The sequence below is a fragment of the Mesorhizobium sp. B2-2-4 genome, assembly GCF_006442375.1.
Classification (GTDB): domain Bacteria; phylum Pseudomonadota; class Alphaproteobacteria; order Rhizobiales; family Rhizobiaceae; genus Mesorhizobium.
Map to the genome: position 1 here is coordinate 1 of NZ_VFWB01000019.1, position 56099 is coordinate 56099.

Here is a 56099-nt window from a genome sequence, read left to right on the forward strand (position 1 = left end):
GAGTAGGGGAGTAGGGGAGTAGGGGAGTAGGGTAGGCTATTCCGGGGACAATTTGCGGATCAAAAGCCGCAAGAGCTTCCCCACACTTTCGGTGCTGGCCAACAACGACGCTGTCGCCGCCTGCGAGGCGATGCCAGTCCGCTCAGCGATCAGAAGTTGAGTTTCCAGCTCCTTCAATGATCCCTGGGCGATGCGAAGAAACTGTTGGTAGGATCCTCGAATTTCTCTACCATACCCCTCAGCTATATTTGCCGGCACCGAGCTTGCGGAACGGCGGACTTGGCTGGTCAATCCATAAAGTTCCTCCTTGGGCCATGATTTTGTGGAGCTGTAAACTGCCACAGCAAGATCCATTGCCTGCTGCCAAACAAGCAAGTCCTTGTAAGAGCCTGTCTTTTCGGCCATTCATCCCTACTCCCCTACTCCCCTACTCCCCTACTCCGTGAGCATCATGCCCTACCAATCCCCGATCTCCCCCGGCCGTTCCTGGTACGAGGACACGGCCGGCCCGCGACCCGAGTATCCGGCGCTGGACGGTGACCGGAGCTGCGACGTCGTTATCGTTGGGGGCGGTTTCACCGGCTTGTCGGCGGCGGTGCATCTGGCCAAGGCGGGCACCAATGTGGTTTTGATCGAGGCGTATCGCTTCGGAGACGGCGCTTCCGGGCGCAATGGCGGCCAGCTCGGCACCGGGCAGCGCGCCTGGGCCGAGGAATTGGAGGCCGAGTACGGGTTTTCCCGCGCCAAGGCACTGTTCGACCTCGCCGAGGAGGCGAAGGCACATCTGCTCGAATTCGCCGCCGCCAACCAGATCGATATCGACTACATGCCGGGCCAGCTCTCGGTTGCGCACAAGCCGCGCTATGTCGACGACTACAAGGCGCATGCCGAGATCATGGCCAGCCGCTTCTCCTATCCGCACATTTCGTTCATGGACGCGACGGAAACTGCGCAGCGGCTGGGCTCGACGGCCTATTTCGGCGGGACGCGCGACACCGGCACCGGCCATATCCATCCGATGAAACTGGTGATCGGCACGGCGCGGGCGGCGGCACAGGCCGGCGCACGATTGTTCGAAGCGACGCCGTCGACCGGCATTGTTTCGAGCGGCGGCACGGTGAAGGTTTCGACAGCCAGGGGGACGATCACAGCGCAGAAATGCCTGATCGCGGTCAATGCCTATGGCGGCACGCTCGAACCGGTGAGTGCCGCGCACATCATGCCGATCGGCTCGTTCATCGGCGCGACCGTGCCGCTTGGAGCGGATTCGAACGTGCTGCCGGGCGGCGAGGCCGTCGATGATTCCCGCTTCGTCGTGCGCTACTTCCGCAAGTCGAGGGATGGCCGGCTGCTGTTCGGCGGACGCGAGGTCTACGGCGTCAACGACCCCAAGGACATCCATATCCATATCCGCCGCCAGATCGCGGAACTCTATCCCGCACTGAGGGACGTCGAAATCACGCATGGCTGGGGCGGCTATGTCGGCATCACGGTGCCGAGAAAGCCGTTCGTGCGGGAAGTGATGCCGAATGTGATCTCGGCCGGCGGCTATTCCGGCCACGGCGTCATGCTGTCGAACTTCTTCGGCAAGCTCTATGCCGAAACGGTAGCCGGCAACCGCGACCGGCTAAAGCTGATCGAGGATTTGAAGATTCCGCCGTTCCCCGGTGGCCGGCGCTTGCGCGCGCCGCTGCTTTTCCTGGCGCTCAACTGGTTCGCGTTGCGCGACAGGATTTAACAATTGTTGAGTAATATCATGGGGGCCGCGACATCCAAGCGTTGCAGAATCTTCAGCAATGGCGCACTGATGCCACAATCGCGGGCAAAAAGTGCAATCTCTAGCGAATATAGACGGGGATTTTCTGCGGGCCCGCCCGCTGTTTGATTTGGGACCGGTGCGACCGACGCACGCATTGCGGTGTTTGATCGAAGAACATCGGCCCCTTATGGAGGTGGCAAGAGTGAGAGAGCCCTTCAGTTTCGGTGCTCCGGAACGTCGGCGCTTTGCCATGCAGTTCGGCTACGACATGCGCCCGTCATTCTGGCAGGAAGTCCGTTCGAACTCGCATCTGGTGATTGCCGCGGTCGGCACGGCCGCGCTGCTCGGCGTGGCCGCGGTGGCACTGTGGTTGGCGTTGCCGGCGAACGAGCGGCAAGCGGTTGCCAATCCAGGGCAAGCCATTCCGGCCGTTCCGGTGAAGACGACGAAGATCGCGCCAGCGGGGATCACGGCGGCCGCGGCGGCGGTGCCGCAAGCGGCGCGAAAGTCCGACCAGGTCTCGCCGACCGTGGCTGTCTCGGAAGCCGCCATTCCGGCGCTCGCGGCGAACGACCCGCGCTGGACCGCCTCCCAATCGAAGACCGCACCGGCTGCTTCCGGCCAGTCGGCGAGCAAGGCCGGGCAGAGGCCTGACAAGCCGGCGGCGGCGGCATTCGCGCAACCCGCTGCCGACACCGACGCCGCCACCGAGCTCGCCAAGGTCGCCGCACCGGCCCCGGCGGCGGGCAGCAGTCCCGATGGCGCGCAGACCGCCGCCATTCCGGCCGCGCAACCACAAGTAGCGTCGCAGCAATCTGCCGCGCAGGATGACGACAGCAAGGCCGAACCGCGCAAAGCGGCCGCGGCTGGCACCGGGCGCATCCTCAGGGCCGTGACTATGCGTAGCGGCCCGAAGAAGAATGCGGCCGCCATCGTCACGGTCCCCGCCAAGACCTCGGTGCAAGTGATGAGCTGCAAGCGTTGGTGCCAGATCGTCTACAACGGCAAGACAGGCTGGGTCTACAAAACCTACATCAAGACCGGCGCCTGACGCACCGGCGCCTCCGGTCAAGGCAGGCTCGGCCGAGCCGATCTTTGGCGCAGCGATGACGGTGTGCATCAGATGCAGCGCCCGCCGTCGACCTCCAGCGCAACGCCAGTGATGAAGGCGGCCTCGTCGGAGGCCAGCCACAGTGCCGCATTGGCGATGTCGAGCGGGGTCGAAAGCCGGCCGAGCGGGATCGAGGCGCGGAATTTCTCGCGGATTTCGGGTGTATCGGCGCCCATGAATTTTTCCAGCATGCCGGTCTCGCCGGCCACCGGACACAGGCAGTTGACGCGGATGTTCTTCGGCGCGAGTTCCACCGCCATCGACTTGGTGGCGGTGATCGCCCAGCCCTTCGAGGCATTGTACCAGGTGAGGCCGGGCCGAGGGCGCAGGCCAGCGGTGGACGCCGTGGTCAGGATGACGCCGCCGCCTTGCCGATCCATGATCGGCACGACGGCAAGCGCAGCATGATAGATGGCCTTCATGTTGACCGATGTGATCAGGTCGAACGTCGCCTCGTCGACTTCGAGCATGTCGCCATTGCGATGGGTGAACCCGGCATTGTTGACCATGATGTCGATGCGGCCGAAGGCGCTTTTGGCGGCATGGACCATCTCGTCGAATTCGGAGCGCTGCGAAACGTCGGTCTGGGTCCAGATCGCCGCCTCGCCGATCTCGCCGGCTACGCGTTCGGCACCCTTGGCGTTGAGGTCGGCCACGACGATCCTGGCGCCCTCCTCGGCGAAGCGACGGGCAATGCCCTCGCCGAAACCCGAAGCGGCCCCGGTGACGATGGCGACCTTGTCCTTCAGACGCATGTTTTTCCGCTCCCTGGGTTCATCGCGTGGCTTTTACCGCGGGCTGCCGGCGTCATGGCCTGTGCCACGACAGGCAAAGCGCTGATTCTCCCTTAGCTTTCGTCACATTCACGTCCTATGCTGCAACTGCGAAGGCTTGGCGGAGTTGTCGTTTGCCGACAAGCCTTTGCTTGGTGCCAGTGTCAAGCGCACATCTGGACCGACGCAAATATGTAGCGATCGGTCGTCGATGTGACACCATGGCACTGGAAAATTTAAATCGATTAGAATATATCAGCCGCGTACTCGCGACCGGCGTCAAAGCGGATAGACCATGACCAGCCAGATCATCCCCGTCGACCCTTTCGACTTCATCATTTTCGGTGGCACCGGCGACCTGTCGGAACGCAAACTTCTGCCGTCGCTCTACTATCGCCAGCGCGACCATCAATTTTCCGAGCCAACCCGCATCATCGGCACGTCGCGTTCGAAGATGAGTGATGACGAATTTCGGGCTTTCGCCAAGCAGGCTATTTCCGACCACGTCAAGGCGGCCGATATCGATCCCAAGGAGCTCAAAACCTTCCTGGCGCGGCTTTCCTATGTCCCGGCCGATGCCACGAGCGGCGCGGGGTTCGACAGGCTGAAGAAGGCGATCGGCGACAGCGACTGCATCCGCGCCTTCTATCTGGCGGTGGCGCCGGCGCTGTTCGGCGACATCTCGCACAAGCTGAAAGAACACGATCTGATCACGCCGAATTCGCGCATCGTGCTGGAGAAACCGATCGGCCGCGACCTCGCTTCGGCGCAAACGCTCAACGATCTGGTCGGCGACGATTTCCACGAAAGCCAGATCTTCCGCATCGACCATTATCTCGGCAAGGAAACGGTGCAGAACCTGATGGCGCTGCGTTTTGCCAATGCGCTCTACGAGCCGCTGTGGAATTCCGCCCATATCGACCACGTGCAGATCACCGTCGCCGAGACCGTCGGCCTGGAAGATCGTGTCACCTATTACGACAAGGCCGGCGCGCTGCGCGACATGGTGCAGAACCATATGCTGCAACTGCTCTGCCTGGTGGCCATGGAAGCGCCATCGTCGATGGACGCCGACGCCGTGCGTGACGAGAAGCTGAAGGTGCTGCGCGCGCTCAAGCGCATCAACGGCAACGAGGCGCCGAAGCACACGGTGCGTGGACAATACCGCGCCGGCGCTTCCGCAGGCGGGCCGGTGAAAGGCTATGTCGAGGAGCTCGGCAAGGACAGCAACACCGAAACCTTCGTCGCGATCAAGGCCGAGATCGGCAACTGGCGCTGGGCAGGCGTTCCGTTCTACCTCAGGACCGGCAAGCGGCTGGCAACCCGGGTCTCGGAGATCGTCATCGAGTTCAAGCCGATCCCGCATTCGATCTTCGGCGGCGACAGCGCCGGGCCGATCTTCGCCAACCAGCTGGTCATCCGGCTGCAGCCCGACGAAGGCGTCAAGCAATTCATCATGATCAAGGACCCGGGTCCGGGCGGCATGCGGCTGCGGCAGATTTCGCTCGACATGAGCTTCGCGCAGTCCTTCGACGGCCGCGCGCCGGACGCTTATGAACGGCTGATCATGGATGTCGTGCGCGGCAACCAGACGCTGTTCATGCGCCGCGACGAGGTCGAGGCCGCGTGGAGGTGGATCGACCCGATCCAGAACGCCTGGGAAAGCGCCAGGCAGGAGGCGCAGGGCTATACGGCGGGCACCTGGGGACCTTCGGCCTCGATAGCGCTGATCGAACGTGACGGGCGGACATGGCACGAGAGCAATTGAACAGCGCCAGCTACAACTGGAATGGCTTTTCCGACCGCGCGGAACTGGCGGCTGCGCTGGCCGGCCGCGTCGCCGACCGGCTGGCAAAGGCAATCGCGGCGCGCGGCACGGCGTTACTGGCCGTTTCCGGCGGCACGACGCCGGCAAAATTCTTTGCTGCCCTGTCGGGAATACCGATCGCCTGGGACAAGGTAACGGTGACGCTGATCGACGAGCGCTTCGTGCCGGCCTCCTCGCCGCGTTCCAATGCCGGACTGGTGGCCGCCAATCTGTTGCAGAACGCGGCTGCGGCGGCACGGTTCGTGCCGCTCTATCACGAAGCCGTCAGCATCGAGGATGCCGCGGCATCGGACAATGCGGCGCTCCAGTCCCTGCCCTGGCCGCTCGACGTCGCCGTGCTCGGCATGGGACCTGACGGCCATACCGCCTCATTCTTTCCCGACGCCGACGATCTGGCGAAATTGCTCGACCCGTCCTCGCACAGGATCGTGCTGCCGGTTCATGCGGCAAGCGCCGGCGAGCCGCGGCTGACCCTGTCGCTGGCGCGCATCGTCGATGCCGGCTTCCTGGCGCTGCACATAGAGGGCGAGGACAAACGCACCGCCTTCGACGGCGCGGTGGCACCCGGTCCGCGAAAGCCGATCCGCGCCGTGCTCGACGCCGCCCCCAGGCCTGTAGAGGTTTTCTGGGCACCCTAACTCTAGACTTATCTGGTCCCGGCAAACGGCGGGAGGATGTTTCCGGGACCTCGCTTGAAAGGACCGAACGCCATGACCGCAAGACGCGATATCGAAGCCATCACAGAGCGCATCCGCCAACGCTCCAAGCCGGGCCGCGAGCGCTATCTCGGCCGCATCGCCAGCGCATCGAACCAGACCGCCAACCGGGCGGTGCTGTCCTGCGGCAATCTTGCCCATGGCTTTGCCGTGTGCAGCCCCTCGGAGAAAGTGGCGCTGGGTGCCGACAAGGTGCCGAACCTCGGTATCATCACCTCCTACAACGACATGCTGTCGGCGCATCAGCCCTTCGAGACATTCCCGGCGCTGATCAAGGAAGCGGCGCGGGAGGCCGGCGGCATCGCCCAGGTTGCCGGCGGCGTGCCGGCGATGTGCGACGGTGTCACCCAGGGGCAGCCGGGCATGGAGCTTTCGCTGTTCTCGCGCGATGTCATCGCCATGGCGGCCGCGATCGGCCTGTCGCACAATATGTTCGACGCCGCCGTTTATCTGGGCGTCTGCGACAAGATCGTGCCCGGGCTGGTGATCGCGGCACTGACCTTCGGCCATCTGCCGGCGGTGTTCATTCCGGCCGGGCCGATGACGACAGGCCTGCCCAACGATGAAAAGGCCAGGGTTCGCCAGCTCTATGCCGAGGGCAAGGCAGGCCGCGCCGAACTGCTGGAGGCCGAGTCCAAATCCTATCATGGACCGGGGACATGCACCTTCTATGGCACGGCCAACTCCAACCAGATGTTGATGGAGATCATGGGCCTGCACACGCCAGGCGCTTCCTTCGTCAATCCGGGCACGCCGCTGCGAGATGCCTTGACCCGCGAGGCGACCAAGCGGGCGCTGGCGATCACCGCGCTTGGCAACGCCTATACGCCGGTCGGGCGGATGATCGACGAGCGTTCCATCGTCAACGGCGTGGTTGGCCTGCACGCGACCGGCGGCTCGACCAACCATACCATTCATCTGATCGCCATGGCCGCAGCCGCTGGGATCGCGCTGACCTGGCAGGATATTTCCGACCTCTCGGAAGCGGTGCCGCTCCTGGCGCGCGTCTATCCCAACGGGCTTGCGGATGTGAACCATTTCCATGCCGCCGGCGGGCTCGGCTTCCTCATTCGCGAGCTGCTCGACGAAGGCGTGCTGCATGAAGATGTGCAGACGGTATGGGGCGAAGGCCTGCGGCCCTACGCAGTCGAGGCAAAGCTCGGTGCCGACGGCAGCGTCGTGCGCGAAGCCGCCCCGCGCGCGAGTGGCGACGCGAAGGTCCTGGCGCCGTTCAAGAAAGCCTTTCAGCCGACGGGCGGCCTCAAAGTGCTGGCCGGCAATCTCGGCCATGCCGTCATCAAGACGTCCGCGGTGAAGCCGGAACGGCGCCTCATCGAAGCGCCGGCCAAAGTGTTCGACAGCCAGCAAGGGCTGAACGAAGCCTTCAAGGCCGGCACGCTCACCGGCGACTTCATCGCCGTCATCCGCTTCCAGGGGCCGAAGGCCAACGGCATGCCGGAACTGCACAAGCTGACCACCGTGCTCGGCATCCTGCAGGATCGCGGCCAGCGCGTCGCACTGGTCACGGACGGGCGCATGTCCGGCGCCTCCGGCAAGGTGCCGGCGGCGATCCATGTCACGCCGGAAGCGGTCGAGGACGGCCCGATCGCCAGGATCCACGACGGCGACATCATCCGGCTGGATGCGGATGCCGGCACGCTTGAAGTGCTGGTACCGGCAGCGGAATTCGCGCTGCGTCGGACGGCGGAAGCCGATCTCATCGGCAATGAGTTCGGCTTCGGCCGTGAGCTCTTCGCCGGGTTCCGTCAGCTGGTGGGTCGAGCCGACCATGGGGCCAGCGCGTTTGGAACCGACGCAGCGGAATTCGCACTGCAATGAAAAGGGACGGCTCCTGGCCGCCGTAGCTGAAATGTGGATTACTTGCTTGTCGCGGGGATCGTCGTCAAAGCCGGTTATTTTGTTGCGAAGATTAGGATTTCTGAGATCGGACGTGGCCGAAAGGGCAAAGCACAAGGCTTTCCGTAAATAACTCGCCCCACTGTGCTTCTCGAATGCAACTGCTCTCCGCTGGCGGCGTACGCTAGCTGTTCATGATTCCTCCGAATCACCACAAAATCTCAATTTTTCGTCAGCTCGCCATATGGGCAAATTCGCGAAGCTGCCGAAACTACGACATGCAAGCCGAAACTCCTCGGTGACGCCAGCTATGCGACGGCCTTCGCCACCATGTCCGGATGCTGACCGATCACGCGCACATAGGCGATAGCGAAATCCGGCGCGGTTGCCCGCGCCTGCTCCCAATCGCGTAGCGTGCCGACCGGAACCCGGAAGCGGCTGGCGAACTCGGACTGCGACAGGCCAAGCCCGGTCCTCGTCTTGCGGATCAGGCGGGCGCGCTGGCCCCGGTCCATCGCCCCAGCCGTCACGTCGAAGTCATCGGCGTCAGCCGGGTCAGCAGGTAGCGAGATATGCTCGTTCTTCACCCTTGTTGCTCCTTCTCACTGAGATGAAGCGGGGCTGTTCACCCCGCCAGACGAAGACGCCGGTGAACAGCTTCTCCCCGACGATGCCGACCACCTTGAACCGTTCCTCGCCGTCGATCTCTCGGATGGAGGGGATAATGAGATGGTTGTCGTCCTCAAAAATCCGATCGCCAAAGGCCAGCGGTAATTTGTGCTTTTCGCGATTCGCCGCATCCTTGGCAGAGTCGAACCTGTCCTGCGTCATGGGCTACAATCATACGGGATTTCCGTATAGATCGCAAATCCCTTTTCACTCGTGAAATGTCGAGGGTTTTAGGAGCGCGACAAACCCACAGAGGAAAGGCGCTTAAACCGCTCGGTATGGTAACTGGAGCCGCTGGGTAAACCTTCGCTCGGCCGGCTAAAGCGCCGGCGATTTCGGGCAGCACATTCATCGCATCTCGTCCATGGTCGAGCTTTCAGCACGGCCGGAATGTCGTAGGTGTCGTTGATTGACTTGACGGTTCGCCAATCGAGACCGGCCTGGTAGGCCGGCTCGTGGGCCGCCCCTTCTGTTGCTGACAACCAAACCCTACTGAACCGTGATCTCGGCCCGTTCGCCAGCCTTGACTGTCACCGGCATCTCCTTGTCATGACCCTCATCCGACATATGCCGGACGACGACATAATCGCCGGCGGGGATCGTCTGCTGCCAGTTGTCGCCGTAGTTGAAGCCGAGCGATTTGCGCTTGCCATCGATGTCCTTTTTCGACGAAAACACCTCAATCGAATAAGCGCCGGGCGCCGATATTGCGAGCACGCCCGCATCGAGCACGACCTTCACGTCCTGGCTGTCGCCGGGCTTGATGCTGAAAGGCTGCTCGACGACGGCGAGATCGAGCGTTGTCACCGCCACATAGTCGTCGGGCGGCAGCCAGAACTTGCTGTCGGCCCCATAGGAGTGCTCGACGCTGTCGCGGCTGCCGTCGATCTTCTTCTTCGCCTTGACGATCTCAAAGCCGATGGCCGAATTGTCGGCCTTCTCGCCGCCAGACGTATAGTAGGCATTGAGCATGGCCTGGCCGACGCCGACCACGACGTCCTTTTCTACGGTCTGCCCGGCGGCGAGCTGGATTGTTTCCGTCACCGTGCCGGCACCGATCTGCACCGTCACCTTCTGTTCGCCCGCCGGCACGATGGCCTGGGTGTCGCCGTAATGGGTGGTGCTGCCACCGGGATAGGCGAAATCGACGCGGGCTTCGCTGCTGATCTCGGCACCCTGGCTGGCATGCGGGTGAATGATCAATGTGCCGGCGTTCAGGATAAAGAGCGGTTTTTGGACCTGGCCGGCCTCGATCTTGACCTTCTGCTCGACCTTGGCTTCGTCGTCGCGCGCGACGACGATATAGTCGCCGGGATCGAGTTTGCCGCTATAGCTGCCATATTCGGTGGTGACGGACTCGCCGCGCGAGCCGTCGGGGTTGGCTTTGTAAATCTCCCAGGCATTGCCGTCGGTGATCGGCTCGCCGCCTTCGGCCATCACCACGGTCGGCTGGAAATTGAAAGCAGGCCTTGCAGGCTCCGGCGCAGGCGCTGGCGCTGGCGCCGGTTCGGTTGCCGGCGCCGGCGCGGGGGGCGGTGACGGCGCCGGTGCGGCGACGGTTTCGACCAAAGCTTGCCGCAGCGCCTTCTCGTCGGACGCCTGGATGTACTTGCCGCCGGTGTTGTCGGCGAGGCAAGCGATCTGCTTGCCTTCGTCGGCCGTAAGGCCAAAGCCGACAACGTCGGCTGTGAAATCGACGCCGGACGATTCGAGTTCCTTGCCAAGCGCGCAAGGATCGCCGCCACAGGTCTCGAGCCCGTCGGTGATGAGAATGACGGTCGCCTTGTCCTCGGTGTATTTCAGCGCTTCGGCCGCCTGCTTGACGGCTGATGTCAGCGGCGTCTTGCCGAGGAATTTCATGCTGTCGGCCGCGGCCGAAATCGCGCTCGCCGAGCCGGCCTGCGGCGGTACGATCAGCTGGATGTCCTCGCAACTGCCTTTCTTGCGATGGCCATAGGCCATGAAACCGAGTTCATCGTCGGCGGGAACCGATTGCAGCACGCTTCTCAGCGACTCACGGGCGATTTCCAGCTTGGGCCTGCCGTCGATCTGCGCCCACATCGACCCTGAAGCGTCGAGGATGATGATGAGCTTGTTCGCGGCAAAGCCGAATGTCGTCATCGACAAAAGGAGAAACGCCGCAGCGACGCTCCGTGCAAGTCCCGCCATCAAAATCTCCTGAGTAGCCGCCCCGTCCGCCGGCTGAAGCTATTTGAGCCCACCCTGGGACACAAGCCCGGACGCGGCTTGTCCGCGGCTTAGTAGGTGGTGCGGCGCTCTTCGGAAGGCGGGCGGCCAAACTGCAGCCGGTAGCTCTGGGCAAAATAGGAATGCGAGGTGAAGCCGGTGGCGATCGCCACATCGAGGATCGGCATGTTGGTCTGGCGCAACAATTCGCGCGCCCGCTCCAACCGCAGCCGCATGTAGTAGCGGCCGGGCGTGACGTTGAGGTGGCGCAGGAACAAACGCTCCACCTGACGCACCGAAAGGCCGGCCGATTTGGCGAGCTGCACCGCCGAGAGCGGCTCGTCGAGATGGTCGGCCATCAGCTCGACGATGCGCCTGAGCTTCTCCGACTTGCCGGTGAGATCGCGCTCCGGCCCGACGCGCTGGCGGTCGCCGGCCGAGCGGATGCGCTCGTGCTGGAACTGGTTGGCGACGCCATTGGCGAGGTTCGAGCCGAAGTCGCCGCGCACGATCTCCAGCATCAGGTCGATCGAGGTGGTGCCGCCGGCGCAGGTGTAGCGCTTGCGGTCGATCTCGAAGACGTTGCCAGTGCAGTTGATGTCGGGAAAGCGCTCGACGAAGCCGGCGCGGTTCTCCCAATGGATGGTGCAGCGATAGCCGTCGAGCTGGCCGGCCTCGGCCAGCAAATAGGATCCGACCGACAGCGCGCCGAGCGCATTGCCGCGCCGGCCCCAGCTGCGCAGCGCCGCCAGAACCTTGCTCTTGCCGGGAAACTCCGTGGTCAGCCCGACCGAGACGAAGAGGATGTCGACCGGCGGAAGGTCGGCAACCGCATAGTCGATCTTGAGCGGCAAGCCGTTGGACGCCATCACCGGATCGCCATCGGCCGATACCGTCGTCCAGCCGTAGAAATCGCGGCCGAGCAGCCGGTTCGCCGAACGGAACGTGTCGATCGCGGCGGCCAGCGAGAACATGGAGAACTTGTCGACCAGCAGGAATGCGAATTGCCGGCCGCCTTGAACGGGATCATTCATGACCGGCCGTTCCAAGGGAATAGTTGGGTTCGGCAAAGCTGCTGCTTTCTGGTGGTCAGAAGGAGGGCCGTTTCAACCCGGCCGCAAGGTAGGCGGAGGCTAACGTATTGGCCATCAGCATGGCAATGGTCATCGGCCCGACGCCGCCGGGCACGGGCGTGATGGCGCCGGCGGCCTTCGCCGCTTCGACATAGGCGACGTCGCCGACGAGGCGGGATTTGCCCTCCCCCTTCTCCGGGGCCGGGATGCGATTGATGCCGACGTCGATGACGGTTGCGCCGGGCTTCACCCAATCGCCCCTGATCATCTCCGGCCGGCCAACGGCGGCGACGAGAATGTCGGCGGTGCGGGCCAGCCCCGGCAGATCCTTCGTGCGGCTGTGCGCGATGGTGACGGTGCAATTGGCGGCGAGCAGGAGATTGGCCATCGGCTTGCCGACGATGTTGGAACGGCCGACGACGACGGCATTGAGGCCCGACAGATCCTTGCCGCGCACGCGCTCGATCAGGAGCATCGAGCCGGCGGGCGTGCAGGGAACGAAAGCGGTGTCGAGTTCGCCGGTGCCGAGCTTGCCGACATTGATGAAATGGAAGCCGTCGACATCCTTCTGCGGCGCGATCGCCTGGATGACCTTGCCGGCGTCGATGTGGGCGGGAAGCGGAAGCTGCACCAGGATGCCGTTGATGGCGGGATCGGCGTTGAGGTCGGCGATGATCTTGAGCAGCGCCTCCTGGGAGGTGTCCGCCGGCAGCGTGTGCTGGACCGAATGAAAGCCGCATTCCTTGGCGGTGCGGGATTTGGAGGCGACGTAGACCTGGCTCGCCGGATCCTCGCCGACGATAACCACGGCGAGGCCGGGCTGGATCTTGCCCTTGGCGACAAGCTCCGCGGTCAAGGTCTTCACCGTCCGCACCACGTCTTCGGCAACGCTTTTGCCGTCAATCACTTCGGCCATATGAATCACCCCTCGATACGTTCCGCCAAACCGGCCGCGTCTGAAAATGCGGCGCTTTGGATCCTTTTCTCAATCGCGTGCCGAAGCCTGCATGGCCCGGCCAGCCGGGCTGCGTCTCCGGCAAGACACCGCGCGGCATTTTGACGAAAATTCGAACACGCAATCCCGTCAAAGCGCCGTCCGATGCCGTTTACGCGAAACCGGCCCGCTTTTGTTCGACACAGGAGACTATCTTGTGGCTCAGAAATAGCGGCGGCCGGCGCGGCTCTCGGTAAGCTCGCGAACAGCCTCGCGAAATTCGCGCAGGCTGGCGCGAATTTCCTCGATCGACGCCTGCTCGGCGCCCTTCTCGGCGGCGGCGGGCTGCTCCAGCGGCGCGGCGGGATAGGCCGACGGCTGAGCCGGAGCGGGTGCGGCCGGGTAGGGCATGGGCGCGCCATAGGGCGCCGCGGCCTGGGGATGACCTGCCGCCGACCGCGTCTGCCAAGGCTGCATGTGCGGATAGACCAAGGGCTGCGCATAGGGATGGGACGAGGCCGGATACATCGCCTGCTGCGGCACCAGGGGCGACCGCAATGGCGGTCCCATGGGCCGCGTATAGCCGGCGTCCGCGTCTGGCTGAAAAGATGGCCGCGGATAGTCTGGAGCTGGCGGGCGATGTCCAAAGGCGGAATCCGGAGCCGGATAGTCGGGAAATGCCGGAGTGCTCGCCGGCCGGCCCTCTTCGGCGACAGCGGCCGATGCAGATGCACCGGGAAACGCATCGTCCTGCGCCTCGGTGCCGGGCTTGCGGGACACGGCTTTGCGCAGCCTCGACATCAGCAAGCCGATCCGGCTTGGACCCTCGGTGGCAGCGGCTCCGGGCTGCGCGGCAAGCGGCGGCACTGATGCTGGTGGCGGCGGCGGTGATTGCGGCGGCGATGCTTGCGGTATCGGCGGCGCCGGCGGAGGCGGCGCCCGGAATGCCTGGTCATCGAGCGGCGCCCGGCGTTCGTCCATCTTGCGGTCACGGCGGGATCGTGACCCGGCGGTCTCACGCAGGCTTTCATAGGCGCCGCGCATGGCGCCGAGACCGACGCCGGAGGCAAAGCCCAGCAGCAGGCCGGCAAGCGCCACCACGGCGCGCGACGGCCCGTTCGGCTCCAGCGGAATGGAGGCGGGCGAGATGACGCTCATATTGGCGGTGTTGATATTCTTCTGCTCGCCGGTCTCCTTGGCGCGCAGGAGATATTGCTCATAGACCGAGCGCTTGGCCGAGGCCTCGCGTTCCAGTTCGCGCATCGAGACAAGGTCGCTGTTGACGTCGCCGCTGCGCACCTTCATCTGCGCCAGGCGGGAAGCAAGGTCCTGTTCGAGCTGGACCGAGCGTTTCAGGTCAACCTGCAGCGACGACGCGATGCGGCTGAGTTCGGCGACGATGCGTTCGCGCGCGCCGGTGAGCTGGGCCTCGAGCGCCTGGCGCTCGGGATGGCGCGGTCCGAGCCGGACCGCTGCCCGATCAGCCTCCTGTTTGAGCGTTGCGTATTGCGAGCGCAGATCGCTCATGGAGTTGGAGTTGATCTCTTCAGGCAAGGTGCCGCTGAGCACCGAATTCACGTTGACCTGACGTGCCGAGGCCGCGCGGGCGTTCAGCTCCAGCGTGCGGGCGCGGGCGACGGAAAGCTGCTCGTTGAGCTTGAGCATCTGGTCGTCGCTGATCAGATGGCCCTGCGCGTCGACAAGATCATGGGTGGCCCTGAAATCCTCGACCTTGCGCTCGGCGGCTTCGACGCCCTTGCGCATCTCGTCGAGTTTCGCCGTCAGTTCGTTGTTGGCCCGGCCGGCAGTGTCGGACTGGATTTCACCCGAAGTCTGCAGGAAAACCTTCGTCATCGTTTCCGCGATGAGCGCCGATTTCTGGGCGTCCTGCGTGGTGACGCCGATGGTGATCACGGAGGTCTTGCCGCCGCGCTCGACCGAAACGCTCTCGGCCAGGTTGACGATGGCAAGGGAAAGGCGGCGGGATTGGTCGACACCGCCCGGTCCGTCCTGGCGCAACAGGATCGAGCGGATCAGCGACATGACGCCCAGGCCGCCATTGCCTTGGCCGTTGAACTCGGGGTCGTCGACCAGGTCGAGCTCCTGGACAACCTTGTTCAACACGGTGCCGGAGGTCAGCAACTTGATCTGGTTCTCGACGTTGACGAGCGCCGCGTCGGGCATGACCACCGCCTGGGTGAGATCGCGATCCGTAAGCTTCAGGTCGCGCGGGTCGACGATCAGTTCGGTGGTGGACTCGTATTTCTTCGGCGTCGACAGGGCAATCGCAACGCCGAGCGCCGCGCCCAGTACCGTCGTGGTGATGATCAGCGCTTTGGACCTGGCGACGCCGCGAACCACCTGCATCGGATCGATCAGGGGCTTCCATTGCTGGCTGTCGGCATCCTCGCCAGGAGATGCTCCCGCTTCGCTCGCGCTCAGCGGTTCGGATGTGCTGCGCGGGGAATCAACGCTCGAGGCGATCTCAGGAACCGTCTCTTCATACGGCATCGCCGGGTCCGAACCGCCGATACCGGCCCCATGGTGCGAATGCGAAATGCCGGCGGACGCCGGAGCCGGCTCGTCGCCCGGCTGCAAGCGTTGCGTTGCGGCGGATGCGGAAGGCGCCGGATTCATCTTCGCCTCGCGCTGCGAACGCGCCAGGCGATGACGTGTGGCGGCATCCTCGCGCCATGACGGATTTGCCCGATCCCCTAGCGAGACCAGCGATGCCTCGTCCTCACCGCGCACGGCTTGGCCAAGCGCCAGCAAGGATCGCTCGCGCCTCCAGTCCTCACGATTTTCCCTGTCGCCCATTGTCGCGGAGCTTACTTTCAGCCGCCAGACAGCGGCAGTCGGCCATTTGTTAAGCCACGCTAAACAAGCATAGAAAACAAAAGGTTAATTTTAGGCGGCCGAAAGCATTGCTTGATGCCGGCTGCTTGGAATTTCAGCAGATGCAGGAAGATTTCAGAAGGGCACGTTAAACTTTGCCGCCTATGCCTTTCCCTGACCTATGACTGAGGCCAGCGACATACCGCAGAGGCGGCCCCTCGCCCGGATCGGCACCTTCGTGGCCGAAAGACGGGGGATGGTTCGCGACTATTTTTCGGCGATCAGCGGCGCCGGCGGGCGGCTGGTGTTTTCACTCGCCTACTTCATCGCCTTGGCCAACACGCTTTCCATCGCCGAGTTCGGCATGTTCGCCACCGCCTCGGCCGCCGGAGTGATGCTGTCGCGGCTTCTGGCCTTCGGCTTCATCTCGGCACTCTACCGCACCGCCACCATCCGCCCCAACCTGATCGGCACCTTCACCGCAGGTTTCCTGCTGCTCGGCATCGTCTCGTTGCCGCTGCTCGCCGCGGCCTCCTACATCGTCTACCTGATCTTCTTTGCCAGCACCGTGCCGCTGCCGGTGTTCGCGGCAATCGTGTTTGCCGAGGCGCTTCTGTGGCGGCCGGTGGAGGTGGCGCTGATCGTCAACAACGGTCTCGGCAAATTCGGCCGTGCCGCCGTGCTGGCGATCCTGGCGACGGCGTTGCGGGCAGCCGGCGCGGTGCTGTTCATGTTCTGGGCGCAACACAGCGTCTGGGTGTGGTCCTGGTTCTATATCGGCGCGAACGCGGCCTCGCTGCTGGTCGCGTTCGGCCTCTTCTATCCGCGCCAGCGGCTGCGGCTGCGCGGCGAGCTCTATCTCAGGCGGCTCGCCGATTCGATCTACGTCGCCGGCGCCGAGGTGTTGTTCTACCTGCAGATGGAGTTCGACAAGCTTCTGGTGCTGGCGATCGGCGGGCCGCACCTGGCCGGCATCTATGCCATCATCATGCGGCTGGTCGACCTGACGGCGATCCCGATCCGCACCTTCTCCATGATGCTGGTGCAGCGCATGATGCGCGCCCCGGAGCTCTTGTCACGGCTGGCGGTCAAGAGCGGCATCGAAGGCGGCGTATTCGCGGTCTCGACGCTGGCGCTGCTGGCGCTTGCCGTGGTGCTGCATTTCTTCCCCGGGGCGCTCGGCAAGAACGTCTCGGAGGCCGCTCCCCTGGTGGCGCTTGCGATCGGCGTTCCGGGACTGCGCAATCTGGTCGAATACCAGGCGGAACTTCTGTTCGCGCGCGGCCAGACGCTGGTGCGGGCGCTCAATCTCGGCCTGCTCGCCGCTCTCAAGGCGCTGCTGCTGACCTATGTGCTGACAACCATTGCCGACACATCGAAGCTGGTGCTGTCGCTCAACGTCGTCTTCCTGCTGCTCTATCTCGCGTCGATGCTGCTGACCTATTCGGCGCTGCGCAAGCCGGCGAAGGCGATCTGATCCTTCATCCGGGCAGTCTTTCCGAGAACCGGTTCGCTTTTCAGGATCAGGATCGGTCGAGCCCGATCAGCCGGCGGATGCGGCCGGTATCGGTGCCGATGAAGGACTGCATGCCGATCGCCACCTGTTCGGGCGCCATGGCGGCAGCGAAGCGACGGAATTCATCATCCGACAGCGCCTCACCGGTCCAGTGGACGCGGCAGAATTCTTCCGAGCCATGGAAGTGGCCAGCGCCGTCCAGCAGATCGTCGACATAGCGGCCATAGATCATGCATTCGGAGAATTTGCGCGCCGAGCCGACGACCTCGACCCAGTTTCGGCCATGCACCTCCTCGATCCGACTGCACATGGCCAGCACGGTGTCGCGGCGCCAGGCGATCAGCGTCGAAATGTAATCGTGAACCGAATTCCTCGACGGATCGATGCCGAGCGCGGAGCCGGCATTGCGCGACCATATGCGATGCTCGTCATGACCGTCCTGCGCAAGCACGCCGTCACGGCGGAACAGCCGCGCCTTGCCGTCGCGCCAGAACGCGCCGCAATCGAAAGGCTTCAGGAAGGCGACGTCGGAATCGCAGAAGACCAGGACGTCCTGGCATGCGTGCGCCGCAACGGCGATGCGGCGCAGCTGCTGCACGTGCCAGCCGCGCAGCGGCTGCGTCTTCAGGCTGAGCCAGACGCGCCGCCGGAACAGGCTAAGCGGATCGTCGAAGACATGCAGCCAGCGCGGCAGCAACTCACGTTCGTCGACGACGGAACGGTTGGCGCTCTCCAACCGTCGAAACAATTTGACGTCGCGGCCTTCGACCAGAATGTAGTGATGCGCGACGCCCGTGACGTGGCGGTCGAGGGTTTCGCAGAGCAAGCGGCAACGCTCGAAATCCGGCGCATAGCTTGCCGTCACCATGGCTGCCGTCGGCGTTGCCCGAAGCAGTCCGGGTTCGGCGATCGCGCCCGGAACGAACCTCTCGTTCAACGGACGTCTCCGGCTTGGGGCCGGAACAATTTCTGTTTGAGGACCCGCCACAGGAACAAGGGGTTGCCGACCACATAGCGGCGCCAGAGCCGTCCCGGCTCGACCGCCAGGCGAAACAGCCACTCCAGCCTGAGGCGCCGTATCCACAAGGGCGCGCGCGGCACGGCGCCGCTGAGAAAATCCAGCAGCGCGCCGACCGCGATCGGCAGCGTGCAGTGGCGCTCGTCGATGTGCCGTTCGATCCACAATTCCTGGCGCGGCACGCCCATGGCGACCAGCAGCATATCAGGCCGCAGCGCCGCGATGCGTTCGATGATTTCCGGCTCCTGCGCAGCGGAGAAGTAGCCGTCATGAATGACCACGAATCTGTGCTGGACGGCAATCGCCGCGAGCTTCTTCGACGCCGCCTCGGCATTGACGCGCGTCGCGCCGAGCAGCCCCACGGTCAGCGGCCGGGTCACCGACCGCAGAAAGGCCGGCACGAAGTCGGTGCCGTTGAGATTGTCCGGGAACGGCGCGCCATAGAGAAGCTGCGCTGCGAGATCGACGCCGATGCCGTCCGGCAGGATGAGAAAATCGTCGAGCGCCTGGGCGAACACCGGATCGGTGTAGGCGAGATTGGCGTTATGGGCGTTGAGGAAGCTGACCTTGGTGAAGCGTCGTTCCGCGATCAGCCGCGTCAGCAGGGCGATCGCGTCGTCCCAGCGAATGGCGAGCACGGAGATGCCGAAGATCGTCTTCAATGTGTCGGGCCCGAACGAGGCGCGGGCGGCGTGCATGTTCATGCAAACGCCTCCTGCATGACCGGACCGAGCTTTTCCAGGCCAAACCGAATGGCCGCGTCCAGCGCCTTGAGCTGCCGGCGGTGGAACGCGCTGCCGTCGACGTCCGTAATATCGGCCGCCGCGGCCTCCAGCGCCTTGGCAAAGGCGACCGGATCGTCGGTGACGGCGCAATTGACCGGGCGATGGTCGATGCCGCGCAGCGCGTGGCTGGTGGCAACGGCGGGCAGGCCGAGCTCGAACGTTTCGATCGTCTTCAATTGCACGCCGCTGCCGGCGGTGCTGATGAGCGGGATGACGGCGCCGCCGCGTATGAAAGCCTGGGCGTCCGGCACGCGTCCGACGAAAGCGATGCCGGGATGCGTCGAGGCGATGTCAGACGGCATGCTGCCGGCGATCCTGATGCGGAAGTCCGGGCGCAGATGCGGTACCACCTTGTCGAGGAACCAGCCGAGCCCGATGCGGTTCGGCTGCCAAGTCCAGGTGCCGATCAGCGCCGCGTCGCACTCGATCTTGCGCCGACCGTTACGCGCCGGTGGCGTGGCGCCCGTCACCAGCGGCAGCACCGCCGAGCGGTCGTCGGAGGCCACGCCAAGTGCCGAACGGTCTTCCTCGGCCAGCGTGAAGACGAAACGCGCGCGGCGGCACAGACGCTCTTCCACGCTCTCGAGCAGCCTTGCCTCGCGGCGGAACAACAGGCGCTGGAAGATGCCCGGGGCGGCAGCGGCATTTTCCCGCGCCGAAAGATGCTCGACATTGTGGGCGACGAAGATCGAAGGCCGCTCGTCGAAGAGCTTTTCGAAGGCGCCGGCGAACTGCACGGAATTAAGCACATAGCCGTCGAAGGGGCCGGCGCGCTCGATGGCGGCGAGGACTTCGGCATCGGAGACCGCACGCACCTTGGCCGACGCGAAGGTGAGGCCCGAAAGCATCGCCTTGCCGACCCAGGCAAGCTTTTGCAGCGCTGAAGCATTTTCGGTGCGCACGTCCACGGCACCCAGAACGATGGTGCTTTCAGGATCGGCGGCGGCTTTCCCCGGCCAGATGAAGCCGATGACGGTGACGCGCGCGCCGGCGCGCCGCAAGGCAGCGATGATTGCAGCATTGGCGATCTCGTAGCCCGATGCGAGAGCGCCATCGGGCACGATCGATGTGGCGAACAGCAGATGCATCTCACCTATCCTGTGGTGCAGCCGGTAGCAAAGCGCGGTGAACCCTTGATTAAACGCGCGCGCATCGACGACCCAAAACCTCGGCTTGAAGAGCCACTCCGTGAAAGGTGATTAACGAAACGTTATCGTCATGGTGCTAACAGAACTCGACCCACCATGCGGCTGACACGGATGATCCCTTTGCCATCAGACGGTTCGGTATCGATCGCGGGACGATCCCCCCGGCTTGACACGCAGGCCGTCGAAGCCGTCGTCACCTTGCCGACCTTCAAGCGGCCGGACCAGGTCCTGCAAACGCTGGCGTCGCTGCGCGCGCAGCTGACCGGCAGGCCCTTTGCCGTCATCGTCATTGAGAACGAGGCCGAGGCTCGGGCCGGCGCCCAGGCGTCGCTGCCGCTGTTCGAGCGCGGCGAGATACCGGGCATGGTGATCATCGCGCATCAGCGCGGCAATTGCAGCGCCTACAATGCCGGCTGGCAGGCGGCGATCCTGCACTTTCCGAATTTCAGGCACCTGCTGGTCATCGACGATGACGAGATAGCCGATCCGCACTGGCTGGAACGGATGTGCGGGGCGGCCGAAAGCCTTGGCGCCGATATTGTCGGCGGCCCGCAAGTGCCCGACTTTGCCGATCCCGCCCATGCGCGCTGGGCCGAGCATCCGGTTTTCGCGCCGCCCTACCGCAAGACGGGCCTCGTGCCGGCGCTCTATTCGTCCGGCAATCTCCTGGTCGGGCGCAACGTGCTTACCGCCATGGGGCCGCCGTTCCTCGACCTGAGATTCAATTTCATGGGCGGCGGCGATTCCGACTTCCTGAGCCGGGCGGCGCAGCGCGGCTTCGCGCTTGGCTGGTGCGCCGAGGCCAGCGTGACCGAGACCGTCCCGGCCCGGCGGGTCGAGGCCGACTGGATCCGCGCCCGCAGCCTGCGCAACGGCGTGATCTCGACGCTGGTCGAAAAGAAGAAACGCGCCGGCACCCCGCTGGCCGGCGTCAGGGTGTTGCTGAAGAGCCTGGCCCTGCTTGCCGCCTCGCCATTTCGCGGGGCCGCCAGGCTGGCACGGACAGGATCGCCCGCGGCCGCAATCTACCCTGTCCATGTGGCGCTGGGCCGCGTGCTGGCCGAATTCGGATATGCCAATGAGCAATACCGCCAGCCTGAAAAGAACTGAGCGCGCGCCGCTCGGCGCCGCGTTCACGCGCGACGGCGTGGCAACCGCGATCGCGGCGCTGCTGTTCACCGTCATCCTGGTGTCCTTCCGCCCGTTCCAGCCCGCGGGCGCCGAACTCACCGGCGAAGGCGGCGACATCGTCAACCAGCTCGGCTTCGGCTCGCTCGGCGCCGTTTCCGTCTTTTCGCTGATGGCTTTCGCCGACCCGCGCATCGTGCGCTCGCTGCTCAGCCCTTCCTGGATGCTGATGCTGGGCTTCTTCTTCCTGTCGGTGGTGCTGGCGACAGACCCGCCCTCGGCGATGCGCGCCGCCTCCTTCACCATGATCGGCATCCTGACCATGGCGACGATCCTTGTGCTGCCGCGCGACGCGGATTCCTTCTCGAAGGTCATCATCTTCACCGCGGTGGCGGTCATGGGCCTTTCCTACCTCGGCCTCATCGCCTTTCCGCACGAGGCAATGCACACGGCCGATTCGCAAGAACCGGAACATGCCGGCCTGTGGCGCGGCGTGTTCACCCACAAGAACATCGCCGGTCCGGTCATGGCCTGCTTCAGTTTCGCCGGCCTCTATCTCTTCCGGCGCGGGCAGCGGTTCTGGGGCGCCGGAATTTTCGTCGCGGCGATGGTGTTCATGCTGCACACCGGATCCAAGACCACGGCCGGCCTGGTGCCGTTCTCGATCCTGATCGTCATGTTTCCAAGCATCGTCGGCATGCGACTCGGCACGCCGATCCTGTTCGCACTGGCGATCATCGCCACCGCGGTCGGCACGCTGGGCATCGTTTTCCTGCCGCCGGTGAAACAGCTGGCGGCGATCTATTTCCCCGGCCTGACCTATACCGGGCGCACCACGCTCTGGGAGTTCGCCGGCGAGATGCTGGCGAAGAAACCGTGGACCGGCTACGGTTATGAGAGTTTCTGGGGAACGCCGCTGCTGCTCAACCAGGATCAGCCCTTCGACCGACCGTGGGATATCAGGACCATCGTGCACGGCCATGACGGTTATCTCGACATCGCCGTGCTGATGGGCATTCCGGCGCTTTGCGTGGCGGTCTACACTTTCCTGATCGCCCCTTTGCGCGACTACATGCGCATTCCCTTGCGCAAGGAAAACATCTATCTCGGCGATTTCTTCATGATGGTGGTGCTGTTCGCCGCGCTCAACGCCTTCCTAGAAAGCTTCTTCTTCCACCGCGGCGATCCGGTGTGGCTGTTCTTCGTGCTCGGTGTGCTTGGGCTCAGACAAGTTTCGCTGCGTCCGGTCGCGCTGCGCAACGCCGGTCGTGGCGCGCGATTGGGCCACTCCACCTGACAGGGCTTCCCCGTTGATCCGCGAGCGTTTATGTGAAGCCTTTCCTCGGAGGGCTTTCGATGACGATCAGGCTTGTTCTCGCCGGCTGCGGCAATATGGGTTACGCCATGCTCTCGGGCTGGCTGAAATCCGGCAAGCTTGCACCGTCGTCCGTTTTCGTGGTCGAGCCCAATGCCGACCTGCGCCAGCGCGCGGCCGCACTCGGATGCGGAACGGCTGCCGACGCCACCGATATCCCGGCCGGTGCCGTGCCTGATCTCATCGTCATCGCCGTGAAGCCCCAGGTGATCCGCGACGTCACCGCCGCTTACAAACGTTTCGGCGAAGGGCGCACCACCTTCGTCAGCATTGCCGCGGGCACGCCGGTCGCCACCTTCGAGGAAATCCTGGGCGACCGCGCGCCTGTTGTGCGCTGCATGCCCAACACGCCTGCTTCCATTGGCAAGGGCATGATGGTGGTGTTTTCCAATCCGCTGGTTTCCGACGACACCAAGCGTTTCGTCGCCGACCTCTTGTCGGCCAGCGGCGAAGTGGCCACCATCGACGAGGAGGGACTGATGGATGCGGTGACCGCCGTGTCGGGATCGGGGCCGGCCTATATCTTCCATTTCATCGAAGCGCTGACCGTCGCCGCCGAGAAGGCGGGCCTGCCGGCGGCGACCGCCAGGCTGCTCGCCATGCAGACCGTCTATGGTGCCGCCTCCCTCGCCGCCGAAAGCGGCGAGGAGCCGGGCCTGCTGCGCCAGCAGGTGACCAGCCCGAACGGCACGACGGCGGCGGCGCTTGGTGTGCTGATGGGCGAGGACCGGTTGACCAATCTCCTCACGCAAGCGGTGGAAGCGGCGCGGCTGCGGTCGATCGAACTGGGGAAATAGAGCAGACTCCCTAGGCCAGATCGGTATGCGAGAAGTCGTTGCCTTTGTAGAGCAGAGCAGAGCCACGACTCTTTGCGCATGCATAGGACAGGCAATCGGCCAGGTTGAGTTGGGCGGGATGCCCGCGTCCTTTTCCATAGTCTGAAAAAGCTTGGACCGCGAGCTTGGCGTCGCCGGCGTCGATCGGAACGATTTCGATTTCGGACTCGCGCAGAAAAGCCTCTATCGCCACTTCAGCGACAAGCGGCTCAACGGCCAGCATAGTTGAAAGCCGCATAGCCGCTTCGAGCACCACCAACGCGGAAGTAATTTTGCGAGGTGCTACCGCGATGCGGTTGCTCCACTCGCCAGCATCTCCCTCTCCCGAAAGAATTGCGACGACCACCGAGGTGTCGACAAACATCAAGAGTGGCCCCACATCTCATCGATCTCATCCTTGTCTACGGGCCGGCCGCCATGACCAGCTCTGGCTTTGAGTTCATCAGCGATGGCAGCCAGCCGCTGCGCCAACGGAGCGCGTCCACTTTCCCGTTTCAGTTCGGACTCAAGAGCTTCGATCACCGCCTCGGTCATCGAAATCTTGCGTTTGGCGGCGAGCCGCTGTGCCAGCTCACGTGCACGCGGGTCCCTGATCTGGAGGTTCATTGGTCGATCCTCAGCGTCATCTGCCATTACAATATAGTGCATCTGTCATGACAGCGCCACAACGGGCTTATTTTTCGTACAGCATCTCATCCTGCAGCCGGCGCAGAGCGAACAGTCTCGTCGCCCGGTCGGGTGCGGCGTTGTCGGCCGTCAACAGCTCGCCTTTCCTCACCGGTTTCAGCACCTTGCCGCCCTCGAGTAGGCCGACCGGCACGGCACGCCGGGCGCGAGCGTCTTCGACGGTCATCGTCCAGGAGCGATAGCAGGTCTCGCCGATCGCATCGAAGGTTTCGCCGGCGGCCAGATCCCGCTTGGCGACGGCGCATACCTCGGCGACCGGCCTTGGCAGCGGCACCATGTCGGGCTTGCCGAAGAGCACGATGCGGGCCGCCGTCAGCGGCACTTCCAGCGAGGTCAAATGGTAGGGTCGGAACAGGCTGTAATAGGGACCGTGGCCGATATGCAGGTCGTCCATGCGCTCGACGATGCGCGGGTGGGTCGCCTCGACGATGACGAAGACACCGGGTGCGACACCCTTGCCGAGCGTGTAGTCGACAACGCCCTTTTTCGTGAGCAGCCCGCCATGCTCGCGCGGAATGAGCACCTTGACGAGGTCGTCGCGGTCGGCCTTCGGGCCGTGCATGCCGGGCACATCGGGCACCAGCCCGGTGGCGTTGGCGATGGCGCACATCTCGACCATGGTTTTCGAACCGTCGACGAACTCGACCAGCATGCGCGGGTTCATGTTGCGGCGGATCGCTTCCTCGCGATAGTCGTCGGGCACGGCATCGTGGTTAAGCGGGTTGTTCTTGCCCTTGCCGGCCGAGACGATGGTCAGGCCCAGTGCGGAGGCGAACTCGATCAGCTCCATGCAGCTCGAGGGCTCGTCTCCGGCGCCGACCGAATAGACGACGCCGAGGCGATCTGCCTGCTGCTTGAGATAGCAGCCGATAGTGACGTCGGCCTCGACATTCATCATCACCAGATGCTTGCCATGCTGCATCGCCATCAGGTCGAAGTCGGCGGCGACGCCGGGCTTGCCGGTGGCGTCGATGACGACGTCGATCAGCGGATTGGTGACCAGCATCTCGTTGGAGGTGATGGCGATCTTTCCCGACTCGATCGCCGCGGTGACTTTCGAAGTGGTATCGGCTTCGACGGCCATCGCTTCGTCACCATAGGCGATGCGGATCGCTTCGCGTGCCGTGTGCGGACGTCTTGTCGAGACCGCGCAGACCGAAATGCCGGGCATCAGCATGCCTTGCGTGACCAGATCGGTGCCCATTTCGCCCGAACCGATGACGCCGATGCGTACCGGGCGGCCCTCGGCGGCACGGCTGGCGAGATCGCGGGCGAGCCCGGTCAAGGCGACATTGGTCATGCGGGGATGTCCACAGCTTCCTGGTTCGCGTCGGATTAGCAGGGAATAGCTCCTCCTTGCCAACGAAACTGGCCTCGACAGTCAATTTCCCATGAAATCGCGCGGTATAGAGGCGCTCGGCCCAGTCCCGACTGGACCGAAGCGGGGCTCCGAACTCGGCGACAAAGACCTGACGACTGCCAGTCCGCTGTGCCGGCGGCTTCTCATGATAGGAATTTTTTCTTGACCGGGTGAGGGCAACTATGCTACATATTTGCCTATGGTGCTGAGTTGCGCCAAGGGCCCGCCGCACAGGCGGGTTTTTCCGTTCAATGCTCCGTCAAGAGCGCACAGGCGAAGGCTCCGTCAGCCCGGATGCCTTGGGTTCAAAGACTTGCCAATTGACATTGCCTTGAACTGCCTCAATAAAACATTCGTTCGCCAGCGAAGGCAAATGTTCATCCCGCATCACCGAGCGGGACGCATTCCGCCTCGCGGGCAGAACGGGGAGTGCCTTTGCGCCGAGGTTGGCGGCAAAGGCGTTGGAGGTCAACGGAGCATCATTTCGAACCCGGGGGTCGGGCTCGGTGCTCCAGGGGAGGACAAATGGACACTATTCTTGCGGGCCTCAAAGGGGCCATCGACACGCTCGGCGCAACAGTGCTGCTGCCGATCGTCATTTTCATCATAGCCGTCGTTCTGGGCGCAAAGGTCAGCAAGGCTTTTCGCGCCGCTGTCACCATCGGCGTCGCCTTCATCGGCATCAACCTCGTGCTTGGCCTGATGTTCACGTCGATCGGCGACGTCGCCAAGGCCATCGTCACCAACACCGGCATTCATCGCGACATCATCGATGTCGGCTGGCCGTCGGCGGCCGCCATCGCCTTCGGCTCGTCGGTCGGCCTGTGGGTCATCCCCGTCGGCATCCTGGTCAACATCGTGCTGTTGCTGACGCGCATGACGCGCACGCTCAATGTCGACGTCTGGAACTTCTGGCACTTCGCCTTTGTCGGCTCGCTGGTCGTGGCGGCGACCGACAATCTGGCCTACGGCATCGCCATCGCGGCGTTGGTCGCGGCGCTGTCGCTGCTGTTCGCCGACTGGTCGGCGCGCGCGGTGCAGCAGTTCTATGGCGTGCCCGGCATTTCGGTGCCGCACCTGGCCTCCGCGCAGATCCTGCCGATCGCCATCATCCTGAACTGGATCATGGACCGCATTCCCGGCATCAACCGCATCAACATCAACACCGAGACCATCGAGCGCCGGTTCGGCGTGTTCGGCGAACCTGTCGTGCTCGGCTTGATCATCGGTCTCGTGCTCGGTGCCATCGCCTTCTACAATGCGGGCGATCTCGGCACGGTGCTCGCCAAGGTGCTTGGCACCGGCATGACCCTGGCAGCCGTCATGCTGCTTTTGCCGCGCATGGTGAAGATCCTGATGGAGGGCCTGATCCCGGTCTCCGACGCGGCGCAGGAATTCGTGCGCAAGCGCACCGGCGACCGCGAGCTTCTGGTCGGCCTGGACTCCGCCATCCTGATCGGGCATCCCGCCGCGATCTCGTCGTCGCTGATCCTGGTGCCTATCGCGATCATCCTGTCGGTGATCCTGCCGGGCAACCGCGTCATCCTGTTCGCCGACCTGGCGGTCATTCCCTTCATCGTCGCCATGACCGCCCCTCTGGTCAAAGGCAATGTGTTCCGCATGGTGGTGATCGGCACGGTGACGCTGGCGATCGGTTTCTACGTCGCCAACGCGCTGGCGCCGCTGTTCACAAGTGCGGCCGTCGCGTCGGGCTTCAAGCTGCCGGCAGACGCGCTGCAGATCACCTCGGTCGTCGACGGCTTCCTGTGGGTGCCCTATGTGATCATCGAGGCGATCCAGGGACTTGGCCTTGCCGGCATCGTCGTGATCGCCGTGGTCATCGCGGCATTGTTCGTCCTCTATCGCCGCAACACGCTCGGCTGGGAACGGGCAGCGGGCGCCGAGGACGAGCCGGCCGAAGGCACGGCCTGAGCCTCATCACGCCTGAGTTTGAAATGATCGTGCGCCCTCCCCGGGCGCATGATTTTATCGACGGAGCAAAAACATGTCTGACGGACTCATGCAGCTTCTGGACCCCGAAGCGATCGTGCTCGGATCCGATGCCTCGACCAATGAGCAGATCATCCGCATCCTGGCCGGCCGGCTCGAGACGCTCGGCTATGTCAGAAGTTCCTACGCCGACGCGGTCGTGCGCCGCGAGTTGACCATCCCGACAGGACTGCCGCTGGAGCGCGCCGACAATGTCGCGGTGCCGCACACCGATCCCGAACATGTCCTGAAGCCCGGGATCGCTTTGGGCACATTGAAGCACCCCGTCGTCTTCGCCAACATGGAAGACCCCGACGAGAAGCTGCCGGTCGGCTTCGTCTTCCTGCTTGCCATCAATGACAAGGACAAGCAGATTGAAGCGCTGCAGGCCGTCATGGCCACCATCCAGAATCCAGATGCATTGGACGGCCTGAGGTCGGCCACGACGCTAGACGACGTTCGGGCCGTGCTCGGCTGAACAAGGAGAAGAAAGAGATGTCCAGACAGAAAACAATTCTCTTTGCCTGCGGCACGGGCATAGCCACCTCAACCGCGGTCAACGTCGCCGTCACCGAGGCGATGAAGCAGCGCGGCCTGACCTTCAACGCCCAGCAGGCCAAGGCGACCGAAGTGCCGGGGCTGGCCGACAGCGTCGACTTCATCGTCGCCACGACGCCGATCTCGGCTTCGGTGACCAAGCCGGTCATCAAGGGCCTCGCCTTCCTCACCGGCATCGGCAAGGACAAGGTGCTCGACGAGATCGAGGTGCAACTGCGCAAGTAGGCCGCGGCACGCGCTCGGTTTCAGGTCACCCTGACGTAGCTCGTCATGCCCGATTTCTGATGCTCGATGATATGGCAGTGCAGCAGCCAGTCGCCGGGGTTGTCGGCGACGAAGCCGAGGCTCACCTTCTCGTTGGGCTGGATGAGATAGGTGTCGGAAACCAGCGGCTGCACGGGCCGAGTCGAGGATGACAGCACTTTGAAGCTCATGCCGTGCAAATGCATCGGATGCGATTGCGGCGTCAGGTTCTCCATGTCGATGACATAGCTCCTGCCAAGCTTCAATTCGGCCAGCGGCGCGGTCGGATCCGGCGTATCGCCAGGCCACGGCACCTTGTTGATGGCCCAGAAACTGTAGCCGAGCGAACCGCATATGCCGTCGCTCGGAATGTTCTCGGCCGTAGCGCTGAGCGCCAGCGAAATATGCTGGGCAGCGGAGAGATCGACCTCCGCCACCGGATTGGCCTCCAGCGGCGCGACATCACGAATGTCGCGCTTCAGCGAGCTGCCAGCCGCACGCAAGGTAGCCAGCACCTTGGGCTTGGTGCCCCTGACGTCCCGCAGGCTCACGACCGCGCCCTCCGCGTCAGGCATGCGGATGGCGAGTTCCATGCGCTGTCCCGGGCCAAGCAGCAAGGCATCGGGCGAAAAACGCTGCGGCACCGGATTGCCGTCCAGCGCGATCACCGTCGCCTCCGCGCCGTTGACGCGAAAGGCATGGATGCGCGTCACGTCGGTGATGGCGACGCGCAGCCGCACCAGCCCGCCGGCTGGCGCGTCATAGTGCGGCTGGTCGAGCCAGTTGGCCGTGCGCACCGTGCCATAGGTGCCGGTTCTCGCGGCATCCCGCGGCCGGAACTGATCGATGAACTGGCCATCGTCGCCGAGGCGCCAGTCGCGCAGATTGAGGACGATTTCGGCATCGAATTTCGGATCACCGGGATTTTCGACCACGATAACGCCGGTCAGGCCGTGCCCCATTTGCTCCAGCGTATTGCAATGCGGGTGGTACCAGAAGGTGCCGGCATCGGGCGGCGTGAAGGCGTAGTCGAAATGATCGCCGGTATAGACGTAGGGCTGGACCAGGAACGGAACGCCGTCCATCTTGTTGGGGACCCGAACGCCGTGCCAGTGGATCGTCGTCGGGTCGTCGATCGCGTTGACGAGCCGGGCGGCGAAGGGCTCGCCCTTTTTCATCCTCAGCACCGGCGGCATTCCGGCGCTGCCATATGTCAGCACGTCCCGGGTCGGGCCGACCTCCATCAGCGTGGCCTGGATCCTGGCCGTCCGCAGCACCACCGGCTCGGGCGTGGCGACGGCCCAGCCGCCAAGCCTCCCCATCGCCGCGAGCCCGCCCGCACCGGCAACCGCGGCCGATTTCAGAAGTCGACGGCGTGTGATCAAGCTCATGCTGCGCTCCAGCGGGAAAACCCTCGGAATCGCCGACTTGAATCACGATCGGACGGCCAGCGCAAATGCCGATATCGGCATTTGCGTCTCGATGAAGCCGCGGCCAGCACCGTCTGCGCGGACGGCGCTTCGCCCTGCGACTCTGATCGGGACGACGGCCGCGCCAGGTCATGCTTCAAGGCACTGACCGGAGCGGACTCGCCCGGGTCGCCAATGCCGATGTTTTCAACCGTCCGATCGGGCGGGTGGGTAGCGGAAGGGCGTCAAGCGGTCGCCCCCTATGGGCAGGCGCTCGTCGCGGAGGAAAGCAAGCAGGCCGATTTGCTCCCGCCATGAAAGCGCGACGAGAACCAACCTGCGCGAAATCTCGGATTCAGGTGCCGGATGCGCCTTTTTTTGCCCGTTCGTGCCGCAAGGGCTTAAGAATGGGACGGATGGCGCTGAAAATGTCGGGCAGTCTGGTGCTGCGAGAGAGGATTGAACTCTCGACCTCTCCCTTACCAAGGGAGTGCTCTACCACTGAGCTACCGCAGCCGCTGATGGCGGGGCTTCTGCCATATCGAACCGGCAAGCGCAAGGCCAAGTGCAAAGCATCTGTGAAAGCCTTTGCCGGATACGTTTTGATGACATGGCCGCGCCACAATGTTGGTTATGCCTGAATAGCGGGCTGGCCGGCCGCCGGCTAGGACGGGACGATGAACGACAAGACAATTCCACCGAAAAAGAGCGGCACCGGCCGCAAGGACCGCCTGGCCGAACAGCTGCGCGCGAATCTGTTGAAGCGCAAGGCACAGTCGCGCTCGCGGCGCGCCGGCGACGCTGACAAACAGCGCGCCGGGGACGCCGACAAGCGGCCGGACGGGGTCGGCGCGGCGAAGGAAATACAAAAAGATTAACTCAAATCAGCCACTCTTGGGTCGGGTGCCAGGAAATCCTATTTCTTGAACCAGCTTGGCCGATGGTCTAGACGGGCCGATACTCAAACGATTGAAACCGGCTTTCAGGGCCGAGGGGATAGTCTTCATGGATCGCATCAGAATTGTCGGCGGCAACAAGCTCGCCGGAAGCATTCCGATCTCGGGCGCGAAAAACGCCGCCCTGCCGTTGATGATCGCGTCGCTTCTGACAGACGACACGCTGACGCTCGAAAACGTGCCGCATCTGGCCGATGTCGAGCAACTGATCCGCATCCTGGGCAATCACGGCGTCGATTATTCGGTCAACGGACGCCGCGAAAAGCAGAATGAAGGCTATTCGCGCACCATCAATTTTTCCGCCCGCAACATCGTCGACACGACGGCCCCTTACGAGCTGGTGTCGAAGATGCGCGCTTCGTTCTGGGTCATCGGCCCGCTGCTGGCCCGCATGGGCGAGGCCAAGGTGTCGCTGCCGGGCGGTTGTGCCATCGGCACGCGGCCGGTCGACCTGTTCCTGGAAGGCCTGCAGGCGCTGGGCGCCGACATCGACGTCGACACCGGCTACGTTATCGCCAAGACCAGGAACGGCCGCCTCGTCGGCAACCGTTACGTCTTTCCGAAAGTGTCGGTCGGCGCCACCCATGTGCTGATGATGGCGGCGTCGCTCGCCAAGGGCGAGACGGTGCTTGAGAACGCCGCCTGCGAGCCCGAGATCGTCAACCTCGCCGAATGCCTCAATGCCATGGGTGCCAAGATTTCCGGCGCCGGCACGCCAACCATCACCATCGACGGCGTCGAGGCGCTGTCGGGTGCGCGCGTGCGCGTCATCCCGGACCGGATCGAGACCGGAACCTATGCCATGGCCGTCGCCATGACCGGCGGCGACGTCGTGCTCGAAGGCGCGCGTCCCGATTTGCTGCAGACCGCGCTGGACGTGATCTCGCAGACGGGCGCCGAGATCACGCCGACCAATTCCGGCATTCGCGTCAAGCGCAACGGCGCCGGCATTTCACCGGTCGACGTGACGACGGCGCCCTTTCCGGCTTTCCCGACCGATCTGCAGGCGCAGTTCATGGGCCTGATGACCATGGCCAAGGGCAAGTCGCGCATCACCGAGACGATCTTCGAAAACCGCTTCATGCATGTGCAGGAACTGGCGCGCCTGGGCGCCCACATCACGCTTTCGGGCCAGACGGCGATCGTCGACGGCGTGCCGAAACTGAAGGGCGCGCCTGTCATGGCGACCGACCTTCGCGCTTCCGTTTCGCTGGTCATCGCCGGCCTGGCGGCCGAAGGCGAAACCACGGTCAACCGCGTTTATCATCTCGACCGCGGCTTCGAGCGGCTGGAGGAAAAGCTGTCCAACTGCGGCGCGGTGATCGAACGGATCTCGGCTTAGGCCAATCCCCGCCCGCCTCACGGCTGCGCGGACCGGAACGATCTCCGGATTCCTGCTTGAGCATGATCTTTTCCGAAAAGCGGTTTCCACTTTTCGGGATCATGCTCTAACAGAAGGCTGAACAGTCAATTTTCAGGTGCGAAATCCGCATGACCGGCCTCAAGCTTATCGCCCTCGACGACCAGGACCTGAGCATCGTCTCCGCCCATGTCCAGGACGCCGTGATGAAAGTCTCTGACCTTGAATATCTTCCCGCGGCCAAGCGTTTCGTGCTGACCATGAACCGTTTCGTCTGGGAGGCCAAATCGGGCTTCTTTCGCCAGCACAACGAACGGCGCCAGGCCGTGCTGCATTTCGATCGGGTTCTGGGCGCCAAGACCAGCGGCATTGCCCGCGACAAGCCGGCCGAAGTGCTGTCGCTGCTGGCGATCAGCTTCATCGAGATCAGCAAGCCGGCCGGCATCGTCGAGCTGATCTTTTCGGGAGGCGGCGCAATCATGCTCGATGTCGAATGCATCGAGGCCCGCCTTGCCGATGTCGGCGGCACGTGGGAAGCCACGTCGCGCCCCGTGCACAGGACCTGAGCGATGGCCATCACGCTTCGTCAGTCCGACGCCGATTTCGAACAGCGTTTCGCCGCTTTCCTCACCACCAAGAGGGAAGTGTCGGCCGATGTCGACGCGGCCGTGCGCCAGATCATCGCGCGCGTGCGCGCCGACGGCGACGCCGCCCTCGTCGACTTTACCAGACGCTTCGACCGGGCCGACCTCAGGGAACTCGGCATTGCCGTGTCGAAGGACGAGATCGCCCGCGCCTATGCCGCTTGCGACCACCAGACGATCGAGGCGCTCGAATTCGCGCGCGACCGCATCCGCGCCTATCACGAGCGGCAGCGGCCGAAGGACGACCGCTTTACCGACGCCGCGGGCGTCGAGCTCGGCTGGCGCTGGACCGCGGTCGAGGCGGTCGGGCTTTACGTGCCGGGCGGTACTGCGAGCTATCCGAGTTCGGTGCTGATGAACGCCATACCGGCCAAGGTCGCCGGCGTGGAGCGCATCGTCATGGTGGTGCCGGCACCCGGCGGCGTCATCAATCCGCTTGTGCTGGTGGCGGCCGACCTTGCCGGCGTGCCGGAAATCTATCGCGTCGGCGGCGCCCAGGCGATCGCTGCCCTGGCCTATGGCACCGAGACGATCAAGCCGGTCGCCAAGATTGTCGGCCCTGGCAATGCCTATGTCGCGGCGGCCAAGCGCCAGGTGTTCGGCACCGTCGGCATCGACATGATCGCCGGCCCCTCGGAAGTGCTGGTCGTGGCCGACGGCGACAATGATCCCGACTGGATCGCCGCCGATCTCCTGGCCCAGGCCGAACATGACGCGTCGGCGCAGTCGATCCTGATCACCGACGATCCGGCCTTTGGCAAGGCGGTGGAGGAGGCGGTCGAACGGCAGCTGCCAAACCTGCCACGGGCGGAGACGGCAGCGGCGAGTTGGCGCGATTTCGGCGCGGTGATCGAGGTTGCGGCGATCGAGGCAGCGCTGCCGCTGGTCGACCGTATCGCGGCCGAGCATGTCGAACTGGCAATCGACGATGCCGAGGGCTTCCTGTCGCGGATGCACAATGCCGGTGCCGTGTTTCTCGGCCGCCATACGCCGGAAGCCATCGGCGACTATGTCGGCGGTTCCAACCACGTGCTGCCGACGGCGCGCTCGGCGCGTTTCTCGTCAGGCCTTTCGGTACTCGATTTCGTCAAGCGCACCTCGATCCTGAAGCTCGGGCCCGAGCAATTGCGCGCGCTGGCGCCCGCCGCGATCGCGCTGGCCAAGGCGGAAGGGCTCGACGCGCATGGACGCTCCGTCGCTATCCGGCTGAACATGTAGGCGCCATGTCGGGCTCCGATCAAACCCGGGCGAGGCTGATCGATGTCGAACTCGATGAATCGATCGGCCGTTCGACGCCCGACGTCGAGCACGAACGCGCGGTGGCGATCTTCGACCTGATCGAGGAGAACAGTTTTCAACCGGTCAATGACAGCGGCGCCGGCCCCTACCGGCTGAAGCTGTCGCTGGCCGAGTCCCGCCTGGTTTTCGCCGTGACGCGCGACGACGGTTCCGCCGTGGTGACCCATATCCTGTCGCTGACGCCGCTCAGGCGCATCGTCAAGGACTACTACATGATCTGCGAAAGCTATTACGACGCCATTCGCTCCTCGACGCCGAGCCATATCGAGGCGATCGACATGGGTCGCCGCGGCCTGCACAATGAGGGTTCGCAGACGTTGATGGACCGGCTCGCCGGCAAGATCGACATCGATTTCGACACGGCGCGCCGGCTGTTCACGCTGGTCTGCGTGCTCCATTGGCGGGGTTAACCCCTGACCGCCGGCGCGCAGCCCCGTTCGATCCTGTTCCTGTGCGGCATGAATGCCGTGCGCTCGCCGATGGCCGAGCTGTTGGCGCGGCGCATGCTGCCGGCCAGCACCTTCGTCGCCTCCGCGGGCGTGCGCAGCGGCGAGCGTGACCCGTTCGTCGATGCCGTGCTTGCCGAGGAAGGCCTGTCGCTGGGCGAGCGCCACCCAAGGACGATGGACGAGCTGGAAGACGACTATTTCGATCTCATCGTCACGCTCGCGCCGGAGGCGCACCATGCCGCGCTGGAGCTCACCCGCTCGCTCGCCGTCGAGGTCGAATACTGGCCGACGCCGGATCCTACCGGCGCCAGCGGCACGCGCGAGCAGATCATCGCGGCCTATCGCGATGTGCGCGAACGGCTGAAGTTGCGCATAGGCCGACGTTTTTTGCTTCCGGAAGCAAAAAACGCGACGGATTAAGCGTGTTCACAAGCCGACGATTATCATATAGGTTCCGCCGAATTTCCGGCTAGAGTCGGATGCGGTTGGGTCTCTTCGACCTGACAGCTTCCGACTCTAGATCAAAGAAGTAGAGCATGATGTCGTCCGAAAACCGCTTCATACTTTTCGGCATCATGCTCTAAACGCCGGGAAACCATCCAAGCAAAGGTATCGAATGCCGAAGGAAGAAGTCCTCGAGTTTCCGGGTGTCGTCACGGAACTGCTGCCCAACGCCATGTTCCGGGTGAAACTCGAAAACGAACACGAAATCATAGCCCATACGGCCGGCCGCATGCGCAAGAACCGCATCCGCGTGCTGACCGGCGACAAGGTCCTGGTCGAGATGACGCCCTACGACCTGACCAAGGGCCGCATCACCTATCGTTTCAAGTAAGATCAAGGCCGACTGGTCCGCGATGAGCATTTTGCTGAAGCTGGTGCTTGCCTCGGGTTCGCCGCGCCGCATCGAACTCCTGCAGCAGGCCGGCATCGAACCGGACCGCATATTGCCTGCCGACATCGACGAGACGCCGCTGCGTGCCGAGCATCCGCGCTCGCTGGCCAAAAGGCTGTCGAAGGAAAAGGCCGAAAAGGCATTTGCCTCGCTGAAGTCGGAAACCGACTACGCGCCGGCCTTGGTGCTGGCCGCCGACACGGTGGTCGCTGTCGGGCGGCGCATCCTGCCCAAGGCCGAGACGCTCGACGATGCCGCCAACTGCCTCGGATTGCTGTCGGGGCGTTCGCACCGGGTCTATTCCGGCATCTGCCTGATCACGCCCGGCGGCAAACTGCGCCAGCGGCTGGTCGAGACGCGGGTGCGGTTCAAGCGGCTGCCGCGCGAGGAGATCGACGCCTATGTCGCGTCGGGAGAATGGCGCGGCAAGGCCGGCGGCTATGCCGTACAGGGGCTTGCGGGCGCTTTCGTCGTCAAGCTGGTCGGCTCCTACACCAATGTCGTCGGCTTGCCGCTTTACGAGACCGTAGCGTTGCTTTCGGGCGAAGGCTTCAAGGTCCATCACAACTGGTCCTCGGCGCGGCCATGAGCGCGGACGACAAGGTGACGCCGCTGCGGCCAAGGCGCCCCTGCCCCGAATGCGGCAAGCCTTCGGCGCGCGAGACCTACCCGTTCTGCTCCAAGCGCTGCAAGGACATCGACCTCAACCGCTGGCTGAAGGGCGCCTATGTCATCAAAGCCCGCGACGACGAGGAAGAACCCGACGCCGACGAGCCGAAATAAGCTAAGAGCGACGCTTGGTCAGGCGGCTTCAGTCTTGCGGCTCACGCGCGCCCAGGCCGGCAGCCAGTCGCCGTGAGCGGCAAGAAGCTCGTCCACCAGTGACCATATCTGGTCGAGGTCGAGCTCGGCTGCCGTGTGCGGATCCATCATCGCCGCATGATAGATGTGTTCCCGGTTCTCGCTCGTCAGCGCCCGCACCGTCAGTTCCTGCACGTTGATGTTGGTGCGGATCAGCGCCGTCAATTGCGGCGGCAGGTCGCCGATGTAAGTCGGCTGGATGCCGGAGGCGTCGACCAGGCACGGCACCTCGGCGGCGCACTCGCGGGGCAGCGAGGTGATGCAGCCATTGTTGCGAACATTGCCGTAGATCACCGACGGCTCGCCGGTCCAGACCGAATTCATGATCGAGGAGGCATATTCCTTCGACTGCTCGACTTCGATGCGCTCGGCCGAACGGTAGGCCTCCGCCTGCCCCTGCCAACGCTCGATCTGCTCGATGCAGCGCTTGGGATATTCATCCAGCGGGATACCGTATTTCTCGATCAGGTCGGGACGGCCGCTCTTGATGAAATAGGGCGTGTATTCGGCGAAATGCTCCGAGCTTTCGGTGACAAAATAACCGAGCCGGGTCAGCATCTCGTAACGCACCTTGTTGGGGCAGCGCGGATTCCAGCCGGGCTTGGGCGCACGCCCTTCGCGATAGGCGCGCAGGAGATCCGGGTAGAGGTCGCGGTAGGAGCCGTCAGCCTGGCGGTGCTCGAACTTCAGGTAGAAGGCCATGTGGTTGATGCCGGCGGAGCGATAGCGGATGTCCTCGTAGGGAAGATCGAGATCGTGCGCCAGTTCCATCGCGGTGCCCTGCACCGAGTGGCAGAGGCCGACCTGCCTGATCTCTGGATATTTCTCCGATATCGCCCAGGTGTTGATCGCCATCGGGTTGACGTATTGCAGCATGATCGCCTCGGGGCAGACGGCGAGCATGTCCTCGCAGATCTTCCACAGATGCGGCACGGTCCTCAGGCCTCGCATGATGCCGCCGATGCCGAGCGTGTCGGCTATGGTCTGGCGCAGGCCATATTTCTTCGGCACTTCAAAGTCGGTGACGGTGCAGGGCTCGTAGCCGCCGATCTGGAAGGCGACGACGACGAAATCGGCACCGGCCAGCGCCTTGCGCTGGTCGGAATAGGTCTCCGCTTTCGCCTTCACGCCGAGCGTCGCGATCAGCTTGTTGACGACGACGGCACTCTCTTCCAGCCGCTGCGGATCGATGTCCATCAGCGCGATCGTCGCGCCCGAAAGCGCCGGCCGCTGCAGCACGTCGCCGACGATGTTCTTCATGAACACGGTCGAGCCGGCGCCGATGAGAGTGATCCTGGGATGTCTTGCCACGCTAACCTCCGGCATGTGTTCAGGCCACGTCGAAAGCGGCCCGGACGAGCCGTTCGGTGTAGGCGGTCTTGGGATTGGTGAGGACCTCGTCGACAGGTCCCTGTTCGACGATCTTGCCGTGCTGCATGACGATGACGCGGTGGCACAGAGCGCGAACCACCTTGAGATCGTGCGAGATGAAGAGATAACTCAGGCCGCGCTCGTCCTGCAGCTTGCGCAAGAGATCGATGATCTGCGCCTGGACGGAGAGGTCGAGCGCTGATGTCGGTTCGTCGAGCAGGATGAATTCCGGTTCCAACGCGATGGCTCGGGCAATCGCGATGCGCTGCCGCTGTCCGCCGGAGAACTCGTGCGGAAATCGCGAAAGGATGTCGCCCGGCATGCCGGCGCTTACCAGCGCCTCGCGCACCCGCTCGACCCGCTCGCGCCGCGTCGCCCCGATGCCGTTGACGATCAGCCCTTCCTCGATGATCTGCCCGATCGTCATGCGCGGGTTGAGCGAGGAGAACGGATCCTGGAAGACGACCTGCATGCGCGATCGCAGCGGCCGCATCTCGGCCCGTGACAGCCCATGGATCGGCTGGCCGTCGAAACGGATCTCGCCGCGCTTGGCATCGATCAACCTGAGCAGGCACTGGCCGAATGTGGTCTTGCCGGAGCCGGATTCGCCGACCAGTCCCAGTGTTTCGTGGCGGCAAAGCTTGAGATCGAGATCGTCGACGGCGACCAGCTCGCGCCAGTCGGGTTTGAGGAAGGTGCCGTGACGCAGCATGAAGCAGACGCGCACCCCGTTCGCTTCGAGGATGGTGCCGGAGCCCTCCGGCAGCGGTTGTGGCCGCCCGCGCGGTTCGGAGGCGAGCAGTCGTTGCGTATAGGGATGCTGGGGATCGGAGAACAGACGTTCGGTGACGTTATGCTCCCGCATCTCGCCATGCTGCATGACATAGACGTAGTCGGAGAATTTGCGCACGACCGTGAGGTCATGGGTGATCAGGATCACCGCCATGCGCAGCTCTTTCTGCAGATTGCGGATCAGGTTCAGGATCTGTGCCTGGACGGTGACGTCGAGCGCCGTCGTCGGTTCGTCGGCGATCAGCACGTCGGGATCGTTGGCCAGCGCCATGGCGATCATCACGCGCTGGCGCTGGCCGCCCGAGAGCTGATGCGGATATTGCTTGAGCCGCGCGACGGGATCCGGGATCTGGACATGCTGCAGGAGTTCGAGCGCCCGTGCCCAGGCTTGCCGCCGGCCGACCTTGCGATGAACCCTGATCGCCTCGACGATCTGGCTGCCGATCGTATAGATCGGATTGAGCGAGCTCATCGGCTCCTGGAAGATCATCGAGATGCGGTTGCCGCGCAGCTTGCGCCGGGCGCTTTCGGGGAACTTCAGGATGTCCTGCCCATCATAACAGACGGTCGATCTCGGCGACACGGTGGCGCGCCGGGACAGCAATCCCATGACGGTGCGCGCCGTCACCGATTTGCCGGAACCGGATTCGCCGACGATGGCGATCGTCTCGCCGCGATAGAGCTGGAACGAGACGTCCTTGACCGCCTCGACCGTGCCGTGCTCGACCTTGAAGACGACCTCGATGTTGCGGGCATCGATGACGGGTTCTCCCTGGCGTCCGTCATGGTCGTGCCGGACGGAAGGTGCGAAAGGTTCGGAGAGCGCGAGCGTCATCCCAGCCACCTCAGTAAGGATCGACGGCGTCGCGCAGGCCGTCGCCCAGCGCGTTGAAGGCAAAGACGGTGACCAGCACGAAACCGACCGGCGACAGTATCCACGGATAGGTGCCTATGACGGAGTAGGTCGCGGTGTCCTGCAGCATCAGCCCCCAGGAGATCAGCGGCGGCTTCACCGCGAAGCCGAGGAAACCGAGGAAGGATTCGAGCAGCACCACGGTGGGGATCGCCAGCGTCACCGCGACGATCACATGGCTCATCACATTGGGGAAGATGTGCTGCATGATGATGCGCCGGTCGGTGGCGCCCACCGCCATGGCGGCACGTACGTATTCAATGCGCGCAAGCGCCAGCGTCTTGCCGCGCACCTCGCGCGACATCTGCGCCCAGCCCAGCGCCGACATGACGATGATGACGAAGGCGAGGAAGACGTTGGTGGGCGCGGTGACCGGGATCAGCGTCGTCAGCGCCAGATAGAGCGGCAGCTGCGGGAAGGCCAGCACGAGTTCGACGAAGCGCTGCATCCAGACATCGAACCGACCGCCGAAATAGCCGGAAGCCATGCCGACCGTAGTGCCGATGACGGTGATGATGAAGACCACCGTCAGCGCGATCATCAGCGAGACGCGCGAGCCATGGATGGCGCGCGAGAGCACGTCGCGTCCGAACTTGTCGGTGCCGAGGAAATGCACCGGCTGGCCGTCCATCGAACCGAAGAAATGCCGGTTCGCCGCAATGAGCCCGAAGAGCCTGTAGGGCGCGCCCTCGACGAAAAGGCCGAGCAATCTTGGATGATCATAGTCGGGACCGACGATGGGCTGAAAGGTGACCGGATCGAGATCCGCCGAATCCGCCAGCGCATAGACCCTGGGCCGGGCGACGAAATCGCCGTCCCTGTCGTGGAAAGCAGGCAGTTGCGGCGGCGCGAAGGCGACATCGGTCACCTTCGGGTCCATCGGCGCCAGGAACTCGGCGAATACCGCCATGAGGATCAGCAGCACGACGAGCCAGAACCCCGCCATGCCGGTCCAGGAGCGCTTCAGCCGGCGCCAGACGAGCGCGGTGTAGCTCTCGTTGCCGTGCGCGGGTCTCTCGACGGGTCCTTCGGCCGGCAGCGGCGGTGGCGATGTATCGCGGGCCAACATCTAGCTCTCCCCGAACTGGCGCACGCGCGGATCGAGCAGGACCAGCAACATGTCGGCGATGATGTTGCCGACGATCAGCGTCGCCGACAGCACCATCATGAAAGTGGCGGTGACATAGACGTCGCCGACCGCCATCGAGCCGACGATCGCCGGGCCGACGGTCGGCAGCGCGAAGATGATCGCCGTCTCGATTTCGCCGGTCAGCATGTAAGGCAGCACCACGCCCTGATACATGACCAGCGGATGCAGCGCATTGGGCACGGCGTGTCGCATGACGACGGCGCTGCCGGTCAACCCCTTGGCCTTGGCCGTCTCGACATATTGGGCGTTCAGCGTGTCGAGCAGATTACCGCGCATGACGCGCATGTTGTAGGCGAGCCCGCCGAAGGTGGCGATCGCAACCACCGGCCAGACATGCTTGACCAGATCGAGGAACTTGGCCCACGACCATGGCGCACCGCCATATTGCGGCGAGAAGAAGCTGCCTATCTCCGAGACGTTGAACTGGAAGACCAGGAGATAGACGATGATCAGCGCCATCAGGAAGCGCGGCACCGTCATGCCGAGGAAGGAGATGGCCGAAAGTGTCGAGTCGATCCAGGTGTATTGCCGGGTCGCCGCCCATATGCCGAAGGTGATGCCGAGCACCGAGGCGAGCAGATGGCACACAAGCGCCAGGATGAGGGTGCGCGGCAGGCGCTCGCCCACGACGTCGGCCACCGGCTTGTTGTAGTAGAGGCTGTAGCCGAAATCGCCGCGGGTGACGATGCCGCCGATCCAGTTGAGATACTGGACGGGCAGCGGCTTATCGAGGCCATGTTCGACCCGGTAGGCGTTGGCCTGCGCGTCGGCTTCGGCGAAGGAGGCGCCGCCCTGGTTGATCAGCTGCGAGCGGATGTAGTCGGCATAATCGCCGGGCGGTGCCTGGATGATGGCGAAGGTGACGAGGCTCAGTATGGCAAGGACCGGGATTGCCGACGCTATGCGCATGAGCAGAAATCGCAGCATGGACGGTCCGCTTCCTCGTCTTGCCGATCGCGTCCCTTTGGTGCGTTCGGAGGTTGCCTTTGTCCGGCCGCGCCAGCGGCGCGGCCGGAGGTCTCAGTCAGGGGAGGTAAACTTACATCGGGCCCTTGTCTCCAGGCTTGCCGGGCAGCTCTTCCGGGAACAATTCGTATTTCGCCTGCTTGTCGGCCGCCACGAAGACCCGTTCTCGAATGATCGAATCCTCTGCCCAGTTGAACATGTAGATCGGCGTGCCCTTTGGAACGTTGGAGAAGCGCTTATTGACGATCAGCGCACCGGGATATTCCGTCAGGCCGACATTGTAGACGTGCTCCGTCGAAATCTTCTGGAAGTCTCTCATCAGGGCGGCGCGCTGGTCATTGTCCTCAGACGTGACAAATTTGTTGACGATGTCGACGAGGTCCTTCTCGAAAGGCATCAGGTCGACCTCGCCGCTTTCAGGTGCGCGGTGATCCCAGCTGGTCTTGGGACCGACGGGAGCGAGTTGCACGGTGTTCTGCACGACGGAGGTCAGCTCCTGGTCGTTGCGCCGGATCAGCCAGTCGAAACGCCCGGAATATTGCGAGGCATCGCGCTGGGTGCCGTTGAGACCGTTGAGCACGATCCGCAGCCCGAGTTTCTCCATCTGCGCGACGACGCCTTCGGCGAGGCTCTTGTCGGTGCCGTAGTCATTGTTGACCAGCATGACGATCTCGACATTCTTGCCGCCGGCCGTGCCGGCCGGGAAATTCACGAAACCATCGCCATCGGTATCCTTGAGGCCGGCCTTGGCAAGTTCCGCCTTGGCGCCCTCGAGGTCGAAGGAATAGTAGACCGTCGACTTGCGGTCATAGAAGCTGGTGCCGGAGGACAAGCCGCCGGGGTAGATGGCGGTGAACGGCCCCTTGACCAGGGAGTTGCCCAGCGCCTTGCGGTCGAGCGCCATGGTAACCGCCTTGCGGAAATCCTCATTGCGGTTCAGCTCGCGAATCGCCTGACCGCGCTCGTCCGGGTTGCCCCAGCCATTAGCGGAAAAATTGAGGCGCAGATTATAGCCGATCAGCCGTGGACCGAACGCCAGGCGTGCAGGCGCATTCGCCTCCGCGGCCCGCTTCAGCGAGGCGACGAAGTTCTCCGGCTGCTCCAGATTGGAGAAATCGCCCGAGCCGGCCACCGCCTGGACATCGCGGTCGGCCCAGGTGGACAGCTTGTAGTGCAACTCGTTGAGGTAGGGCAGCTGATTGCCCTTCTCATCGACCTTCCAATAATAGGGATTGCGGCGCATGACGATGATGTCGTCTGGCCGGTATTCAACCGGCACCCAGGCGCCCATGACCGGCATGTTCATATATTCCGGCGGGAAGGCGTTCTTGAACTGGTCGTAGGTGTTCTTCGAATATTTCGGATGCTGCGGCTTCAATATGTGCGCGGGGCCAGGACAGAAAGTGCCGTAGGCCATCGCGTAGAGATACTGTTTCGGGAAGGCTTCCTTGAAGGTCCACTCGACGGTGTAGTCGTCGACCTTCTTGAGCGTGGTGCCGACGCCGAACGTTTCCTGGGTGGCACCATTGAGCGGCGAGACATTGGGATCGACGACCTCGTCGTCCCAGTAGAACATGACGTCGTCTGAGTTGAAGGGCGCGCCGTCGGACCATTTGGCACCCTCGACGAGGTGCATGGTGAGCTTGTGGCCATCCGCCGACCAGTCCCAGCTTTTGGCGAGGTTGGGCAGCGGTTCGGTGTCCTTGGCCTCGACCTGGAACAGCGGCGCGGTGCGCGTCAGGCATTCGGACAGGCCGATATCGATGCCGCCCCATCCCTGCGTCTGACCGGCGCCGTAGTTCCAGCCTTCCGGCCGCCCGCCGATAACGTGGCGCATCGTATCGCCGTAGACGCCGATGCCATCAGGCATGTTGCCCGTCTTGAAAACCAAGGGCTCCTTCGGCAGCCTGTCTTTCACCGGCGGCAGCTTGCCGGCCTTGACGTATTTCTCGGTCACCCAGTCCGGCTCGTGATAGTCGGGCAGCGCCTTGAACTCCAGGATGGAGTCGCGCGGCACATAAGTGATCTTGCCTTCGGCCGGAAACGCCGCCGGTACCGGCGGGACCGTCGGCTCGGAGGCGAAAGCGTTAAGCGCCGGGACGGAGACGCCCAGCGCCAGTCCCGCGACCATGCCAATGCTGCGTAGGTTCCTCATTGTCTCCTCCCTCGTGTTCGGACGTTTTGTTTTGCTGCTGCTCGTCTTCTGCCCGGACGGCGACCGCGGCGGACCTGTCTCCCGCAGGCCCGTCGCCGCCACCTGGGTTTTCAGCCGGCCTGCTTCAGCGCGGCCTTTTCGGCGCGCAACTCCTCGATCGAGCGGACGCTGCGCCAAGCGGCGCCCGCCCATTCGCGGGTCTTGACCCTGGATTTCGACAACCTCTCTTTTGCCGCCGGAACGGCGTGCGCATATTGCGGCAGCCAGGCGGCTTCAGCGACGACCATTTCGTCGACCATCTGCCAGACCTCCTCCGGTGTCGATACCGCACCAACCAGCGGGTCATGCAGCACGGCAAGCTTGAGCAGGTCGATGTCGCCGGATATGGCGGCATGCACCGACATGCGCTGGACATTGATCGAGGATATGCAGGTCGCGGCACATGCTTCCGGCAAGGTGATGCCGGCCGCCATGTTGATGCCGAAGCGGTCGACGAAGCCGGGCGATTCGACGATGGCGTCCTGCGGCAAATTGGTGATGACACCGTCATTCTTGACGTTGAAGTGGCCGCGATAGACGCGGTTGGTCTCCAGCGCCTCCAAGATGTGGCTGGCATGCTCGTTGGAGCGTTTTGACGGATCGATCGGCTTCGACGCCGCTTCGAGGAATTGCGGATATTCCGTCTCGAACCAGTTGCGGGTCTCGGTGGAATAACGGAGATAGCCGCCCGTCTCGCCATGGATCCAGTCGGACATGTCGATCCAGCGGGTGATCTCGTCCGGACGCTTGCGGTACCAGGGAAGATACTCGGACAGGTGGCCGTTGCTTTCGGTCGAATAAACGCCGAAGCGCTTCAACACGTCTATGCGCAGTTTCTCCTGCCTGGAATAGACCGGATGCGCCTCGAAGGCGGCGACCAGCTCGTCCTTGCCGATTTCGCGACCGTTCAGGCGCAACTCGATGAACCAGGTCTGGTGGTTTATGCCGGAACAGACATAGTCGAGCTCCCGAGGCGACTTCGCGCCCAGCACCTCGGCGATCTGCTCGGCGCCGTGCTGGACGCCGTGGCACAGCCCGACCGTGTCGACCTTGCCGTACTCGATCGCCGCCCAGGTGTTCATCGCCATCGGGTTGGCATAGTTGAGGAATTTCGCATCGGTCTCGGCGACCTCGCGTATATCCTTGCAGAAATCGAGGATCACCGGGATGTTGCGCTGGCCATAGAGGATGCCGCCGGCGCAGATCGTGTCGCCGACGCATTGGTCGATGCCGTATTTCAAGGGGATCCTGATATCGTCGGCATAGGCTTCGAGGCCACCGACCCGCACACAGCTGATGACATAACGAGCGCCCTCGAGCGCCTCGCGGCGGTCTGTCGTCGCCGTCACCTTGGTCGGCAATTTGTTGGCCTCGACGATCCGGTCGAGGATCGCCTTGATCATCTGGAGATTGTGCTCGCTGACATCGGTCAGCGCGAATTCGATACCCTTGAATTCCGGCACGCACAGTATGTCGGTGAACAGTTTCTTGGTGAAGCCGACGCTGCCGGCGCCGATAATAGCGATTTTGAAACTCATCACCTTCACCTCGATCCGATCGGATGCTAGGCAAGGAGCAGCAAGGGAGGATATGGCCACACGTCAAGGCGCGCGTGCCAATCGAGCCGAATTCCGGCTTTTCTCCTCCCGCCCGCTCCTCGACCGCGGGTTCTTCACGTTCTTCGGGGATGGATTATGCGCTTATTCGCGAGCGCGGCCAGAGAAGGATTATGCTTTCAAGGGTAATTTTGTGCTGCGGGATCTGATCGCCAACGGACAGTCGATGCGCACGATCTCGCTGCCGCGCGGTCGCCAGCGCCTGCATGCCATGCCGACGAGCACCGGCTACGAAGTGCGCGAAGGCGAAATCTATGATTGGGACGGGCGCAAGCGCGGCCAGACGCCATTCACCGTGCTCCAGCACACGATCAACGGAAGCGGCCGGCTTCGCTATGAGAACCGCGACTATCGCCTGCAGCAGAACGACACGCTGCTGGTGCTGGTGCCGCACAACCACCGCTACTGGCTGGCCAAGGACGAGCGCTGGGAATATTTCTGGATCTCGATGAATGGCGAGGAGGCGCTGCGCATCCACAAATCGATCCTCGACGTCTCGGGTCCGGTGTTCCGGCTGCAGCCGGAGACGATCGATCATCTCGCCGATTGCAGCCTGCGTCTCATCAACGGGGCCGCTGCGCCGGGGGCGGCTTCAGCGATCGCCTATGAGGCGGCGATGGCGCTCTACGACGATGTCTTCGGCTCGCACGCCTTTGCGGAGAAGCAGAGCGCCATGCAGCCGGTCATCGACCACATCAACGCCAATCTCGACAGGCCGCTGCCGGTAGCGGACCTCGTCCAGATCAGCGGCCTCAGCCGGGCGCACTTCTCGCGCTGCTTCGCCGAGAGCGAAGGCATCCCGCCCGCGGAGTTCGTACTGCAGCAGCGGCTGCAACGCGCCGCCAAGCTTTTGACCAAGGCTGACTTCCTGCCCGTGAAGGAAGTCGCCATCCTGTGCGGCTTCGAGGACGCGAACTATTTCTCGAAGGTCTTCCGCCGCTGTTACGGCATTAGCCCGGGCCAGTTCCGCACCACCGGCATGTATGCCAGCATGAGGGTTCCGGCCAGGCGCGACATCAGGGTGTCCGACGACGAGACCTGACCCCGTCGCCGTCCAGCGCAGCCTTGCATGACATGCACTACGCCGCTTGCCGGCTGCCGCCGTCCAGCCATTGGAGATCGGCAGGTGAAAGCGCGATGTCGAGGGCGCGCAAGCTGTCGTCCAGTTCGCCCAGCGTGCGCGGGCCGATCAACGGCACCGATGGGAAAGGCTGGTTGAGCACATAGGCGAGCGCAATATGGATCGGGCTCTTGCCCAGCCGCGCGGCAAGTTCGATCGCCCGGTCGCGGCGGCCGAAATTGCGCTCCGAGTACCAGACCCGCACCAGTTCTTCATTGTCGCGCCGGTCGCGCCCGGCGCGTTCGGTGAAGAAGCCGCGCCCTTGGCTCGACCAGGCGAAATTCGGCATCTGCCGGGCGGTCAGCCAGGCCTTCCAGTCATCGGTGGAGGAGGTCACGCAACCGGCCCAGATCGGCTCCAGCATTTCAGCCAGCGAGAAGTTGTTGGAGAGCGCGCCGGGCTTTTGCTTGCCGGTGCGCTCGGCATAGGCGATCGCCTCGTCCATGCGCTGCATCGTCCAGTTCGAGCCGCCGAACGGGCCACGGATGCGGCCTGCCTTGACCTCGCGGTCCATCGCATCGACGAATTCTCCGACGGGCACGTCCGGATTGTCGCGATGCATGAAATAGATATCGACATGGTCGGTCTGCAGGCGGTCGAGCGACTGGTCGAGCTGCTTGCCGATCACGTCGGGATAGCAGAGCGGGGAATGCGCACCCTTGGCGATGACCACCGATTGCTCGCGCACGCCACGGTTCTTCAGCCATTGTCCAAGCAGCGTCTCGGTGTAGCCGCCACCATAGACATAGCCGGTGTCGAACAGATTGCCGCCTGCCTCGAAGAAGGCATCGAGCAGGATCGACCCCGAGGAGAAGGTGCGGAAGTCCTCGAAACCGAGCGCCACGACCGAGGCCGGCTTCGACAGGCCCGGAATGCCGCGCTTGGCGATCGCCGTGCCGCCGGGGCGCAAGGGCCGGCCGGAGATGGTGTTGGTGCGCAGCGGGGCCTTTTCGATCTCGTATTCCAGCCCCACGGCCGCGCGCCATCTGTCGAGCACGCGCAGTGTGCCGAGGCTGTCGGCCCAGGCCATGCCCGGCCAGGCGAATTCCTGCCGCCCGGAGAGGATGGCGTCGCCGGCGGCGTCGACCTCGAAGGAATAGACGTGACGCTTTTCGTTCACGCTGATGGTTTCGCGCACGCCGTCCGCGCCGATCACATCGATCCGGCCGAGGCCGACATCGCGGTCGCCGCCGGCGAACCAGAAATCCGGCACTTCGATGCGGCCCCTGGTGCCGAAAATCCTGAGCACATTGTCCTGGTTGAGGGAGATGCTGCAGGAGACCTCGGCGACGATGCCGCCCGGGAAATGCAGCAGCGCGGAGGCCCATTCGTCGACGCCGGACTGGCCAAGATGGGCAACGCCGGTCACCTTGTCCGGCTCGAGGAACGGCTTGCCGGCCGCGGCGCCGGCAATCAGCCGCGCCATCGAGACGGGATAGCCGCCGACGTCCAGGATGCCGCCGCCGGCGAGGTCGTTGGCATAAAGCCGGTGCTGCGGCATGAAATCAGGCATGGCAAAACCGAAGCTCGACGTGATCATCCTGATCTCGCCGATGACGCCGGATTTGATCAGTTCCACCAGCTTCAGCGTCTGCGGGTGCAGCCGGTACATGAAGGCCTCGCCGAGAAAGGTGCCGGCCTTGCGCGCCGCATGCATCATGGCGTCGGCCTCGAAGGCGGTCAGCGCCAGCGGCTTTTCGCACAGCACATGCTTTCCCGCGTCCGCCGCCCGGATCGCCCATTGCGCGTGGCCCGGGTGCGGGACCGAAATGTAGATCGCGTCGATTTCCGCGTCAGTGAGCAACGCTTCGTAGCCCTCGAGAATGCGCGCGCCGGGAAAGCTCTGCGCCAAACTCGGCTTGCCCGGATCGCGCGCACCGATGGCGACCAGCTTTCCGTTGCGGGAGCCGGCGACGCCGCCGGCGAAGGCCTTGGCGATGCTGCCCGGGCCGAGAATGCCCCAGCGGATGGGCGTGGTTGCAGTCATTGTCATTCTCCTTGCGGGATGGGAAAGGGCAGCCGATCAGCGCAGCCGCAGCCCTTTTTCGTCGAACAGGTAGGATTTGCGGATGGACACGATGATCTCTGATGTCTCGGGGACCTTGGCCGCGTCGCGCTGGATCACCACGTCCTCCCCATTGGCCGTTCTGGCGTAGAGAAAGCTCGTACCGCCCAGGTGCTCGACCACATCGATGGTGACGGCAAGATCGGCGTCGCCTTCTCCGGCGCTGCCAAAATGTTCGGGTCGCACGCCAACGATGACCTTGCTGCCGATTGCGGACGCGGCGCCCTTCAACGGCTGCGTGATGCGGGTCTTCTCCTGGCCAGCGAGTTCCACCACGACCCCGCGCGCATCGCAGCCGACGACGCGGCCCTTGATGAAATTCATCTTCGGCGAGCCGACGAAACCGGCCACGAACTGATTGTCGGGATTGTCATAAAGATCGAGCGGGCGGCCGATCTGCTCGACATGGCCGCCGCGCAGCACGACGATCCGGTCGGCGAGCGTCATCGCCTCGGTCTGGTCGTGCGTGACATAGATCATGGTGGTGCCGAGCTCCTTGTGCAGGCGCGAGATCTCGACCCGCATCTGGACGCGCAGTTCGGCGTCGAGGTTGGACAGCGGCTCGTCGAACAGGAACACCTGCGGCTCGCGCACGATGGCGCGGCCGATGGCAACGCGCTGGCGCTGGCCGCCGGAGAGTTTCTTCGGACGGCGCTCCATCAATTCGCTGATGCGCAGGATCTCGGCCGCCCGTTTCACCCTGCGGTCGGTGTCGGCCTTCGGATTGCCGGTCATACGCAGGCCGAAGGAGAGATTCTGCTCCACGTTCATATGCGGATAGAGCGCGTAGGACTGGAACACCATGGCTATGCCGCGGTCGGCCGGCTCGACATCGTTGACCACCTTGCCGCCGATGGCGATCTCGCCATCGCTGATATCCTCCAGCCCGGCGATCATCCTGAGCAGCGTGGACTTGCCGCAGCCAGACGGGCCGACGAACACGACGAACTCGCCATCCCTGATGTCGATGTTGGCGCCATGGACGACCTCGAAAACGCCGAAGCGCTTGACGACATTCGTGAGCGTGACGGTTGCCATGCCTACCCTTACTTGACCGCGCCGGCGGCGATGCCGGCAATGAAATGGCGTTGCAGCAGCACGAACACGATCAGCATCGGCACCGTCAGCATTACCGCGCCCGCCATGATGCCGCCCCACGACACTTTGGTGAGGCCGATCAGCGTGCCGAGCGCCACCGGTGCGGTCATCGCGCCGGGCTGGCTGTTGATCAAAAGCGGCCAGAGATAATTGTTCCAGGACGCCAGGAACAGGATGATGCAAAGGGCGGCCAGCATCGGCCGCGCCAGCGGCAGCGCGATGAAGACGAAGATGCGCCACTCCTTCACGCCTTCGACGCGGGCGGCATCGAACAGGTCATCGGGCATCATGGAAAAGCTCTGGCGCATGAACAGCACGCCCAGCGAATTGAACAGCGGCGGCACGATCAACGCCACCCAGGTGTTGGCGAGCTTGAAATCGCGCGCCACCATGATGAATTGCGGGATCAGCACCACCGCGTAGGGGAGCGTGATGGTGCCCAGGATGATGGCGACGACCAAGCCCTTGCCGACGAACCGGTAGCGCGCCAGCGCCCAGCCGGCCATCGACGTCAGCAGCACCGACAAAAAAGTGTAGGTGACCGCCACCGAGACCGAAATGCCGATGGCGCCGACAAAGTCGGTGTCGCGCTGCAGGTTGTTGAAATTGTCCACGAAATTGCCATGCGGCAGCAACTCGATGCCGGGGCTGAAGATGCCGTTGTCCGGCATGGTCGAGAACACGACCATCATCCACAGCGGAAACAGCCAGATCAGCGCCAGTGGCGTGAGGAAAAGATGCAGCAAGAGGCTGCGCTTCAGCCTGGCCGAGGCGAGCGAGCTCATTTCGGTTCCCTCGTCAGCCACAGTTGCACCAGCGTGATGGCGATCGCCAGCCCCGCCATGGTGTAGGCGACGGCCGAGGCGTAGCCGAAATTGAGCGACCGGAAGCCCTGGCGATAGAGCAGCAGGCCGAGCGTCTCGGTGCCGCCGCCCGGTCCGCCGCGTTCAGTGATCAGGAACGGCTCGGTGAACAGCTGCATGGTGCCGATGATCGACAGCACGGTGCAGAACACGATGACCGGCTTCAACAGCGGCAAGGTGATGAAGAAGAACTGCTTGAGCTTGCTGACCCGGTCGAGCGTCGCCGCCTCGTAGACGTCCTCGGGGATGGACTGCATGCCGGCCAGAAGGATGATGGCGTTGTAGCCGGCCCAGCGCCAGGTGACCGCGATCATGATCAGCGCCATGGCCGGCGTGACATTGGAGAACCAGTCGATCTTGGGCAGCCCGACGCTGTTCAGGAGCTTGTTGATGATGCCGAAATCGAGGTTGAACATCAGCCGGAACACCGCGGAGTAGGCGACCTCGCCGACCACCACGGGAGCGAAGAAGGCGAAGCGGTAAAGTCCCCTCGCCTTCAGGAGCGGCGAATTCAAAAGCACGGCCATCACCATCGCCAACGCGATCATCACCGGCACCTGGATGACGAGGATGAGCAGCGTGTTCTTCAAGGCATTGAAGAAGGCCGGATCGCCGATCAGCCGGCCCCAGTTGAAGCCGGGCGCAAAGCGCCAGGGCACGGTGCGCGTCGCCTGGAACGAGATCAGGAACGAAGAGATGATCGGCCATACCCAGAAGACGGAGAAGATCAGCAAATAGGGCGCGAGGAAACGATAGGCCGTGGCGTTGCGGTTGCGCATCGTGCTCCTCCTTCTCTCGTCGGCGTTTCAAGCTGTGGCCCCCGCGCGCAGCGGGAACCGGTCCGTTGGCCATGCAACATTTCACACGTCCGCGAGGAGACCTCCCGCGGGCCGCGGTCGGGTCCGGGCGGCGCATGCCTGCCCGGACCCCGTCTGGGAGGTTATGACTTGACCGGCAGCCCGGTCGCCGCCGCGATCTGGCTGGCGGCATCGTCGAGGGCTGCCTTGGCGTCGGGATAGCCGCCGGCGAGATATTTGGTCTGCACGGCGCGCATGATGATCTCCGCGTCGCTCTGGAACTGCGTGCCGCGGCTGGGGACGATCTTGGGCAGAGTGGCGAGGATGTCTTTCCACACCGCCTGGCCGCCCCAATAGGGCAGGCCGTCCGAGACGTAAGGGTCGTTCAACGCAGACACCAGCGAGGGGACGAGGCCGAACTCCTTCAGCATGGTGATCTGGCCCTCATTGGTTTCGAGCGTGTATTTCAGGTACTCGTAAGCCGCTTCCTTGTTCTTCGACCCCGAAGTGATGGCCAGCGACGAGCCGCCGAGATTGGCGGCGCGTGGCCCATCGGCGGTAAGGCTCGGCATCAGGTAGACGCCCCATTTGCCGTTTTCGCCAGCCGATTCGGTGCGGATGGTGCCTTCATACCAGCCGCCATAGACCTGGGTGGCAACGGTGCCGGCGGTGTTGTTGGTGATCTTGGTGCCCCAGTCGGCCGAGGAGATGATGCCGGCGTCCTTCATCTCCTTGATCTTGGCCAGCGTATCGATGCATTTCGGCTGGTTCACCGTGATCGACTGGCCATCCTCGGAGAAATAGCCGCAGCCTTGTTCATTGGAGATCATGCGGAAGAATTCGGTGTCGCCGTTGAAGTCGGCGTTGGTCATGGTGACGCCGGGATTGGCGGCCTGGATCTTCTTGCCGGCGGCGATGAAATCGTCCCAGGTCTTGATCGACGCCGGATCGACGCCGGCCTTTTGGTAGAAGTCGCGGCGGTAGAAGGCGGCGACCGGGCCGGAATCCCACGGCATCGCATAGGCCTTGTCGCCGACCTCGAGCTCGGTGCGCTTGAAATCGGGGAATTTCGCCTGGTCCTCGGCGCTGTAGCCCAGCGTGTGCAGGTCGACAAAGCAATCGGGAAATTGGCTCCAGTAATTCTCGGCCTCGCCGTTCTCGATGGTAACGACATCAGGCAGGCCGACGCCACCGGCGGCGCATCCGGCGATCGATTTGTCATAGGTCGGCTGGTTGCCGAGATCCTGGACGGTGACCTTGATGTCAGGATGCAGCTTGTTGAACCCGGCAATCGTCGCCTTCAGCGACGAGGCGGCGATGTTCCAGCTCCAGATGGTGATTTCGCCCGATTGCGCGAAGGCCGGGGCTGAGCCCAAGGCAAGCGCGAGCGCGGCGCAGGACAGTGTGATGCGCATTGAAATCCTCCCATTTCATTTGCTCTCTCTGCGAGCCGGGCTAGACTATGCGGTGCGGAAGGCTTGTCCCCGACAAAGGGAATACGAAATTGGCGGAAAGTAAGATGCCGGACCGGCAGTTTTACCAGCCTGGCGCCAGCAGCGTGGAAGGAATGCCGCTGCTGTTGCAGATGTTCCACACCGCTCCCCTGGTGATGCTCAAGCCGCATTGGCATGCGCAGGTCGAGGTGAACTTCATCGTGCGCGGCAGCGTGCATTACCGCATGAACGACCACGAAATCTCGCTTTCGGCCGGTGAGATGTGTCTGTTCTGGGGCGGACTGCCGCACCAGATGGACGATTTGAGCGACGACGCCATCTATGCCGGCGCGCATCTGCCGCTGGTGCATTTCTTCCGGCTGCATCTGCCGGCTGACATACGTCACCGGCTGATGACGGGTGCCACGCTGGTGACCAGCGCCACCGATCAGTCCGACAACGATAATTTCGACCGCTGGAACCGCTACGCCCGCTCCGGCGACCCGGCCAAGGCCGAGCACGCCGTCAACGAACTGTTGCTGCGGCTCGAGCGGGTGCGGTTCGAGCCCTACAGGCTGGTGCCGGAAAACGCGGCCGGACAGGAAGCGGGCAGCCCGTTCGACCAGCAGTCGTCGCGCAATGTCGGGCGCATGTGCGATTTCATCGCCGAGAATTTCCTCTACGACATCGATTGCATGAACATAGCGGCGGCCGCCGACCTCCATCCCAAATACGCCATGAGCATCTTCAAGAAATCGACCGGCATGACGCTCAACGAATATGTCAACCTGTTGCGGCTGAGCTATGCGCAGGCGCTGCTCATGCACCAGGACGCCAATGTGCTCAGGGTCGCGATGGATTCGGGCTTCGGTTCGCTCAGCGCCTTCAACAAGTCGTTCCGGAAGCTCGCCGGCATGACACCTACGGATTTTCGCAAGGGATTGGCGGGCGCCCGATAGCGGCGGTGAGGCGCGGAAACCAGCGGATCGGGCGGCACTTCTTTTCCTGCCGGAAATCCACATCTGGGCGCTGGACAGGCCGGATTCCCATGCTATAACCCACGCGCTTTCAAGGGGACGCCCACGGCGCTTCCATGAAATCCGGAGCGCGAGTTTTCGTTAGCCGGAACAGGCCCAGATAGCTCAGTTGGTAGAGCAGCGGACTGAAAATCCGCGTGTCGGTGGTTCGAATCCGCCTCTGGGCACCATTTCCCCCCAAGCCGCTGATTTTCCTGAAGCGTTATTTTCCAAGGGTTTGACCCACCTCGACTGTCACACACGCTGTGATACAGTCGAGGAATGGACGACATGCGCAAGATACCAAACACAATCATCCGAAATGGCATCTACTATGTTCACGTCCGCGTACCGAAAGACCTCATAGAGAGTTAGCCGCCCTGCTTGGGGCAAGAGTTGTCGAAGGTGACGATGGCCCAGCGGTTCTGGCGCAAGGCCAACTTGCGCATCCATCCGGTCCTCTCCCCGAACTTGGCGCGGCACCAGGCGCCGTCGGTCGCCGTCATGCACAGTTCGGTCGTGACGCAGGTTTGCGACGGAACCACGCCGACCACCTCGGCGTCGTCGCGCGCCTCGGCGCGGACGTTCAGGTTAACCAGGACCTGGACGCTGGCGCCTTCCGGCGCGGGAGGCGCGGCCTGTGCCGCATCCGCGCACTTGCCGGTGAAGCCCGAATAGAAGCAGCCCCCGGCCCGCTTGGCAGTCTTGAGCATGGCCGCCGTTCCGGCAACACCGACCTTCTCGAAGATCAGCGGAGCGCCCGATACGCTGGTGCCGCTGATCCGCCGCTGGTTGCCGCCAAGACGGGCGATCACCGCTCCGGCCGCATCGAACAGGGCCATCTGACCCTCGCTCACGCCCCAGGAACTGACCAGAGCGGCATCGCCGCGGCAGCCCAGCCCCTTAATGGCGAAGCGGCCGTTCGCATCGGCTGTCGACCCCAGCGCCATGTGGCAAGTTGAGGGAAGGTTGGAATAGCGCGCATCAACGAGCTGCCAGGTGCCGCTGAATGCCTGAACGAACTGGTCCACGGACTGCGCCCGTACCACCGTGGCCGGGAACGACATGCCCGCCACGGCCAGAACGACGGTCAAAAATCTCGCAACCTTCATGATGCCCTCTCCGCTGCGCGAAAGTCGAAAATTAGGGAGCTAGCGACTTCCTCAGGGCTCGCCCGCCGAAACCTCGGCCTGGCCGACGACCCTGCCGTCCTGCCGGAGAACAACCCTGATGGAGATGTGGTCGCCCTTGGCGAGAGACAGCGCAGTCCTGGCTATGTCCTGGGATTGGCCGGCGGAGAGCCTCAGTGTGCGGTTCTGGCGCGTGGTCATCGTGCCCGAGCCGCCCGTCCGGTCGATCTCAACCGAGCCCTCGATCTCCACAACGCCAAGGCCGACGGCCGATGCAGTGATCTGGACCCCGGCGCCCGTGGGCACGATGGCGATGGAGGGGACCGCGACGGCGCCTCCGTGCTGCGCCACCGCGCCGCCTGCACCGCAGGCGGCGGCAAGACCCACGACGAGTGCAGCCGCGCCGCGCATCGCTAGAAACCGGTCTGGGTGATCGAAACTGTTCCCGGCGCCGTCGAGAACACCTGCATGCCTGTCACGCCTACCGGGCTAAGATTGTTGCCGTTCTGCGTGATGGTCACGGCGGTGTTGGCCGCCACGGACGTGGAGAAGGTGTTGCCGTTGCCGTTCTGAACTATCTCGCCGCTGCCACCAGAACCCACGGTGAGTGAGTTGGCATTGCCGCTGCCGTTCTGCACGATCAGACCGGTTGCGCCACCGCCTACGGTCAGCGATGCATCGTTGCCATCGCCGAGCTGCAGGACGGCGCCAAGGGAATCGGCTCCAAATGCGCTCAACTGAGCCGAATTGCCCAACGTCCCGCCAGCCGAATTGTCCTGGAGAAGAAACAACTGACCACCATCGCCTTCGATGGTCAGCGTTGCGGTGTTGCCCTGGCCTGTCTGAAGCGCGGACGGCGCAGTCGCCTGGTCCATCCGGTACAGGTCGCCGACAGCAAGCGTGCCGCCGAGCGCGTTATCGATCATCTGCTGCGTCGGGCCGGCGACAAGCGAACCGGTGGCGCGCGACTGGTCTGACGACAGGACGTTTCCCTCGAGCGCGCCAGGAGGGCTGGTCTGGATGATCTTCAGGACGTTATTGTCGCCAGCAAAGGCCGGAGAGGAACATAAGACGAGAGCGCTCGCCAGAACAGCCGTAGATTTGCGCATGATGCGAACAAGCTCCCTGTGTTGCGTCACCAGGATGTCTGCGAGACGCTGACCGTATTGCCGTTTCCGGACTGTGAAAATCCCACGACGTTATTTCTTCCGGATTGGGTGACGGCTGCCTGATTTGCCATGCCCGAGATCGAGGCTGTAAGCCGGTCGCCGCTGCCCTCCTGCGCGAAAGCGAAGAGATTGTAGCTGCCGGTTACGC

Annotated in this window: 53 protein-coding genes, 2 tRNA genes and 1 pseudogene (1 of these 56 running past the window's edge); 24 read left to right on the plus strand and 32 right to left on the minus strand. The window is 63.7% G+C overall.

What is annotated here, in order from left to right; translation table 11 throughout:
• Positions 1 to 36: 36 nt before the first annotated feature.
• The gene (locus FJ959_RS30155) at positions 37 to 405 is read right to left on the minus strand and encodes a four helix bundle protein (RefSeq protein ID WP_140561378.1); all 369 of its coding nucleotides are present in this window, start codon (positions 403 to 405) and stop codon (positions 37 to 39) included.
• Positions 406 to 451: 46 nt separating this feature from the next.
• Between FJ959_RS30155 and FJ959_RS30160 the strand changes: the two genes are divergently transcribed.
• Both FJ959_RS30160 and FJ959_RS30165 read left to right on the plus strand, forming a co-directional pair.
• Entirely contained in the window at positions 452 to 1738 is a 1287-nt protein-coding gene (locus FJ959_RS30160; RefSeq protein WP_140558566.1) for an FAD-binding oxidoreductase, read from the plus strand.
• Positions 1739 to 1961: 223 nt separating this feature from the next.
• On the plus strand, positions 1962 to 2810 hold the full coding sequence (locus tag FJ959_RS30165; RefSeq protein ID WP_224656002.1) for an SH3 domain-containing protein: 849 nt from the start codon (positions 1962 to 1964) through the stop codon (positions 2808 to 2810).
• Positions 2811 to 2878: 68 nt separating this feature from the next.
• On the opposite strand, the gene FJ959_RS30170 is transcribed toward FJ959_RS30165, so the two are convergent.
• Positions 2879 to 3625 carry an SDR family oxidoreductase gene (locus tag FJ959_RS30170; protein WP_140633696.1) on the minus strand — a complete coding sequence of 249 codons (747 nt, stop codon included), beginning with the start codon at positions 3623 to 3625 and terminating at the stop codon, positions 2879 to 2881.
• Between the two features lie 313 nt (positions 3626 to 3938).
• Between FJ959_RS30170 and zwf the strand changes: the two genes are divergently transcribed.
• The 3 genes from zwf to edd all read left to right on the plus strand — a co-directional run bounded on the left by zwf (position 3939) and on the right by edd (position 8026).
• The gene (gene zwf, locus FJ959_RS30175) at positions 3939 to 5411 is read left to right on the plus strand and encodes a glucose-6-phosphate dehydrogenase (protein ID WP_140501096.1); all 1473 of its coding nucleotides are present in this window, start codon (positions 3939 to 3941) and stop codon (positions 5409 to 5411) included.
• Entirely contained in the window at positions 5393 to 6109 is a 717-nt protein-coding gene (pgl, locus tag FJ959_RS30180; RefSeq protein WP_140501094.1) for a 6-phosphogluconolactonase, read from the plus strand. Before zwf ends, pgl begins: the two co-directional genes overlap by 19 nt.
• A gap of 72 nt (positions 6110 to 6181) precedes the next feature.
• Positions 6182 to 8026 carry a phosphogluconate dehydratase gene (gene edd / locus FJ959_RS30185; RefSeq protein WP_140525577.1) on the plus strand — a complete coding sequence of 615 codons (1845 nt, stop codon included), beginning with the start codon at positions 6182 to 6184 and terminating at the stop codon, positions 8024 to 8026.
• Positions 8027 to 8352: 326 nt separating this feature from the next.
• On the opposite strand, the gene FJ959_RS30190 is transcribed toward edd, so the two are convergent.
• From FJ959_RS30190 to FJ959_RS30220, 7 genes and pseudogenes are all read right to left on the minus strand, one after another.
• Entirely contained in the window at positions 8353 to 8631 is a 279-nt protein-coding gene (locus tag FJ959_RS30190; protein ID WP_140501090.1) for a helix-turn-helix domain-containing protein, read from the minus strand.
• Complete coding sequence (locus FJ959_RS30195; RefSeq protein ID WP_140501088.1) at positions 8600 to 8875, minus strand: BrnT family toxin; 276 nt, start codon at positions 8873 to 8875, stop codon at positions 8600 to 8602. The genes FJ959_RS30190 and FJ959_RS30195 overlap by 32 nt, the downstream gene beginning before the upstream one ends.
• Positions 8787 to 9162 (minus strand): annotated as a pseudogene (locus FJ959_RS32440) (hypothetical protein); the annotation flags it as partial. The gene FJ959_RS30195 and the pseudogene FJ959_RS32440, both read right to left, overlap by 89 nt.
• Before the next feature lie 40 nt (positions 9163 to 9202).
• Positions 9203 to 10882, minus strand: coding sequence for a VWA domain-containing protein (locus tag FJ959_RS30205; protein ID WP_140513380.1), 1680 nt, complete (start codon positions 10880 to 10882; stop codon positions 9203 to 9205).
• An 89-nt stretch (positions 10883 to 10971) separates the two neighbouring features.
• Entirely contained in the window at positions 10972 to 11934 is a 963-nt protein-coding gene (locus FJ959_RS30210; protein ID WP_140501084.1) for a GlxA family transcriptional regulator, read from the minus strand.
• A 55-nt stretch (positions 11935 to 11989) separates the two neighbouring features.
• Positions 11990 to 12889: a bifunctional methylenetetrahydrofolate dehydrogenase/methenyltetrahydrofolate cyclohydrolase FolD gene (gene folD / locus FJ959_RS30215; protein WP_140633699.1), complete on the minus strand. Its 900-nt coding sequence runs from the start codon at positions 12887 to 12889 to the stop codon at positions 11990 to 11992.
• Positions 12890 to 13129: 240 nt separating this feature from the next.
• The gene (locus tag FJ959_RS30220) at positions 13130 to 15724 is read right to left on the minus strand and encodes a GumC family protein (protein ID WP_140633702.1); all 2595 of its coding nucleotides are present in this window, start codon (positions 15722 to 15724) and stop codon (positions 13130 to 13132) included.
• Positions 15725 to 15923: 199 nt separating this feature from the next.
• Here FJ959_RS30220 and FJ959_RS30225 point away from each other — a divergent pair, with 199 nt between their 5' ends.
• Positions 15924 to 17219, plus strand: a complete 1296-nt coding sequence (locus tag FJ959_RS30225; protein WP_140501079.1) for a lipopolysaccharide biosynthesis protein — start codon at positions 15924 to 15926, stop codon at positions 17217 to 17219.
• A gap of 46 nt (positions 17220 to 17265) precedes the next feature.
• Here the strand turns inward: FJ959_RS30225 and FJ959_RS30230 are convergent, their stop codons facing one another.
• Genes FJ959_RS30230 through FJ959_RS30240 form a run of 3 tightly spaced genes read right to left on the minus strand, consistent with a single transcriptional unit; the run spans position 17266 to position 20149 of the window.
• A complete protein-coding gene (locus FJ959_RS30230) occupies positions 17266 to 18195 on the minus strand; it encodes a DUF6492 family protein (protein ID WP_140633704.1) in 930 nt (309 codons plus the stop codon).
• Complete coding sequence (locus tag FJ959_RS30235; RefSeq protein ID WP_140501075.1) at positions 18192 to 18980, minus strand: WecB/TagA/CpsF family glycosyltransferase; 789 nt, start codon at positions 18978 to 18980, stop codon at positions 18192 to 18194. Before FJ959_RS30235 ends, FJ959_RS30230 begins: the two co-directional genes overlap by 4 nt.
• A complete protein-coding gene (locus FJ959_RS30240) occupies positions 18977 to 20149 on the minus strand; it encodes a glycosyltransferase family 4 protein (RefSeq protein WP_140633707.1) in 1173 nt (390 codons plus the stop codon). Before FJ959_RS30240 ends, FJ959_RS30235 begins: the two co-directional genes overlap by 4 nt.
• Before the next feature lie 171 nt (positions 20150 to 20320).
• Between FJ959_RS30240 and FJ959_RS30245 the strand changes: the two genes are divergently transcribed.
• Genes FJ959_RS30245 through proC form a run of 3 tightly spaced genes read left to right on the plus strand, consistent with a single transcriptional unit; the run spans position 20321 to position 23509 of the window.
• Positions 20321 to 21319 carry a glycosyltransferase gene (locus FJ959_RS30245; RefSeq protein WP_140501071.1) on the plus strand — a complete coding sequence of 333 codons (999 nt, stop codon included), beginning with the start codon at positions 20321 to 20323 and terminating at the stop codon, positions 21317 to 21319.
• Positions 21288 to 22634, plus strand: coding sequence for an O-antigen ligase (locus tag FJ959_RS30250; protein ID WP_140501069.1), 1347 nt, complete (start codon positions 21288 to 21290; stop codon positions 22632 to 22634). Before FJ959_RS30245 ends, FJ959_RS30250 begins: the two co-directional genes overlap by 32 nt.
• A gap of 59 nt (positions 22635 to 22693) precedes the next feature.
• Complete coding sequence (gene proC / locus FJ959_RS30255; protein WP_140501067.1) at positions 22694 to 23509, plus strand: pyrroline-5-carboxylate reductase; 816 nt, start codon at positions 22694 to 22696, stop codon at positions 23507 to 23509.
• A 10-nt stretch (positions 23510 to 23519) separates the two neighbouring features.
• On the opposite strand, the gene FJ959_RS30260 is transcribed toward proC, so the two are convergent.
• The 3 genes from FJ959_RS30260 to FJ959_RS30270 form a co-directional block, all read right to left on the minus strand.
• Positions 23520 to 23912, minus strand: a complete 393-nt coding sequence (locus FJ959_RS30260; protein WP_140501065.1) for a type II toxin-antitoxin system VapC family toxin — start codon at positions 23910 to 23912, stop codon at positions 23520 to 23522.
• The gene (locus FJ959_RS30265; protein WP_140501063.1) at positions 23912 to 24154 is read right to left on the minus strand and encodes a type II toxin-antitoxin system VapB family antitoxin; all 243 of its coding nucleotides are present in this window, start codon (positions 24152 to 24154) and stop codon (positions 23912 to 23914) included. The genes FJ959_RS30260 and FJ959_RS30265 overlap by 1 nt, the downstream gene beginning before the upstream one ends.
• Positions 24155 to 24221: 67 nt before the next feature.
• Entirely contained in the window at positions 24222 to 25535 is a 1314-nt protein-coding gene (locus FJ959_RS30270) for an NAD(P)H-dependent oxidoreductase (protein WP_140633710.1), read from the minus strand.
• 585 nt (positions 25536 to 26120) lie between these two features.
• Between FJ959_RS30270 and FJ959_RS30275 the strand changes: the two genes are divergently transcribed.
• The 3 genes from FJ959_RS30275 to FJ959_RS30285 all read left to right on the plus strand — a co-directional run bounded on the left by FJ959_RS30275 (position 26121) and on the right by FJ959_RS30285 (position 28367).
• Positions 26121 to 27527, plus strand: coding sequence for a PTS transporter subunit IIC (locus FJ959_RS30275; RefSeq protein WP_140562198.1), 1407 nt, complete (start codon positions 26121 to 26123; stop codon positions 27525 to 27527).
• A 73-nt stretch (positions 27528 to 27600) separates the two neighbouring features.
• Positions 27601 to 28062 (plus strand): PTS sugar transporter subunit IIA, encoded by a 462-nt coding sequence (locus tag FJ959_RS30280; RefSeq protein WP_140562200.1) that lies wholly within the window; start codon positions 27601 to 27603, stop codon positions 28060 to 28062.
• Positions 28063 to 28079: 17 nt separating this feature from the next.
• Complete coding sequence (locus tag FJ959_RS30285) at positions 28080 to 28367, plus strand: PTS sugar transporter subunit IIB (RefSeq protein WP_140501055.1); 288 nt, start codon at positions 28080 to 28082, stop codon at positions 28365 to 28367.
• Between the two features lie 20 nt (positions 28368 to 28387).
• On the opposite strand, the gene FJ959_RS30290 is transcribed toward FJ959_RS30285, so the two are convergent.
• Both FJ959_RS30290 and FJ959_RS30295 read right to left on the minus strand, forming a co-directional pair.
• Positions 28388 to 29776, minus strand: coding sequence for a multicopper oxidase family protein (locus tag FJ959_RS30290; protein WP_140633713.1), 1389 nt, complete (start codon positions 29774 to 29776; stop codon positions 28388 to 28390).
• A gap of 459 nt (positions 29777 to 30235) precedes the next feature.
• Positions 30236 to 30310, minus strand: a tRNA-Thr gene (locus FJ959_RS30295).
• A gap of 161 nt (positions 30311 to 30471) precedes the next feature.
• On the opposite strand from FJ959_RS30295, the gene FJ959_RS30300 reads away from it, so the two are divergent.
• The 9 genes from FJ959_RS30300 to yacG all read left to right on the plus strand — a co-directional run bounded on the left by FJ959_RS30300 (position 30472) and on the right by yacG (position 36180).
• Positions 30472 to 30672, plus strand: a complete 201-nt coding sequence (locus tag FJ959_RS30300) for a hypothetical protein (protein ID WP_140633716.1) — start codon at positions 30472 to 30474, stop codon at positions 30670 to 30672.
• Positions 30673 to 30799: 127 nt separating this feature from the next.
• Positions 30800 to 32092 carry a UDP-N-acetylglucosamine 1-carboxyvinyltransferase gene (murA, locus tag FJ959_RS30305; protein ID WP_140513353.1) on the plus strand — a complete coding sequence of 431 codons (1293 nt, stop codon included), beginning with the start codon at positions 30800 to 30802 and terminating at the stop codon, positions 32090 to 32092.
• Positions 32093 to 32241: 149 nt separating this feature from the next.
• Positions 32242 to 32676 (plus strand): DUF2948 family protein, encoded by a 435-nt coding sequence (locus FJ959_RS30310; RefSeq protein WP_140633719.1) that lies wholly within the window; start codon positions 32242 to 32244, stop codon positions 32674 to 32676.
• A gap of 3 nt (positions 32677 to 32679) precedes the next feature.
• A complete protein-coding gene (gene hisD / locus FJ959_RS30315; RefSeq protein WP_140525560.1) occupies positions 32680 to 33972 on the plus strand; it encodes a histidinol dehydrogenase in 1293 nt (430 codons plus the stop codon).
• 5 nt (positions 33973 to 33977) lie between these two features.
• Entirely contained in the window at positions 33978 to 34463 is a 486-nt protein-coding gene (locus FJ959_RS30320; protein ID WP_140501043.1) for a UPF0262 family protein, read from the plus strand.
• Positions 34464 to 34511: 48 nt separating this feature from the next.
• Positions 34512 to 34922, plus strand: coding sequence for a low molecular weight phosphatase family protein (locus tag FJ959_RS30325; RefSeq protein WP_140501041.1), 411 nt, complete (start codon positions 34512 to 34514; stop codon positions 34920 to 34922).
• A 196-nt stretch (positions 34923 to 35118) separates the two neighbouring features.
• Positions 35119 to 35337, plus strand: a complete 219-nt coding sequence (infA, locus tag FJ959_RS30330; protein WP_006200926.1) for a translation initiation factor IF-1 — start codon at positions 35119 to 35121, stop codon at positions 35335 to 35337.
• A gap of 22 nt (positions 35338 to 35359) precedes the next feature.
• Positions 35360 to 35986 (plus strand): Maf-like protein, encoded by a 627-nt coding sequence (locus FJ959_RS30335; protein ID WP_140513345.1) that lies wholly within the window; start codon positions 35360 to 35362, stop codon positions 35984 to 35986.
• Positions 35983 to 36180, plus strand: a complete 198-nt coding sequence (gene yacG, locus FJ959_RS30340) for a DNA gyrase inhibitor YacG (protein ID WP_140501037.1) — start codon at positions 35983 to 35985, stop codon at positions 36178 to 36180. The genes FJ959_RS30335 and yacG overlap by 4 nt, the downstream gene beginning before the upstream one ends.
• Positions 36181 to 36198: 18 nt before the next feature.
• On the opposite strand, the gene FJ959_RS30345 is transcribed toward yacG, so the two are convergent.
• The 6 genes from FJ959_RS30345 to FJ959_RS30370 form a co-directional block, all read right to left on the minus strand.
• Positions 36199 to 37569 carry an alpha-glucosidase/alpha-galactosidase gene (locus FJ959_RS30345; RefSeq protein WP_140633722.1) on the minus strand — a complete coding sequence of 457 codons (1371 nt, stop codon included), beginning with the start codon at positions 37567 to 37569 and terminating at the stop codon, positions 36199 to 36201.
• A gap of 19 nt (positions 37570 to 37588) precedes the next feature.
• Entirely contained in the window at positions 37589 to 39256 is a 1668-nt protein-coding gene (locus FJ959_RS30350) for an ABC transporter ATP-binding protein (RefSeq protein ID WP_140625613.1), read from the minus strand.
• Between the two features lie 10 nt (positions 39257 to 39266).
• Positions 39267 to 40403 carry an ABC transporter permease gene (locus FJ959_RS30355; protein WP_140501031.1) on the minus strand — a complete coding sequence of 379 codons (1137 nt, stop codon included), beginning with the start codon at positions 40401 to 40403 and terminating at the stop codon, positions 39267 to 39269.
• A complete protein-coding gene (locus FJ959_RS30360) occupies positions 40404 to 41411 on the minus strand; it encodes an ABC transporter permease (protein WP_140633725.1) in 1008 nt (335 codons plus the stop codon).
• Positions 41412 to 41523: 112 nt separating this feature from the next.
• Positions 41524 to 43605 carry an ABC transporter substrate-binding protein gene (locus FJ959_RS30365; RefSeq protein WP_140633728.1) on the minus strand — a complete coding sequence of 694 codons (2082 nt, stop codon included), beginning with the start codon at positions 43603 to 43605 and terminating at the stop codon, positions 41524 to 41526.
• Between the two features lie 110 nt (positions 43606 to 43715).
• A complete protein-coding gene (locus FJ959_RS30370) occupies positions 43716 to 45182 on the minus strand; it encodes an alpha-glucosidase/alpha-galactosidase (RefSeq protein ID WP_140501025.1) in 1467 nt (488 codons plus the stop codon).
• Between the two features lie 244 nt (positions 45183 to 45426).
• On the opposite strand from FJ959_RS30370, the gene FJ959_RS30375 reads away from it, so the two are divergent.
• Positions 45427 to 46302 (plus strand): AraC family transcriptional regulator, encoded by an 876-nt coding sequence (locus FJ959_RS30375; RefSeq protein WP_140501110.1) that lies wholly within the window; start codon positions 45427 to 45429, stop codon positions 46300 to 46302.
• Between the two features lie 37 nt (positions 46303 to 46339).
• Here the strand turns inward: FJ959_RS30375 and FJ959_RS30380 are convergent, their stop codons facing one another.
• The 5 genes from FJ959_RS30380 to FJ959_RS30400 all read right to left on the minus strand — a co-directional run bounded on the left by FJ959_RS30380 (position 46340) and on the right by FJ959_RS30400 (position 52618).
• Positions 46340 to 48367, minus strand: a complete 2028-nt coding sequence (locus FJ959_RS30380) for an aldo/keto reductase (RefSeq protein WP_140633731.1) — start codon at positions 48365 to 48367, stop codon at positions 46340 to 46342.
• A gap of 36 nt (positions 48368 to 48403) precedes the next feature.
• Positions 48404 to 49483, minus strand: a complete 1080-nt coding sequence (gene ugpC, locus FJ959_RS30385; protein WP_140501021.1) for a sn-glycerol-3-phosphate ABC transporter ATP-binding protein UgpC — start codon at positions 49481 to 49483, stop codon at positions 48404 to 48406.
• Positions 49484 to 49491: 8 nt separating this feature from the next.
• Positions 49492 to 50328, minus strand: a complete 837-nt coding sequence (locus FJ959_RS30390) for a carbohydrate ABC transporter permease (protein ID WP_140633734.1) — start codon at positions 50326 to 50328, stop codon at positions 49492 to 49494.
• Entirely contained in the window at positions 50325 to 51185 is an 861-nt protein-coding gene (locus FJ959_RS30395) for a sugar ABC transporter permease (protein WP_140501017.1), read from the minus strand. Before FJ959_RS30395 ends, FJ959_RS30390 begins: the two co-directional genes overlap by 4 nt.
• Positions 51186 to 51346: 161 nt before the next feature.
• Positions 51347 to 52618: an extracellular solute-binding protein gene (locus tag FJ959_RS30400; protein ID WP_140525551.1), complete on the minus strand. Its 1272-nt coding sequence runs from the start codon at positions 52616 to 52618 to the stop codon at positions 51347 to 51349.
• A gap of 104 nt (positions 52619 to 52722) precedes the next feature.
• Here FJ959_RS30400 and FJ959_RS30405 point away from each other — a divergent pair, with 104 nt between their 5' ends.
• Together FJ959_RS30405 and FJ959_RS30410 are read left to right on the plus strand one after the other, a co-directional pair.
• Positions 52723 to 53595 (plus strand): helix-turn-helix domain-containing protein, encoded by an 873-nt coding sequence (locus FJ959_RS30405; RefSeq protein ID WP_140633737.1) that lies wholly within the window; start codon positions 52723 to 52725, stop codon positions 53593 to 53595.
• Between the two features lie 172 nt (positions 53596 to 53767).
• Positions 53768 to 53843, plus strand: a tRNA-Phe gene (locus FJ959_RS30410).
• 180 nt (positions 53844 to 54023) lie between these two features.
• Here the strand turns inward: FJ959_RS30410 and FJ959_RS30415 are convergent.
• The 4 genes from FJ959_RS30415 to FJ959_RS30430 form a co-directional block, all read right to left on the minus strand.
• Positions 54024 to 54746 (minus strand): AprI/Inh family metalloprotease inhibitor, encoded by a 723-nt coding sequence (locus tag FJ959_RS30415; protein WP_181172013.1) that lies wholly within the window; start codon positions 54744 to 54746, stop codon positions 54024 to 54026.
• A gap of 69 nt (positions 54747 to 54815) precedes the next feature.
• Positions 54816 to 55193, minus strand: a complete 378-nt coding sequence (csgH, locus tag FJ959_RS30420; RefSeq protein WP_140501008.1) for a curli-like amyloid fiber formation chaperone CsgH — start codon at positions 55191 to 55193, stop codon at positions 54816 to 54818.
• A 2-nt stretch (positions 55194 to 55195) separates the two neighbouring features.
• Positions 55196 to 55891 carry a hypothetical protein gene (locus tag FJ959_RS30425; RefSeq protein ID WP_140525781.1) on the minus strand — a complete coding sequence of 232 codons (696 nt, stop codon included), beginning with the start codon at positions 55889 to 55891 and terminating at the stop codon, positions 55196 to 55198.
• A 26-nt stretch (positions 55892 to 55917) separates the two neighbouring features.
• Positions 55918 to 56099, minus strand: the 3' portion of a protein-coding gene (locus tag FJ959_RS30430; protein WP_181165453.1) for a hypothetical protein. Its footprint extends 313 nt past the window's final position; only the last 182 of its 495 coding nucleotides appear in the window; its start codon lies off the right edge, out of view; the stop codon is at positions 55918 to 55920.

Bases quoted from the DNA above. Each gene is read 5' to 3' on its own strand.
- FJ959_RS30155 (WP_140561378.1), bottom strand. From the start codon at position 405: ATGGCCGAAAAGACAGGCTCTTACAAGGACTTGCTTGTTTGGCAGCAG.
- FJ959_RS30160 (WP_140558566.1), top strand. From the start codon at position 452: ATGCCCTACCAATCCCCGATCTCCCCCGGCCGTTCCTGGTACGAGGAC.
- FJ959_RS30170 (WP_140633696.1), bottom strand. From the start codon at position 3,625: ATGCGTCTGAAGGACAAGGTCGCCATCGTCACCGGGGCCGCTTCGGGT.
- zwf (WP_140501096.1), top strand. From the start codon at position 3,939: ATGACCAGCCAGATCATCCCCGTCGACCCTTTCGACTTCATCATTTTC.
- pgl (WP_140501094.1), top strand. From the start codon at position 5,393: ATGGCACGAGAGCAATTGAACAGCGCCAGCTACAACTGGAATGGCTTT.
- edd (WP_140525577.1), top strand. From the start codon at position 6,182: ATGACCGCAAGACGCGATATCGAAGCCATCACAGAGCGCATCCGCCAA.
- FJ959_RS30195 (WP_140501088.1), bottom strand. From the start codon at position 8,875: ATGACGCAGGACAGGTTCGACTCTGCCAAGGATGCGGCGAATCGCGAA.
- FJ959_RS30205 (WP_140513380.1), bottom strand. From the start codon at position 10,882: ATGGCGGGACTTGCACGGAGCGTCGCTGCGGCGTTTCTCCTTTTGTCG.
- FJ959_RS30210 (WP_140501084.1), bottom strand. From the start codon at position 11,934: ATGAATGATCCCGTTCAAGGCGGCCGGCAATTCGCATTCCTGCTGGTC.
- folD (WP_140633699.1), bottom strand. From the start codon at position 12,889: ATGGCCGAAGTGATTGACGGCAAAAGCGTTGCCGAAGACGTGGTGCGG.
- FJ959_RS30220 (WP_140633702.1), bottom strand. From the start codon at position 15,724: ATGGGCGACAGGGAAAATCGTGAGGACTGGAGGCGCGAGCGATCCTTG.
- FJ959_RS30225 (WP_140501079.1), top strand. From the start codon at position 15,924: ATGACTGAGGCCAGCGACATACCGCAGAGGCGGCCCCTCGCCCGGATC.
- FJ959_RS30235 (WP_140501075.1), bottom strand. From the start codon at position 18,980: ATGAACATGCACGCCGCCCGCGCCTCGTTCGGGCCCGACACATTGAAG.
- FJ959_RS30240 (WP_140633707.1), bottom strand. From the start codon at position 20,149: ATGCATCTGCTGTTCGCCACATCGATCGTGCCCGATGGCGCTCTCGCA.
- FJ959_RS30245 (WP_140501071.1), top strand. From the start codon at position 20,321: ATGATCCCTTTGCCATCAGACGGTTCGGTATCGATCGCGGGACGATCC.
- FJ959_RS30250 (WP_140501069.1), top strand. From the start codon at position 21,288: ATGAGCAATACCGCCAGCCTGAAAAGAACTGAGCGCGCGCCGCTCGGC.
- proC (WP_140501067.1), top strand. From the start codon at position 22,694: ATGACGATCAGGCTTGTTCTCGCCGGCTGCGGCAATATGGGTTACGCC.
- FJ959_RS30260 (WP_140501065.1), bottom strand. From the start codon at position 23,912: ATGTTTGTCGACACCTCGGTGGTCGTCGCAATTCTTTCGGGAGAGGGA.
- FJ959_RS30265 (WP_140501063.1), bottom strand. From the start codon at position 24,154: ATGAACCTCCAGATCAGGGACCCGCGTGCACGTGAGCTGGCACAGCGG.
- FJ959_RS30270 (WP_140633710.1), bottom strand. From the start codon at position 25,535: ATGACCAATGTCGCCTTGACCGGGCTCGCCCGCGATCTCGCCAGCCGT.
- FJ959_RS30275 (WP_140562198.1), top strand. From the start codon at position 26,121: ATGGACACTATTCTTGCGGGCCTCAAAGGGGCCATCGACACGCTCGGC.
- FJ959_RS30280 (WP_140562200.1), top strand. From the start codon at position 27,601: ATGTCTGACGGACTCATGCAGCTTCTGGACCCCGAAGCGATCGTGCTC.
- FJ959_RS30285 (WP_140501055.1), top strand. From the start codon at position 28,080: ATGTCCAGACAGAAAACAATTCTCTTTGCCTGCGGCACGGGCATAGCC.
- FJ959_RS30290 (WP_140633713.1), bottom strand. From the start codon at position 29,776: ATGAGCTTGATCACACGCCGTCGACTTCTGAAATCGGCCGCGGTTGCC.
- FJ959_RS30300 (WP_140633716.1), top strand. From the start codon at position 30,472: ATGAACGACAAGACAATTCCACCGAAAAAGAGCGGCACCGGCCGCAAG.
- murA (WP_140513353.1), top strand. From the start codon at position 30,800: ATGGATCGCATCAGAATTGTCGGCGGCAACAAGCTCGCCGGAAGCATT.
- FJ959_RS30310 (WP_140633719.1), top strand. From the start codon at position 32,242: ATGACCGGCCTCAAGCTTATCGCCCTCGACGACCAGGACCTGAGCATC.
- hisD (WP_140525560.1), top strand. From the start codon at position 32,680: ATGGCCATCACGCTTCGTCAGTCCGACGCCGATTTCGAACAGCGTTTC.
- FJ959_RS30320 (WP_140501043.1), top strand. From the start codon at position 33,978: ATGTCGGGCTCCGATCAAACCCGGGCGAGGCTGATCGATGTCGAACTC.
- FJ959_RS30325 (WP_140501041.1), top strand. From the start codon at position 34,512: ATGAATGCCGTGCGCTCGCCGATGGCCGAGCTGTTGGCGCGGCGCATG.
- infA (WP_006200926.1), top strand. From the start codon at position 35,119: ATGCCGAAGGAAGAAGTCCTCGAGTTTCCGGGTGTCGTCACGGAACTG.
- FJ959_RS30335 (WP_140513345.1), top strand. From the start codon at position 35,360: ATGAGCATTTTGCTGAAGCTGGTGCTTGCCTCGGGTTCGCCGCGCCGC.
- yacG (WP_140501037.1), top strand. From the start codon at position 35,983: ATGAGCGCGGACGACAAGGTGACGCCGCTGCGGCCAAGGCGCCCCTGC.
- FJ959_RS30350 (WP_140625613.1), bottom strand. From the start codon at position 39,256: ATGACGCTCGCGCTCTCCGAACCTTTCGCACCTTCCGTCCGGCACGAC.
- FJ959_RS30355 (WP_140501031.1), bottom strand. From the start codon at position 40,403: ATGTTGGCCCGCGATACATCGCCACCGCCGCTGCCGGCCGAAGGACCC.
- FJ959_RS30360 (WP_140633725.1), bottom strand. From the start codon at position 41,411: ATGCTGCGATTTCTGCTCATGCGCATAGCGTCGGCAATCCCGGTCCTT.
- FJ959_RS30365 (WP_140633728.1), bottom strand. From the start codon at position 43,605: ATGAGGAACCTACGCAGCATTGGCATGGTCGCGGGACTGGCGCTGGGC.
- FJ959_RS30370 (WP_140501025.1), bottom strand. From the start codon at position 45,182: ATGAGTTTCAAAATCGCTATTATCGGCGCCGGCAGCGTCGGCTTCACC.
- FJ959_RS30375 (WP_140501110.1), top strand. From the start codon at position 45,427: ATGCGCACGATCTCGCTGCCGCGCGGTCGCCAGCGCCTGCATGCCATG.
- FJ959_RS30380 (WP_140633731.1), bottom strand. From the start codon at position 48,367: ATGACTGCAACCACGCCCATCCGCTGGGGCATTCTCGGCCCGGGCAGC.
- ugpC (WP_140501021.1), bottom strand. From the start codon at position 49,483: ATGGCAACCGTCACGCTCACGAATGTCGTCAAGCGCTTCGGCGTTTTC.
- FJ959_RS30390 (WP_140633734.1), bottom strand. From the start codon at position 50,328: ATGAGCTCGCTCGCCTCGGCCAGGCTGAAGCGCAGCCTCTTGCTGCAT.
- FJ959_RS30395 (WP_140501017.1), bottom strand. From the start codon at position 51,185: ATGCGCAACCGCAACGCCACGGCCTATCGTTTCCTCGCGCCCTATTTG.
- FJ959_RS30400 (WP_140525551.1), bottom strand. From the start codon at position 52,618: ATGCGCATCACACTGTCCTGCGCCGCGCTCGCGCTTGCCTTGGGCTCA.
- FJ959_RS30405 (WP_140633737.1), top strand. From the start codon at position 52,723: ATGCCGGACCGGCAGTTTTACCAGCCTGGCGCCAGCAGCGTGGAAGGA.
- csgH (WP_140501008.1), bottom strand. From the start codon at position 55,193: ATGCGCGGCGCGGCTGCACTCGTCGTGGGTCTTGCCGCCGCCTGCGGT.
- FJ959_RS30425 (WP_140525781.1), bottom strand. From the start codon at position 55,891: ATGCGCAAATCTACGGCTGTTCTGGCGAGCGCTCTCGTCTTATGTTCC.